The organism is Clostridium sp. AM27-31LB, from assembly GCF_003480745.1.
Lineage (GTDB): Bacteria > Bacillota > Clostridia > Lachnospirales > Lachnospiraceae > Butyribacter > Butyribacter intestini.
Genome location: NZ_QUJS01000008.1, coordinates 1 through 57,671, shown reverse-complemented (window position 1 = coordinate 57,671; position 57,671 = coordinate 1). Strand labels below are relative to the sequence as shown.

At 36.8% G+C, this 57,671-nt stretch carries 54 protein-coding genes and 1 tRNA gene (1 of these 55 running past the window's edge); 4 read left to right on the top strand and 51 right to left on the bottom strand.

Annotation, left to right across the window (positions count from 1 at the left end; genetic code table 11):
- From DW721_RS11900 to DW721_RS11825, 16 genes are all read right to left on the bottom strand, one after another.
- A protein-coding gene (locus DW721_RS11900) for a pyridoxal phosphate-dependent aminotransferase (protein ID WP_118745874.1) crosses the window boundary here: on the bottom strand, nt 1-947 show its 5' portion. The gene continues 253 nt to the left of window position 1, outside the view; the window shows 947 of its 1,200 coding nt (coding positions 1-947); it begins with the start codon at nt 945-947; its stop codon lies beyond the left edge, outside the window.
- 286 nt (nt 948-1,233) lie between these two features.
- Nucleotides 1,234-2,598: a PFL family protein gene (locus DW721_RS11895; RefSeq protein ID WP_055941341.1), complete on the bottom strand. Its 1,365-nt coding sequence runs from the start codon at nt 2,596-2,598 to the stop codon at nt 1,234-1,236.
- Between the two features lie 21 nt (nt 2,599-2,619).
- On the bottom strand, nt 2,620-2,892 hold the full coding sequence (locus DW721_RS11890) for an ACT domain-containing protein (protein ID WP_022015083.1): 273 nt from the start codon (nt 2,890-2,892) through the stop codon (nt 2,620-2,622).
- 141 nt (nt 2,893-3,033) lie between these two features.
- The gene (locus DW721_RS11885; RefSeq protein WP_022015084.1) at nt 3,034-3,828 is read right to left on the bottom strand and encodes an MBL fold metallo-hydrolase; all 795 of its coding nucleotides are present in this window, start codon (nt 3,826-3,828) and stop codon (nt 3,034-3,036) included.
- A gap of 99 nt (nt 3,829-3,927) precedes the next feature.
- Entirely contained in the window at nt 3,928-6,300 is a 2,373-nt protein-coding gene (locus DW721_RS11880) for a cell division FtsA domain-containing protein (RefSeq protein WP_118745873.1), read from the bottom strand.
- A 145-nt stretch (nt 6,301-6,445) separates the two neighbouring features.
- Complete coding sequence (locus DW721_RS11875) at nt 6,446-9,076, bottom strand: CotH kinase family protein (protein WP_118745872.1); 2,631 nt, start codon at nt 9,074-9,076, stop codon at nt 6,446-6,448.
- A 153-nt stretch (nt 9,077-9,229) separates the two neighbouring features.
- Entirely contained in the window at nt 9,230-9,907 is a 678-nt protein-coding gene (locus DW721_RS11870; protein ID WP_118499190.1) for a uracil-DNA glycosylase, read from the bottom strand.
- Between the two features lie 29 nt (nt 9,908-9,936).
- The gene (hisF, locus tag DW721_RS11865) at nt 9,937-10,698 is read right to left on the bottom strand and encodes an imidazole glycerol phosphate synthase subunit HisF (RefSeq protein WP_055941333.1); all 762 of its coding nucleotides are present in this window, start codon (nt 10,696-10,698) and stop codon (nt 9,937-9,939) included.
- 185 nt (nt 10,699-10,883) lie between these two features.
- On the bottom strand, nt 10,884-11,489 hold the full coding sequence (gene hisH, locus DW721_RS11860; RefSeq protein WP_022015089.1) for an imidazole glycerol phosphate synthase subunit HisH: 606 nt from the start codon (nt 11,487-11,489) through the stop codon (nt 10,884-10,886).
- Nucleotides 11,490-11,661: 172 nt separating this feature from the next.
- Nucleotides 11,662-13,470 (bottom strand): hypothetical protein, encoded by a 1,809-nt coding sequence (locus DW721_RS11855; protein WP_118745871.1) that lies wholly within the window; start codon nt 13,468-13,470, stop codon nt 11,662-11,664.
- Nucleotides 13,471-13,505: 35 nt separating this feature from the next.
- Nucleotides 13,506-14,411, bottom strand: coding sequence for a chemotaxis protein (locus DW721_RS11850; protein WP_022015091.1), 906 nt, complete (start codon nt 14,409-14,411; stop codon nt 13,506-13,508).
- A gap of 39 nt (nt 14,412-14,450) precedes the next feature.
- Complete coding sequence (locus DW721_RS11845) at nt 14,451-15,176, bottom strand: DUF4352 domain-containing protein (RefSeq protein ID WP_118745870.1); 726 nt, start codon at nt 15,174-15,176, stop codon at nt 14,451-14,453.
- A 162-nt stretch (nt 15,177-15,338) separates the two neighbouring features.
- A complete protein-coding gene (locus tag DW721_RS11840; RefSeq protein ID WP_022015093.1) occupies nt 15,339-16,922 on the bottom strand; it encodes a HAMP domain-containing sensor histidine kinase in 1,584 nt (527 codons plus the stop codon).
- Nucleotides 16,923-16,959: 37 nt separating this feature from the next.
- Nucleotides 16,960-17,634: a response regulator transcription factor gene (locus tag DW721_RS11835; protein ID WP_118745869.1), complete on the bottom strand. Its 675-nt coding sequence runs from the start codon at nt 17,632-17,634 to the stop codon at nt 16,960-16,962.
- Between the two features lie 49 nt (nt 17,635-17,683).
- Nucleotides 17,684-18,301, bottom strand: a complete 618-nt coding sequence (locus tag DW721_RS11830; RefSeq protein ID WP_022015095.1) for a hypothetical protein — start codon at nt 18,299-18,301, stop codon at nt 17,684-17,686.
- Nucleotides 18,302-18,401: 100 nt separating this feature from the next.
- A complete protein-coding gene (locus DW721_RS11825) occupies nt 18,402-19,055 on the bottom strand; it encodes an HAD-IA family hydrolase (protein ID WP_118745868.1) in 654 nt (217 codons plus the stop codon).
- Between the two features lie 446 nt (nt 19,056-19,501).
- On the opposite strand from DW721_RS11825, the gene gdhA reads away from it, so the two are divergent.
- The gene (gdhA, locus tag DW721_RS11820) at nt 19,502-20,854 is read left to right on the top strand and encodes an NADP-specific glutamate dehydrogenase (protein ID WP_022015097.1); all 1,353 of its coding nucleotides are present in this window, start codon (nt 19,502-19,504) and stop codon (nt 20,852-20,854) included.
- 205 nt (nt 20,855-21,059) lie between these two features.
- Here the strand turns inward: gdhA and DW721_RS11815 are convergent, their stop codons facing one another.
- The 28 genes from DW721_RS11815 to spoIIIAA form a co-directional block, all read right to left on the bottom strand.
- Nucleotides 21,060-21,560, bottom strand: a complete 501-nt coding sequence (locus DW721_RS11815) for a TFIIB-type zinc finger domain-containing protein (protein WP_118745867.1) — start codon at nt 21,558-21,560, stop codon at nt 21,060-21,062.
- A 194-nt stretch (nt 21,561-21,754) separates the two neighbouring features.
- Nucleotides 21,755-22,480, bottom strand: a complete 726-nt coding sequence (locus tag DW721_RS11810; RefSeq protein WP_147355406.1) for a zinc dependent phospholipase C family protein — start codon at nt 22,478-22,480, stop codon at nt 21,755-21,757.
- 165 nt (nt 22,481-22,645) lie between these two features.
- A complete protein-coding gene (locus DW721_RS11805; protein ID WP_118745865.1) occupies nt 22,646-23,230 on the bottom strand; it encodes a SprT family zinc-dependent metalloprotease in 585 nt (194 codons plus the stop codon).
- Between the two features lie 103 nt (nt 23,231-23,333).
- Nucleotides 23,334-23,406 (bottom strand) — tRNA-Thr (locus DW721_RS11800).
- A gap of 69 nt (nt 23,407-23,475) precedes the next feature.
- Complete coding sequence (locus tag DW721_RS11795; RefSeq protein WP_022015101.1) at nt 23,476-24,195, bottom strand: pseudouridine synthase; 720 nt, start codon at nt 24,193-24,195, stop codon at nt 23,476-23,478.
- A gap of 127 nt (nt 24,196-24,322) precedes the next feature.
- Complete coding sequence (gene glgA, locus DW721_RS11790) at nt 24,323-25,759, bottom strand: glycogen synthase GlgA (protein WP_022015102.1); 1,437 nt, start codon at nt 25,757-25,759, stop codon at nt 24,323-24,325.
- 74 nt (nt 25,760-25,833) lie between these two features.
- Entirely contained in the window at nt 25,834-26,646 is an 813-nt protein-coding gene (gene spo0A / locus DW721_RS11785) for a sporulation transcription factor Spo0A (protein ID WP_022015103.1), read from the bottom strand.
- A 188-nt stretch (nt 26,647-26,834) separates the two neighbouring features.
- Nucleotides 26,835-28,085 carry a SpoIVB peptidase gene (spoIVB, locus tag DW721_RS11780; protein ID WP_118745864.1) on the bottom strand — a complete coding sequence of 417 codons (1,251 nt, stop codon included), beginning with the start codon at nt 28,083-28,085 and terminating at the stop codon, nt 26,835-26,837.
- A gap of 193 nt (nt 28,086-28,278) precedes the next feature.
- Complete coding sequence (gene recN, locus DW721_RS11775) at nt 28,279-29,991, bottom strand: DNA repair protein RecN (protein ID WP_118745863.1); 1,713 nt, start codon at nt 29,989-29,991, stop codon at nt 28,279-28,281.
- 292 nt (nt 29,992-30,283) lie between these two features.
- Nucleotides 30,284-34,945 carry an Ig-like domain-containing protein gene (locus DW721_RS11770; protein WP_118745862.1) on the bottom strand — a complete coding sequence of 1,554 codons (4,662 nt, stop codon included), beginning with the start codon at nt 34,943-34,945 and terminating at the stop codon, nt 30,284-30,286.
- 112 nt (nt 34,946-35,057) lie between these two features.
- Nucleotides 35,058-35,801 (bottom strand): YebC/PmpR family DNA-binding transcriptional regulator, encoded by a 744-nt coding sequence (locus DW721_RS11765; protein ID WP_022015107.1) that lies wholly within the window; start codon nt 35,799-35,801, stop codon nt 35,058-35,060.
- A 94-nt stretch (nt 35,802-35,895) separates the two neighbouring features.
- Nucleotides 35,896-36,354 (bottom strand): arginine repressor, encoded by a 459-nt coding sequence (gene argR / locus DW721_RS11760; RefSeq protein WP_022015108.1) that lies wholly within the window; start codon nt 36,352-36,354, stop codon nt 35,896-35,898.
- A gap of 55 nt (nt 36,355-36,409) precedes the next feature.
- Entirely contained in the window at nt 36,410-37,291 is an 882-nt protein-coding gene (locus DW721_RS11755; protein ID WP_055941159.1) for an NAD(+)/NADH kinase, read from the bottom strand.
- Nucleotides 37,292-37,330: 39 nt separating this feature from the next.
- Complete coding sequence (locus DW721_RS11750; protein ID WP_118745861.1) at nt 37,331-38,206, bottom strand: TlyA family RNA methyltransferase; 876 nt, start codon at nt 38,204-38,206, stop codon at nt 37,331-37,333.
- A gap of 56 nt (nt 38,207-38,262) precedes the next feature.
- A complete protein-coding gene (gene dxs / locus DW721_RS11745) occupies nt 38,263-40,152 on the bottom strand; it encodes a 1-deoxy-D-xylulose-5-phosphate synthase (protein WP_118745860.1) in 1,890 nt (629 codons plus the stop codon).
- Between the two features lie 30 nt (nt 40,153-40,182).
- Nucleotides 40,183-41,082 (bottom strand): polyprenyl synthetase family protein, encoded by a 900-nt coding sequence (locus tag DW721_RS11740; RefSeq protein WP_118745936.1) that lies wholly within the window; start codon nt 41,080-41,082, stop codon nt 40,183-40,185.
- A 21-nt stretch (nt 41,083-41,103) separates the two neighbouring features.
- Nucleotides 41,104-41,301 (bottom strand): exodeoxyribonuclease VII small subunit, encoded by a 198-nt coding sequence (gene xseB / locus DW721_RS11735; RefSeq protein WP_022015113.1) that lies wholly within the window; start codon nt 41,299-41,301, stop codon nt 41,104-41,106.
- A 16-nt stretch (nt 41,302-41,317) separates the two neighbouring features.
- A complete protein-coding gene (gene xseA, locus DW721_RS11730; protein ID WP_118745859.1) occupies nt 41,318-42,517 on the bottom strand; it encodes an exodeoxyribonuclease VII large subunit in 1,200 nt (399 codons plus the stop codon).
- A 66-nt stretch (nt 42,518-42,583) separates the two neighbouring features.
- Entirely contained in the window at nt 42,584-42,994 is a 411-nt protein-coding gene (gene nusB / locus DW721_RS11725) for a transcription antitermination factor NusB (protein WP_022015115.1), read from the bottom strand.
- Nucleotides 42,995-43,010: 16 nt separating this feature from the next.
- A complete protein-coding gene (locus DW721_RS11720) occupies nt 43,011-43,367 on the bottom strand; it encodes an Asp23/Gls24 family envelope stress response protein (protein ID WP_022015116.1) in 357 nt (118 codons plus the stop codon).
- Between the two features lie 115 nt (nt 43,368-43,482).
- Entirely contained in the window at nt 43,483-44,169 is a 687-nt protein-coding gene (locus DW721_RS11715; RefSeq protein WP_022015117.1) for a SpoIIIAH-like family protein, read from the bottom strand.
- A 105-nt stretch (nt 44,170-44,274) separates the two neighbouring features.
- Nucleotides 44,275-44,874: a stage III sporulation protein AG gene (locus DW721_RS11710; protein WP_022015118.1), complete on the bottom strand. Its 600-nt coding sequence runs from the start codon at nt 44,872-44,874 to the stop codon at nt 44,275-44,277.
- Nucleotides 44,865-45,401 (bottom strand): stage III sporulation protein AF, encoded by a 537-nt coding sequence (locus tag DW721_RS11705; RefSeq protein ID WP_182436307.1) that lies wholly within the window; start codon nt 45,399-45,401, stop codon nt 44,865-44,867. The genes DW721_RS11710 and DW721_RS11705 overlap by 10 nt, the downstream gene beginning before the upstream one ends.
- A gap of 97 nt (nt 45,402-45,498) precedes the next feature.
- Nucleotides 45,499-46,608, bottom strand: a complete 1,110-nt coding sequence (locus DW721_RS11700) for a stage III sporulation protein AE (RefSeq protein WP_022015120.1) — start codon at nt 46,606-46,608, stop codon at nt 45,499-45,501.
- 49 nt (nt 46,609-46,657) lie between these two features.
- Entirely contained in the window at nt 46,658-47,041 is a 384-nt protein-coding gene (gene spoIIIAD / locus DW721_RS11695) for a stage III sporulation protein AD (RefSeq protein ID WP_022015121.1), read from the bottom strand.
- Nucleotides 47,042-47,144: 103 nt separating this feature from the next.
- The gene (gene spoIIIAC / locus DW721_RS11690; protein WP_022015122.1) at nt 47,145-47,342 is read right to left on the bottom strand and encodes a stage III sporulation protein AC; all 198 of its coding nucleotides are present in this window, start codon (nt 47,340-47,342) and stop codon (nt 47,145-47,147) included.
- 12 nt (nt 47,343-47,354) lie between these two features.
- Nucleotides 47,355-47,861, bottom strand: coding sequence for a stage III sporulation protein AB (locus tag DW721_RS11685; protein ID WP_270467372.1), 507 nt, complete (start codon nt 47,859-47,861; stop codon nt 47,355-47,357).
- Between the two features lie 8 nt (nt 47,862-47,869).
- The gene (gene spoIIIAA, locus DW721_RS11680) at nt 47,870-48,814 is read right to left on the bottom strand and encodes a stage III sporulation protein AA (protein WP_118745857.1); all 945 of its coding nucleotides are present in this window, start codon (nt 48,812-48,814) and stop codon (nt 47,870-47,872) included.
- Nucleotides 48,815-49,240: 426 nt separating this feature from the next.
- On the opposite strand from spoIIIAA, the gene DW721_RS11675 reads away from it, so the two are divergent.
- A complete protein-coding gene (locus DW721_RS11675; RefSeq protein ID WP_022015125.1) occupies nt 49,241-50,020 on the top strand; it encodes a shikimate dehydrogenase in 780 nt (259 codons plus the stop codon).
- Nucleotides 50,021-50,124: 104 nt separating this feature from the next.
- Here DW721_RS11675 and galE read toward each other — a convergent pair whose 3' ends face one another.
- The 4 genes from galE to efp all read right to left on the bottom strand — a co-directional run bounded on the left by galE (nt 50,125) and on the right by efp (nt 53,800).
- Nucleotides 50,125-51,114, bottom strand: coding sequence for a UDP-glucose 4-epimerase GalE (gene galE / locus DW721_RS11670; protein ID WP_022015126.1), 990 nt, complete (start codon nt 51,112-51,114; stop codon nt 50,125-50,127).
- A gap of 206 nt (nt 51,115-51,320) precedes the next feature.
- Complete coding sequence (locus DW721_RS11665) at nt 51,321-51,920, bottom strand: HAD family phosphatase (protein ID WP_243036006.1); 600 nt, start codon at nt 51,918-51,920, stop codon at nt 51,321-51,323.
- A gap of 164 nt (nt 51,921-52,084) precedes the next feature.
- Nucleotides 52,085-53,050, bottom strand: a complete 966-nt coding sequence (locus tag DW721_RS11660) for a DUF3878 family protein (protein WP_118745855.1) — start codon at nt 53,048-53,050, stop codon at nt 52,085-52,087.
- Nucleotides 53,051-53,245: 195 nt separating this feature from the next.
- Nucleotides 53,246-53,800, bottom strand: a complete 555-nt coding sequence (efp, locus tag DW721_RS11655) for an elongation factor P (RefSeq protein WP_022015129.1) — start codon at nt 53,798-53,800, stop codon at nt 53,246-53,248.
- Between the two features lie 317 nt (nt 53,801-54,117).
- Here efp and DW721_RS11650 point away from each other — a divergent pair, with 317 nt between their 5' ends.
- Nucleotides 54,118-55,008 (top strand): S8 family peptidase, encoded by an 891-nt coding sequence (locus tag DW721_RS11650; protein WP_022015130.1) that lies wholly within the window; start codon nt 54,118-54,120, stop codon nt 55,006-55,008.
- 143 nt (nt 55,009-55,151) lie between these two features.
- On the opposite strand, the gene DW721_RS11645 is transcribed toward DW721_RS11650, so the two are convergent.
- Together DW721_RS11645 and DW721_RS11640 are read right to left on the bottom strand one after the other, a co-directional pair.
- Nucleotides 55,152-56,081 (bottom strand): chemotaxis protein, encoded by a 930-nt coding sequence (locus tag DW721_RS11645; protein ID WP_022015131.1) that lies wholly within the window; start codon nt 56,079-56,081, stop codon nt 55,152-55,154.
- Nucleotides 56,082-56,240: 159 nt separating this feature from the next.
- Nucleotides 56,241-56,435 carry a hypothetical protein gene (locus DW721_RS11640; protein ID WP_118745854.1) on the bottom strand — a complete coding sequence of 65 codons (195 nt, stop codon included), beginning with the start codon at nt 56,433-56,435 and terminating at the stop codon, nt 56,241-56,243.
- A gap of 165 nt (nt 56,436-56,600) precedes the next feature.
- Between DW721_RS11640 and DW721_RS11635 the strand changes: the two genes are divergently transcribed.
- The gene (locus tag DW721_RS11635) at nt 56,601-57,116 is read left to right on the top strand and encodes a shikimate kinase (RefSeq protein ID WP_118745853.1); all 516 of its coding nucleotides are present in this window, start codon (nt 56,601-56,603) and stop codon (nt 57,114-57,116) included.
- 282 nt (nt 57,117-57,398) lie between these two features.
- Here the strand turns inward: DW721_RS11635 and DW721_RS16625 are convergent, their stop codons facing one another.
- On the bottom strand, nt 57,399-57,524 hold the full coding sequence (locus DW721_RS16625; protein WP_279221178.1) for a hypothetical protein: 126 nt from the start codon (nt 57,522-57,524) through the stop codon (nt 57,399-57,401).
- Nucleotides 57,525-57,671: the final 147 nt, after the last annotated feature.

Below are 57,671 nucleotides of genomic sequence, written 5' to 3'. Positions count from 1 at the left end.
TCGAGTAAATCCATATCGCAGATTCTCTTATACATATATTTACGGCGTTTATCAAATTCAGCATGCATTTTCTCTACTGAATCCTGTGGTCCCGTAAGAGCCTCTACTGCCGCTTTCTGTGCTATAGAGTTTGGATTTGATGTCTGGTGACTCTGCACGCTTCCCATCATCTTTGCAATCTCTTTTGATGAACCTGTATAGCCTATTCTCCAGCCTGTCATCGCATAGCTCTTTGCAAGTCCGCTGCAAGTTATAGTCCTGTCATATATATCTTTTCCAAGTGATGCAATGCTTATATGTTTCTGCTCTCCGTAAACAAGCATTTCATACATTTCGTCTGCTACCACATAGAAGTCTTTTTCTACCGCAACTTTTGCTATTGCACGAAGTTCTTCTTCCGTGTAAAGCATTCCTGTAGGGTTATTTGGTGTGTTTAATACAAGTGCTTTTGTCTTGTCTGTTACTGCTGCCGCAAGATCCTCTGCCGTAAGCTTGAAGTTCTGCTCTTTTGTTGTCGTAACGATAACCGGAACTCCACCCGCAAGTTTTACTATCTCAGGATAGCTGAGCCAGAATGGTGCAGGGATGATAACCTCATCGCCTGGATTTATGAGTGCTGTAAATATATTTGTAAGTGAATGTTTTCCACCATTGCTTATAACTATCTGGTCCGTATCATAATCAAGTCCGTTAAATTCCTTGAACTTTTTAGATATAGCTGCTTTTAATTCATTTGTTCCTGAAGCAGGTGTGTACTTTGTAAATCCATCTTTAATCGCTTTGATAGCTGCCTCACAGATATTTTCAGGTGTGTTGAAATCAGGTTCGCCAGCTCCAAATCCAACTACATCTTTTCCCTGTGCCTTAAGTTCTTTTGCCTTTGCCGTGATTGCAAGAGTTGACGAAGGTTTAACTGCTGCTGCTTTCTTTGATAATTCTAATGACATATTTCTAACCTCATTCCTGCGACTTTATCGCATAAGTAATTTAATATTTTTACGCCTGTATCAGAACCAGACTGCCGTTCATACCACATATGACTGACAATAAGAATATATCTCTTAATGAACCTTATTCATGATACGGTTTTAATTATCTCACATTACATATACCTGCGTCAATATATATGTTTACGATTATATCAAAAAAATATACCTTAAAATTGTAAAAATTACCAAAAACTCAACAATTTCAAGGTATATTAATGTGTTTTAATATTTTTTCTTAATTTTCTTAATTCTTAAAGCTGTGGATAGGTGCCGGTATTCTTCCGCCCCTGTTTACAAACTCGCTGCAGTCAAACTGATTTACAGGCATTACAGGTGCATATCCTAACAATCCTCCAAACTCTACCATCTCTCCGACTTTCTTTCCCGGAACAGGTATAAGTCTTGCCGCTGTCGTTTTCTGGTTTATCATTCCGATAGCCATCTCATCTGCGATTATCCCCGCAATCGTCTCAGGCTTTGTATCTCCCGGTATTGCTACCATATCAAGTCCTACCGAACATACACAGGTCATGGCTTCAAGCTTTTCAAGAGTGAGTGCTCCATCCTGAACTGCATTTATCATTCCCTGATCCTCACTTACCGGAATAAATGCACCGCTAAGACCACCTACATACGAAGATGCCATTACACCGCCTTTTTTAACCTGGTCATTAAGCATTGCAAGTGCCGCCGTTGTTCCCGGTGCTCCTGCTCTCTCAAGTCCCATCTCCTCAAAAATATCTGCTATACTGTCACCGATTGCCGGTGTAGGTGCAAGTGAGAGGTCTATTATTCCAAACGGTATATTAAGTCTTTTTGATGCCTCAAGTGCAACAAGCTGACCTACTCTCGTAATCTTGAATGCCGTCTTTTTAATCTTTTCACAGAGTGCACCAAAGTCAAGCCCATGTGCCGACTCAAGTGCTTTTCTCATAACACCCGGTCCACTTACTCCGACATTTATTATCTCGTCTGCTTCGGTAACACCATGGAATGCTCCTGCCATAAACGGATTGTCATCAGGTGCATTACAGAATACAACAAGTTTTGCACAGCCGTTACATTCACAGTCAACTGTTATATCAGCAGTCTCACGGACAATATCACCCATAAGTCTTACCGCATCCATGTTTAATCCTGTCTTTGTCGAACCGACATTTACTGAACTGCACACGAAATCCGTAGCCTTAAGTGCCTCGGGTATTGAGCGGATAAGAAGCTCGTCACTCTTTGTCATCCCCTTTGAGACAAGTGCAGAATATCCACCGATAAAGTTTACTCCAACTTCCTTTGCAGCTTTATCAAGCGTCTTTGCTATCGTTACATAATCCTCAGGCTTCTTACAGGCAGAGCCGCCGATAAGAGCTATAGGTGTAACTGATATTCTCTTGTTTACGATAGGAATACCATATTCAAGTTCAATAGCTTTTCCTGTAGGAACAAGATCTTTTGCAACAGTTGTTATACGGTTATATATTTTTTCATTTAATCTGTCAAGATCATCATCTATACAATTTAAAAGGCTTATACCAAGCGTAATCGTTCTTACATCAAGGTTTTCCTTCTCGATCATATCATTGGTTTCTTTAACTTCTGCTATATTTATCATACTGGCTGCCCCTCCAAATTATTAAATTCTGTGCATCTTGTCAAAAATATCCTCACGCTGAGCCTTTATAGTACAGCCCATATCCTCACCTATCTTTTCAAGGGCATTGTTAAATCCTGCAAAGTCTGTTTTACATTCTGCCACATCAACAATCATCATCATGTTAAAAAATCCACCTACGATAGTCTGTGAAATATCAAGAATATTTACATTGTTTTCTGCAAGATATGTGCATACCTTTGCGATAATACCAACACTATCCTTGCCTACTACTGTTATAACTGTTTTTTTCATTTTATCTATCCCTCGTTTCTGCACACATTTTTTGCATAGTGTGTAATATAATATTTCACATATAAAATCTGTGTCCAGTGTGCACAGACACAAATCCCGTATGTGAAAATTTTTCACACTTTTTTCTTATCTTAAATTATCTTAAAGCACAACCATCTTAGACGGCTCGTCTCTCTTTGCTACCGACAGGTCAAAATCAAGGTCTTTTAATCCCATCTCCTCCCACAACTGACATTTTACTGCTTCAAATGCAAGCTGCGGATAGTTGTTTTCTTTTGACAGATGTGCAAGAAATGCATATTTTAAATTTTTATTTATCACCTTGCACAGCAAACTTCCTGAATCTTCATTTGATAAATGACCGTATTCACTCAATATCCTACGCTTAAGCTTATACGGATATTTTCCGGCTTCAAGCATACTTATATCATGGTTTGCCTCAATAAACAAAACATCTGTATCTTTTAAATGGTCTATCGTATAATCATCATACTTTCCCAGATCAGTAGCTATGCTCGTCTTATGTCCCTCCGCCGTAAGCGTATATCCTACCGGGTCTGCGGCATCATGCGATGTTGAAAATGGCATTACTGTTATCGCTCCCATAGATACCGGCTCATCAGCGTGTACCTCAAAAAGATGATTCATTGAAATAATGCCTTTTTTATCCTTAAGCCTTATTGCATCGAGCGTTCCACCTGTTGCATAGACAGGTGTATCAAACATCTTGACCATCATATTTATACCCTGAATATGATCACTATGTTCATGTGTTACAAATATTCCGTCTAGCTGTTCAGGAGCAACACTAATCTTTTTAAGTCCTTCGACTATCCTTTTACGGCTCACTCCCGCATCTATCAGAATATTTGTGTCACCACTGCCAACATATGTACAGTTTCCACTGCTGCCGCTGGCAATACTGCATACTCTCATTTCTACCTCATTTCTATGCTATATCCCATCTTTTATTCTTCGTTCTCACGCATAGCAAGTCTGTGCAAAGCACAAATCTTGAGTGTGAAAATTTTAATTTCATACTACCCACTGAATTACAACAGCATCACCATCATTTACCGGTGTCATAAAATCTCCATGAACACCATTTACCATTGTTTCAAGGTGGTCACCATGAGCTACTGATGTATCTACAGGATAAAAATCGAGTACATCTACAAGAATATATCTTTCTTTTCCCTTCATGATAACAGTGTCACCATTTACGGTAATCGTAATATCATCTACCCCTGCCCGTCCGTTCCTGGCAGTCGATACAGCATTTTCTTTTTCTGCCGGCTGTCCGTTTTCTAAAACCGATACGGAAGCTGCTTCTTCCTCAGGCTGTACTGTCACTTTCTCATCAGCTATTTCTTTTTTTATATTTTCCATGAAGCTTTTCTGTTCCCCGGCTGTCTCCCCTCCGGTACTGTGAGTCTCGATTTCATTAGCATCCACTCTGCCTATTTCATCTGTCTTATGTATGTTTTCTTTCAATGTGCTATCATACTTATCATTAACAGTATTATTATCTGATGCTATTTCATTTATTGAGTACACAACATCTGTTGGGAACTCAGGTTCACCGTATTTTGCATATAATTCATTATAATTAGGTTCTTCTTTTTTTATCTCGCAGAGAATAGAAAAATTGTCATAAACCTTTGTGTTCATATCAGCAGGAACATTGTTTACATACACCTTTCCGCTATAGATAATGTCCATAAATTCAAATACCTGTTTCAATGTATAATAATCAAGGAACCATATGTCATCACCATCTTTTATATCATAAAATCCTGAAACAAGTTCACCATTTACCGCAACATATCTTGGGCAGACAACTTCCTTATTATTGAATGTAAATTTAATAGTCGATTTATACTCTGGAATATCCTCTATCTCCAAAACAGCATCTTCTCCAACCGTTGACGGCTTTATATCGATTTTTGCATTTTGAATAACCGGTGTATTTATCCCTGCTTCGGCACCGTTCATCTTTATCACGCAGGCTTCTCCATGCTTTCCACGAGCCATACGCTTCTCACCGTTCACATTGTAAATAATGCTTTTTCCCCGTTTAGGGAAAAGATCCTCGTTTGGAAATCCGATGCTCATAGCAGCATCTATAATTGCCAGCTTACCATTATCATACAACTTGACTCTCTCATCATTTATATTCACAAATATAAAGTTATTTCGCTGTTCATAATAATTAAGACAGATTCCGACCGGAGTCACAAGAAGTGAATCAACCTTTATATCGTCCTGCATGAATTTAATATTTCCCATAACTTCTGAACCCCTGAGTGCAACTCTTTCTTTCGGAAGTTCAAGAAACTCAGCAAGGCTTTCCACAAAGCCTCTGATTTTTCCACCGCCACCTACTACAAAGACCGCACTGACTGACTTTCCACCGTTAAGTTCAATAATCTTACCAGCAATGCTCTTTGTAATTGACTGCACAGCATCTTTCACCACATCCGCTATCTCATCAGATGAAATCTTATATGGCAGTCCCATTATATCGTTAAATTCAACTTCTTCCTGCTCGGTACTCTTGCATTTAAGGGCATCTGCCTCATTAAAATCCGTCAGATAATGTTTTGCAAGGCACTCCGTTATCTCATCGCCGGCACTTGGAATCATGCCATATGCAATAATGCTTCCATCCTTTGTAATGGAAATATCGGATGTTCCTGCTCCTACATCGACAAGTGCGATATTTAATAATCGAAACCTCTCGGGTATTGCAACATTTATAGCTGCTATTGGCTCCAATGTAAGATTTGCAACATATAATCCGGCTCTCTCAACAGCAGTATAAAGTCCGTCAACTACTTCATCAGGAAGGAATGTTGCAATAATCTCACAAGAAATCTTATTACATTTATGTCCCTCAAGATTTGTTATTGCATATCCGTTCTGATAATAATGTTTTACTGAGTAACCAACACAATAAAATTTTATATCATCACTATTTTGTTCTTCCCTAAGCTTTTCATAAGCATTTTCTACACCGAGCATATCAAGTGTATATATTTTCTCAGTCGTGACAACCGTTTCTGAATTAAAATCTATCTCTGCCTCTGCCTCAACAGTCTTGAGCACTCGACCGGCGGCTGCTATACACACATCTTTGTATGTACGCCCGGTCATATACTCAAGTCTATCACGGATTTCACTGATAGTAGATGCAACCATATTTATATCATGTATCTGTCCATCAATCATGGCTCTTGTTTCATGTTCTTTTGATGTCTGTGCAACTACGGTAAATCCCTTTGTATCTCTGTAACCTATCGTTCCAACAATACTTCTCGTTCCTATATCAAGACCAAAAACGAGCTGCTCCGGGACACCTTCCATATTTACCTTTTTTACCTCGACATTTTCTGTCTCATCTATCACTATGGAACCCCCTTAATTATCACAATTATCAATATTTTACCAAATAAACAGACATAATACAAGTCTTAAACTCATCCCTTTGCCACACAAAAAGTAACAGTTCATCCTTTTATTATCCACACTATAAATGTGTATGATTACCTTTTTATTTAACCTTTACCGTAACTAATTCTGCTTTTTCAAGTGATGCACAATATACGACTATCGTAACTTTTCCTTTCTTTTTAGCGTGTATCATACCTGTTTCGTCAACCTGCACAACTTTCTTATTTGAAGATGCATAAGTTATATTAGGATTGTAGGCATTCTTAGGTAATAATGATACTTTGATTCTTGCATATTTTCCTTTTTTCAATGTAATTTTATTTTTAGCCACATTAAAATCGTTAAGTCCTGTAATTTTATCCCATGATACGATATGAATCTTACAACGCACTGCTTTTAAACCTTTTACCTTGGCTGTCACCGTGCAGACTCCCGGTTTTTCTGTGACAACATGAATCGTACCACTTTCATCTACCGTAACAATTTTCTTATCTGACGATTTCCATTTGATGCCCGATATGACAGCTCCAAATGGCTGAATTCCATATTTCATACTATAATCATCATATGGTGAAAGATATATATCATTGTATTGGAATATAAACTTTTTGACAGTATTTGCCTTAGTTTTCTTTTTCCACTTTGCATATAATGTCACTTTCTTATCTGTCAATGTTGTTAAATCATTCTTATCAAACTTAATCTCATATGTTTTTTTGCCCGCTTTTTGTTTATAGTACCATCCACAAAAACTATATCCCTTCTTAGTCGGTTCTTTAGGCAGTTCAACTCCAGTGTCAAATATATAATCTACCGTTGCATATGTTTTTCCATTCACCATAAATACAAACTGTCTGCTTGCACAATAATCATTTATTGAAGAAATATTTTTGTCTATCCAGTCTATTCTCTCACGAATCCACTGTTTTAATCTCTGTTCCTCAGAATCATATGTTATCTTTGCCATATTTTCTGTTGTTTTTCCAATATTCTCATCAATCTTCATGTCATTCACAATATCTTTCAACACATCGTTATATTCCAGTATATCATCCTGTGAATACATTTTGTTGACATAATAATTCGCTTTTTGTGAAGCATATTGTTTTTGCGAATATGTATCTATGATTCCTCCGTCCTTTATTCCCTCCAACAGTTTTTCTTTTATATAAGGCCATCTTGCCACAAATTTTTTTCTAAATTTTTCATTAGCAAACAACTTTGTAAACCATGCATTTCTATCAAGATTTAAACCTTCAACGCTGTTAGATGTATATTCTGTTGCTCCCCATGCAACATAATCAAAATCCCATAATGGTCCCCAGTATAGTTTTCCATCTCTTTTTTTATATAGGTATGTACTTCCTGATATAAACGCATCACCATTTAACGAAAATTCCTGTACCCAGTAATAGTCTATCGCTGAATCAACATCCATGTAATCTTCATAAGAAACTCCCTTACTGTCTTTAAATCCCTTTCCATATATGGCCGCCTCCGTCTGTTTAAGATAATCTGATATATAGTTATACTGTTCAAGATTTGTATAATCTTCAAAATCAGGACTTTCTATTGCAAATGCCATTCCTTTATCCGTTGTTATATTCATCCTATCATCTGCCTTTTCACATGAGAGAAGATAACCGCCTGTTATCGCAGAGCCACTTGTTACAGCCTTTGATTCATCATCAGCAGACAAATCATCAATATTTACCCTGTTTTTTCCGACGCGTACCTGCTCAGACAGATAATAACTACCAAGATATTTTCCGTTCATAACGACATTTACAAACTCACATTTCGGAGTATATTCAAGTCCGAGCACATTCCCAAGCCAATATGTAAATTTGTTTCTGAGCATTGATATGTCATAATAATTTGCGAGAAGTATCCAGTGTTTGTCAGAACCCATTCCTAACAAATCAGCCTTTTTGTCAAGTTTTAATTTGTATGGTTTTTTGTCAGGTCCCCAGGTTGAATTACCTCTGCCCCTTATATAATCAAGCTCATAAGTCTTTGTAGAAAGTTTCTTATCGGTATATTCTGATTTATACCCTTTAGGAATATCAACAGTCATATTTCCATAACACTCTGTCTGGTGATTTGGATCACCGTTCATTGCAGCTATCGGGGTCTTTGATTCATCAATATCAAGATCGACCATCGGAATATCTTCATCCAATACAAATGTATATTTTAATAATATTTTCAGACTCTTGCCTTTATATTCATTTCCATTATTATCCGTAAATTTAAAATATATTTTATGTTTTCCCTTTATCTCATCGGATATTTTTATACATCTATTGTCATCTGTACTCCACGCATTTTTTCTGTTTTGTCTTGTCAGCTTAACTTTTGCAAAACTCTTTGTCGAATCATCTAAATATAAAGAAAGCGTCACATCTCTTTTTCTCTCAGACGTACCTGAAAAAACAAGATATCCGCTTTTATCAGAAAAATCTATCTCTTTTGAAAGCATAAATCTGGCATTTTCAATTTCTTCGGTTTTTCCATCAACAAACAAGCCGTCTGTCTTGTTATCTTTCGACAAAGTCACTTTAGAATTGTCTGTACTAAACTCTTTTGAGTCATAAAGCTCCGTAAAATCAACTTTTTCTCCGGTTTTAATATAATTTTCCCCAGCCTTTGCATAATGTGATACGAAAAATACACTTACAACTGCTAACGCCGTCGCAATCCCTCTTGTTAAAATTTTTCTTTTTTTCATAAAAAAACACTCCTTTCAGATACAGATGCTGATTAGGCGGCTATGAAACATAAACAGCCCCTCGTTAAGGATATGTTAGCATAGACACATTTTTGACACAATATATCTGAAAGAAATGTAATTAATTCTTAAGTATTAACTTCCATAATAGCGTTATATATTTTCTATCTGCCAGTCGATTGGCTCTACTCCGTTTTCTTTAAGAAATTCATTTGTCTGACTGAAATGCCTGCATCCGTAAAATCCTCTGTAAGCTGAAAGCGGACTTGGATGCGGTGCTTTTAATATTAGATGTTTCGGATTTGTAAGCATAGGAATCTTACTCTGTGCAGGTCTGCCCCACAAAAGATATACTATAGGTCTGTCCTGCTCATTTACCGCATTTATGACAGCATCGGTAAAATGTTCCCATCCTTTATTCTGGTGTGAATTTGCCTGGTGAGCCCTTACCGTAAGCACCGTGTTTAACATAAGCACCCCCTGATCCGCCCATTTTTTGAGGTAACCGTTGTTTGGTATATAACAGCCGAGATCGTCATGCAATTCCTTGTATATATTTTGAAGCGACGGCGGTATCTCCTTCTGACTCGGCGGCACTGAAAAGCTAAGTCCGTGTGCCTGATTTACATTGTGATACGGGTCCTGTCCCAAAATCACTACTTTCACTTTTGACAATGGGGTAAAATGAAACGCATTGAATATATCATCTGCCGGTGGATATACAACAACTCTGCTGTACTCAGTCTTAACAAACTCGAACAAATCTTTATAATATGTTTTCGCAAACTCCGGCTTTAAAGCCGGAAGCCAGTCATTATCAATCATTCCCATAACTTTCTTCCTCTTTTCTGTAAATATGTTTAGAGTCTGACACTTATACCCTCTTCTCTAAGATACTTTTTCACCTCATTTATCTCAAGTTCTTTGTAGTGGAAAAGTGATGCTGCAAGCACTGCATCTGCATTTCCCTCTGTAAACGCTTCTTTAAAATGTTCAAGTTTTCCTGCTCCGCCTGATGCGATTACAGGTATATTTACATTGTCAGAAACAGTTCTTGTAAGTTCAATATCATATCCGTCTTTTGTTCCATCACAATCCATACTTGTGAGCAATATCTCACCGGCACCAAGTTCATACGCTTTCATCGCCCACTCAATAGCATCTATCCCCATATCAACACGACCACCGTTCTTAAAGATGTTCCAGCCTTTGCCATCCTCTCTCCTTTTCGCATCAATGGCAACAACAACACACTGGCTTCCAAATTTCATAGCCGCTTCAGATATAAGTTCAGGATTTAATATTGCAGCAGAATTTACGGCAACCTTGTCAGCCCCCTCTCTTAAAACAGCCTTAAAATCATCAACTGTCCTTATACCACCACCGACTGTAAATGGAATAAACACCGTTTCCGCTACTCTCCTTACCATATCTATCTTAGTCGCTCTCGCATCAGAAGATGCCGTTATATCAAGAAATACAAGTTCGTCTGCACCCGCTTTCCCATAAGCAGCACCAACAGTAACCGGGTCACCCGCATCTTTAAGATCAACAAAATTTACACCTTTAACAACTCTGCCGTTATTTACATCCAAACATGGAATTATTCTCTTTGTAAACATATATCTACCAAGCCTTTCCTTTGCTGCCTAATCACACCTGTAGTGCAACAGACCACTTTCTTTTCTGTTTCCAATTTCTGCACGATTTAATTTTTTAAACAACTATTTTTACACAACTAAGTATATAATGCTGCCTTGAATTTTTGCATTTACATTACCGTCTGTTTTAACTATCGCATCACATTTTATAATTCACAAAAATTCTTTAATATCTGCAATCCGACATCACCGCTTTTTTCCGGATGAAACTGGCAGGCAAATATATTGCCATGCTCAACAGATGCATGAATGTGTGTTATGTAATCGGTAGTTGCTGCTACATCGTTTTCATTTTCTGCCTGAAGATAATATGAATGAACAAAGTAAACATATGAATTGTCAGAAACACCTTTGAAAAGTCTGCTCCCATCTTTTATCTTAATTGAATTCCATCCCATGTGAGGAATTTTGTACCCATCTTTTTCTGGAAATTTGACTATCTTTCCCGGAAGAAGTCCAAGACCTTTTACGCCCGGTCCCTCCTCACTGCTCTCAAACATAAGCTGAAGTCCGAGACATATTCCTAAAAACGGTTTATTTTCTTTAACTATCTCATGTATTACCTCAACAAGACCAAATTTATTAAGTTTCTCCATCGCATCACCGAAAGCACCCACTCCCGGCAAGATAACTTTATCCGCTTTAAGAAGTTCATTTCTGTCTCTTGTGACTACACACTCCTCACCGAGATATAACAAAGCTTTCTCAACACTCTTAAGATTTCCTGCATCATAATCAATAATTGCTATCATTCTGTATATCACCTCTGCTGTCATTATTTTGTATGTTAAAAGTGTACCACATACGGGTGGTGTTGTCGATATGATAATTTCTGTACGATAAAGAAATACTTTTGACTATGTTCTCTGCTTTTTCAAACAAAAAAACTCACCGACTTTTTTATACCAGTGAGTTTTTATTTATTTACTTAGCTGCAATAGCATTAACTTTGCTTGTATATTCACTGCTGCCTAAGCTAAGAATATCATATGACTGTGACTTTGACAGACCAAATTCATCTGACAAAATATCAAGTATCTTATCATAAACACTCGCAAGGTCGTTTTCTATCTCAAGGTCATATGCAGTCTTTTTATTTGCATCATATTTCTTAAGTCCCATAAGAAGAGCGTCCAATGCTTCAGGATATTTTTTGACATTTTCATAGTTCTGATAGGAATCAAGAGCATGTTGAACTTTCATAACAGTCACAATCTTTTTATACTGCTCAGGATTTTTTTCCTTCATGTTTGTCCCTACAGCAGATTCATATGCCTGCGAATATCTGTGCATTTCAAAGTAATTTGTAGCTTTCTTCTTATCCAAACCGCTTCCAAAACTGTTTGTACCGATAATTATTCCGGCGAGTATTATAACTCCAAATACAGCTACTATTGAAACTCCAACCTTGTTAAGTTTTCCTACTACTTCATTTGCAGCAGCTTCTCTTTCGGCTTCTTTCTGTGCCTGTTTTTCCGCTTTCTTTGCTGCTTTTTCCTCCGCTTTTTTCGCTTTTGCTGCAGCTTTCGCCTCTGCCTTTTCAGCCTTCAGCTTTTCTTTTTCTTCCTTTTGCTTTGCTTTCTCAGCAGCCTTTTCTTCTTTTACTTTTTCGGCTTCTTCTTTTTTAGCAGCCTCTTCTTCTTCCTGTTTTTTCTCTGCTTCCGCTATCTCATCCGTGACTACATTTCCAAAAACTTTTTTGAAAATGCTCTGTTTTTCACCATCATCTTCCTTTTCTTCATTCTGAGGGAGTATATTGGATATGTCCTCCTCTTCTTGCATAGGTATATCAGGAATCTCTGATATATCAGGAATTTCTTCATTTGAAACGCTGTCAAGGCTTATAACATCATCAGATGTTGAGTCATCACTAAGCATCCCCAACAAATCAGACAGATCATCCGCTTTCTGTCCATCACCTGCATCTGATCCACTATTCTCCTTCGACTGTTCTTCCGACTCATCACCTATAGAACCATTTTTATCAAAATTGTCCAAAAGACCTCCGAGCATATCATCTATAGAACCTGATTCGTCATCAGCTGTTCCATCTTCTGTAAGTGACATTATGTCATTATCAGACTGTTCCTCGTCTGCTCCGTCCTCTGAGAGCGACATTATATCTGCATCTGACTGTTCCTCATCTGCTCCGTCCTCTGAAAGCGACATTATATCTGCATCTGACTGTTCTTCATCTGCCCCATCTTCTGAGAGCGACATTATATCTGCGTCTGACTGTTCTTCATCTGCTCCGTCCTCTGAGAGTGACATTATATCTGCACCCGACTGTTCAGCTTCTGCATCTGATTGAGTTTCTATCTCAGTATCTTTTTCTGCTGCAATATCTTCTGATACCTGCGGTTCTTCGACAGTACTATCATCCGCCGCATTATTATCATCATCTTTTATCTCCGGATATGTAGTTTTTATATCTGACCCGTCAGATAATTCCGATGCTATTCCATCGTCTTCTGAAAAATCTATGTCAGGAAGTGGTATATCAATATCGTCTTCTGACTCATCCTGATGTCCGGACTCATCAAAATCAATAGTTGAAGCTACATCCGAAACTCCTGACAGATCGTCCATATTATCCAACTCATCTATCTGTGGTAATCCCTCAAGTGCTGAAAGATCATCATATTCTGCAAAATCTTCATCTCCTGAATTATCGCCAATATCCGGATTATCTTCCTGTAAACCTTCCTTTTCAATATTATCTTCTTCTCTCAATCCAATTATCTCCTTGCTTGATTTACCTATTTGGCCTATTCATTTCCAACCAATTTGTCAATAGCAGCAACAAGCTGGCCGATTTCCGGTTTGGAAAGCTGTGCATCCGCACCGAGCTGTTCACCTTTTATCTTCATTTCCTGATTTACAAGTGATGAGAATATAACTACAGGTATATGATTCATATCACCATTTTCTTTAACCAGCTTGGTAAGACGATGACCATCCATCTGAGGCATCTCAATATCTGTTATAATACATGCTACTTTTGAATCAAGATCACCACTTGCATTATATTCCTGAAGTTTATCCCAGCACTCCTTACCATTTGCTGTTGTTGTCAGATTTGTATATCCTGCCTGTTCAAGACAGTTCACTATCATCTTGCTAAGTAATTGTGAATCCTCTGCTATAAGTATAGGTGTTTCATTCCTTGTTCTGTGTTGCATTCTCTCAACATCTGACATTCTAAGTCCCGTCTCAGGATTTATATCTGCTACGATTTTTTCAAAATCAAGAATGATTATAAGTTTTCCATCTATTCTGACAATTCCTGTTGCCATGCCCTCTCCGCCTGTATTTACTGTTGAATCCGGCTTAACTATATCTGACCATGACACTCTGTGTATTCCCAAAACACCATTTACATGAAATGCCGTATTTAATTTATTGAAATTTGTAACTATATACATATCTCCTGTCGGTGTTTCAGGCTTTGGCAGATGAAGACACTCTGCAAGATCTATAATTGAGATAATCTCATCTCTCGGCATAAATATACCTTCTATGCGTGGATCAGCATTCGGTACAGGTGTAGGTGTCTGAAAAGAAATAATCTCCCTTATTTTTGCGACATTTATTCCATAGTAATTGTTTGCAACACGAAACTCTAATATTTCCAGTTCATTTGTTCCACTCTCTAATAAGATTCCTGTTTCCATATCCTTACCTCCAATATCTTTTCACATTTGTAAGTTTATTTATTTAATATTTACCTGTGCCATCATATCTTTGTTGGTTACTTCCAAAAGAACATTTTTCAACTTTGTACCCGAAGGAATTTCAAATACAAGTATCGAATTTACACTTTTTCCTCCAGCTACAGTTTTCTTTATAAAATGAATGTCCTCGTTTGCAATAGTTAAAAGCGGAGTGCCCATATCTTTACCATCAACATTCAAAACATATGAACTCTTATTTTTTGTCATATCAATCTTTTTGTTTTGTCCGGAAGTATTTTTAAATTTTATATTGACAACAAACAGCTTTTTACCCTTGTGTGCTGATATATCTGATACCCCCGTGCTGATAGCACTGTCATACTTATAACCGGTTACTTTTGCTTTAAATCCGGATAAATTCATGGCATCACTAAGTGATACCGACTTTTGCTGCGGCTCTGATGACTCCGTTGGATTATCTGAATTTAAAGGTGTGACCGGCTGCATGGTACTACCTATCTCCGGCGAAGCTGTCGGTTTCGGAACTGCTGTCGGCTGTATCTGAGGAGTTGCCGTCGGTTCTTCCTGATAATTATCATTGTCTAACTTCATATTATATGTATAATTTTTATCACTCTTTAACAGACTATCTGCCATATACTCTGCTATCGCATTATTCTGATCTTCTGTCAATGTCTGAACACTCGCACATCCTGTCAGACAAACTGCCGTGGCTGCTGCCACAATGAACATCCCTTTTCTCATATTGTCCCTCCGTGCTTTATACACATTGCAAATGAGTATTCTTACTTACTGTCCACATTTTGCTGTGAACTGTAATGATTTTCCATCATTACCACCCATTTTTCATCTTTTTATATAATACCACATTTGTGACATTATCGTCAACGAATATGTGCTCCCTTATTAATTTTCTATATCAAGCTCAAACCAGAACTCTACTCCATCCTCATGATTGAGGACACCGCACTTTTGATTCATTGATTCCATTATTGCCTTTACGATTGACAAACCTATACCGCTTCCACCGTACTCTCTTGTTCTCGCTTTATCTACTTTATAAAACTTTATCCATATTTTGTCGAGTTCCTCCTCCGGAATACATTTTCCGGTGTTAAAGACGCTGACTCTCACAACTTTATCCGTTTTTTTCAGGCTTACTTTTATTTTTTTCTCGCCATCAACATGATTTATCGCATTGCTGACATAATTCGTAACTACTTCTTCTATCATATATTCATCAGCCCAAACATAAATCTGCGGATAATCATCTATCTCTATCTGTGCCTCTTTTTGTTTTGCAAGAAGAGTTGCTGAATTTATTACCGTCCTTACAACCTGAACAATATCAAAATGTTCAAAATTCACCTGGTTATTTCCAAACTCTATCTGATTTAATGTGAGAAGCTTCTTTACCATCTTATTCATTTTATCAGCCTCGTCCATTATAACTTCGCAATAAAATTTCCTGCTCTCACTGTCATCATTTATATTATCATAAAGACCTTCCGCATATCCCTGTATAAGTGCAATAGGTGTTTTAAGTTCATGTGATACATTTGATAGGAACTCTTTACGCATTTCGTCTATCTGTATCTTCTTTTCAATATCCTTTTGCAATTCATTGTTTGCTGTCTTTAATTCTGAAATCTTTTCTTCCAGGTTTTCCGACAATGTATTTATGCTGCTGCCCAGTACACCTATCTCATCATGTTCTTTAACCGGATATCTTACTTCAAAATTAAAATCTGCCATCTTCTGTGCTATCTCTGTCAGTTTTCTGATTGGCTTCGTAAAATTATTTCCTATAAATACCATCAGAATCACACCGGATATTATAACACCCACACCGACATAAAGAAGAAATGAATTAAATATACCTATATTTTCTGCCATGCTCTGATAGTTCGTACTTACATATACAAAGGCTCCCGAATCAAGCTTGCCAAAAAGTTCAATATAATATGAACCTATCCTCTCATCAAGCACCTTATATACACAATATTCATTTTTCATATCAATAAGATTACGCTTTTTATCCCTGACATAATAACTTTGTGAATCCTCAATACCAACAACATAATCTTTAGTTTTGTCTATAATGTTCTGCCTTTGAAATTCAGTAATAACTTTTTCACTTGGATAATCATATTGATAATATACTTTTCCAAAAAAATTGTTCAGTCTGAATATATACACACTGGATGTGTTATTCGCAGACATTATTTCAAGATTAAGCGTCGAATCGTCCGATAATCCTGTCGACTCTCCACTACTGTAATCCTTATCTTTATTTACTATTGAATTTGCTTCCTCATAACATTCTTCAAGCATTGATACTTTGCTGTGCTGATAATAAGAGGGCAGAAAAACCCTGTTCATAAACCATATTGCCGCCAATGTAAATCCCAACATTCCTATCATTATCAATATAAGCTTAGTACGTATGGATTTAATCCCATAAAATCTTTTTTGTCTTTTCAGCTCCATACATGCCACCTCCATTAAAAGCTATATTGCAAATTTCCTAAGACACTTCAAATTTGTATCCCATTCCCCAGATTGTCTTTATGTATTCCCCTTTTTTGCCAAGCTTACTACGCAATTTTTTTACATGGGTATCTATTGTCCTTGCATCTCCGAAATAATCATAATTCCAGACATTATTTAAAATGCGTTCTCTTGACAGTGCAACGCCTTGGTTTGTCACAAAATATGTAAGCAGTTCAAACTCTTTAAAGCTTAATTCAATTTGCTTTCCATCAATCTTAACCTCATGTGCAGACTGATTTATACAAATACCACCTACCTCTATATCTCCATCATCAAGAGCATTTGTTCTTCTTAGTATTGCCTCAACCCTTGCAACAAGAATCTTAGGACTAAATGGTTTTGAAATATATTCGTCTACGCCAAGTTCAAATCCAAGAAGTTCATCTTTTTCGTCACTTTTTGCCGTAAGCATTATTATAGGTACCTGAGAATATTTCCTTATTTCTCTTACAACCTCCCAGCCATCCATTTTAGGCATCATAACATCGAGCAGTATAAGTGCTATATCTTTATTTTCATAAAACTTATCTACAGCCTCTTCTCCGTCACCTGCTTCTAAAACATCGAAATTACTTTTAACTAAGAAGTCCTTGACAAGCTTTCTCATTCTCGCTTCATCATCAACAACCATAATTTTCAATTTTTCCATAATAACCCTCTTTTCTGCATATGTTTTTGATACCGGTAAAATTTTACCCTTACTTATTTTTCAATCTTTCTTCTTTTTCCTGTATCTCTTTTTCTCTCTTATCTAGTGCTTTTTCTTTATCACTTAAATCCTGCTCCCATTTTTCATACTTGTCGATTAATTCATTTTCCATATTTGATTTATAATCAGTGAAATACGTAAATACAGAATACTTTGACTTCACTGTTATGAATATGACTGCTATAAGCAATATGCATAAAAAAACAATAGCCATATTTTTTATTTTTTTTCCTGCTTTTTCCGCTTCATAAGCATTTTTATATTTCTCCACATTTTTTTCCAGCACATCTTTGTCCGTAATACTTTTCCCTGACATTTTTTCTTTAACTCTCGGCACAACCGGTACATATGCCAGTTGGTTTTCTTTAACTATTCCTGAAGAAAGAAGTCTTTTTCGCATATTTTCTATAAATTCAAGTCCAATAACCGTCTGAAACGACTTTTTTTCCACAGCCTTATTATATATTTTTAAGACTGCTTTCATATCAGACATATTTGAATTTGCGACAAGATATTCTATAGTTTCTTTTTCCTTGCATGCTCTTTCATAGTCTTTTCTTGTTGAAAACACAAATCCGTCAAGTATAAATCTTTTATCATCTCTCATACTTTATCCCCCATGTCTGCACACTATGCTTTTAAACTGTCAAACTTATCATTGTAAACAGTTTTAATTTTTTCCATATAATTATATCATAAATTTGTGTTTATCCGGTGATTATTTTGACAATTTCCTCAACTTTTGAAACAATATAATCGGCACCCGCATCTTCTAACTCACCTGATTTTGCAAAGCCATAATAAACACCAAGAACATCTATTCCACAATTATGTGCTCCTACTACATCATGTTTTCGGTCACCTACCATAAGCACTGATTCCTTTTCAGCATCCGTTATCCCAAGTCTTTTTAAAGTTTCCTCTATAACACTCTGTTTTGTATTTCTGACCGCATCAAATGTGCTTCCTGTTATTTCTTTAAAATATTTCTTCAGCCCGAAATGTTCAATAATCCTTTTTGCTGTCTCCTCTGGCTTAGATGTTGCTACTGCCAGTATATACCCGTTTTCTTTTAATGTCTTTAACATTTTTTCGATTCCATCATACGGCTCATTTTCAAAAAGTCCGGTAACATTATATCTCTCCCTGAACTTTGTCGTTGCCGCTTCTGCTTCTTTTTCTGACATTTTGCTTATTGTCATAAATCCTTCCGTAAGCGGCGGACCTATAAATTCAAGCAGTCTGTCAGTTTCAGGAATTTCCCATTTGGCTGCTTCTAATGCATATTTAACACAATTTGTTATTCCCTTACTTGAATCAGTAATTGTACCGTCAAGGTCGAATAAAATATATTTATACATAAATTTATACCTCATTTTGTTTTTTTCAATACTTCATATAAAATAAAAAGAGCCCGGGAAGGCTCTTTTTATCGGATAACTCGTGTTATCCAGCGTATAATAGGGTGGGAGTAGAAAGTTTTCACTTTCTGAAACAAAATTATAATCATTAAATATGTCCAAATTATGTCCAAATTGTTAATATGTCGTTCATATTTTAGTTTTTATTAAATTATTTTTATATTTGTTGTTAAATTGTATAAAATCAACCAAAAATATGTAATACTCAACATTTTTTGATTGATTTTTGTTAAAAATTGTGCAATACTGTTTTAGGAATGTTTTACAATTTTTGTGTATCTTTAATATATATTTTGGGATATTTACATAGATATACATTATATTTAATCTTTTACCGGATACAAACATTCAAAATATTATATATTTATTCAGGAGGTTTTTTTACAATGGCGTTAAAAAATCAGTATCTTATTGACTTACTTGAAACAGTAAAAAAGAGAAATGCAGGCGAGCCTGAATTTATCCAGGCAGTTATGGAAGTATTTACTTCACTTGAGCCTGTTGTTGAAAAAAGACCTGACTTAGTAGAAGCAGGCGTATTTGAAAGAATCGTTGAGCCTGAAAGACAGATCATTTTCCGTGTACCTTGGGTAGATGATAATGGTAAAGTACAGGTAAACAGAGGTTTCCGTATCCAGTTCAACTCTGCTATCGGACCATACAAGGGAGGTCTTAGACTTCATCCTTCAGTTTACAGTGGTATCATTAAATTCTTAGGTTTTGAGCAGATCTTCAAAAACTCACTTACAACACTCCCTATGGGTGGTGGTAAAGGTGGTTCCGACTTCAATCCTAAGGGTAAGAGCGATGGAGAAGTTATGCGTTTCTGCCAGAGCTTCATGACAGAACTTTGCAAACATATCGGTCCTGACTGTGATGTTCCTGCCGGTGATATTGGAACAGGTGCAAGGGAAATCGGTTATATGTTCGGACAGTACAAGAGACTCCGCAATGAGTGGTCTGGTGTTCTTACTGGAAAAGGACTTACATACGGTGGTTCTTTAGCACGTACAGAAGCAACAGGATTTGGTCTTTGCTATTTCACAAATGAAATGCTCAAGGCTAATGGTAAGAGTTTCAAGGATCAGACAGTTGTTATCTCAGGTTCAGGTAATGTAGCTATCTATGCTACAAAGAAAGCTACAGAATTTGGTGCAAAAGTTGTTGCTTTATCTGATTCAAACGGATATGTTTATGATCCTGATGGAATCGAGCTTGAAATAGTTCAGCAGATTAAAGAAGTTGAAAGAGGACGTATCAAAGAGTATGTTGACAGAACATCCCACAAGAATGCTACATATACAGAAGGATGCAAGGGTATCTGGAGCATTAAGTGTGATATCGCACTTCCATGTGCTACTCAGAATGAGATTGATGGCGAAAGTGCTAAACTCTTAGCTGAAAACGGATGCTTCGCAGTATCTGAGGGTGCTAATATGCCTTCTACTCCTGAAGCTATTGATGTTTATTTTGCAAACAATATGCTTTATGGACCAGCTAAAGCCGCAAATGCAGGTGGTGTTGCAACATCAGGTCTTGAGATGAGCCAGAACTCTGAGAGACTTTCATGGACATTTGAAGAAGTTGACAGCAAACTTCACAACATCATGAAAGAAATCTTCAAGTCTTGTGACGAAGCTGCTAAAGAATTTGGTATGCCTGGTAACTACATGGCAGGTGCTAATATTGCCGGATTCCTTAAAGTCGCTGAAGCAATGAAGGCTCAGGGATGCTGCTAATTATTTAGCTTTTCTCATATTAATATAAATAAACAAGCCCCTCATTATAAATATTGAGGGGCTTGTTTTTGTATTACATGAGTAATTTGCCTATTTATATTTATTTTTTCTTCTCTTTACATTTCATTCTATACTCTTTTCTCTATTTATTTTTTACTTACATTTTGTTCTATTTTTATTTTTACTTGTTATTTTATTTTTTAACTTACCACTGATCTTTGATGTGATTAAGATAGTGCATCCTGTCTTTTTCATACTTATCTTTTGTTTCCTTATCTCTTGCCTGCTTTGATATGGCAAATTTTCTCCGCTGTGCTTCTTCATTTTTAAAAATATTCATAATCCCTTTACTGGTATCTTCGATACATTCTTTGCAATATCTCCCTATCGGAAAAAGTGCACCGCACCTCTCGCATCTTTCCGCCTCTTTTAATTCCCCAGGCATTTCAAGTCTGCCTTTCTCAAGAAGCATATCTATTACTTCAAGTTTTACCCCAGTCTTCACCGAAATCTCAACTGCTGGTGCCGGTCCATTTTCATCAATATATTTTTTTATCAATCCAAAATCATCATAATAATCTATGTGACATCTTTGACATACATATCTTCCACTTCCTTTAAAATACAATCTTGCTCCACATCTTTCACATTTTGTCGGAATATTCTTTTCTATTTGTTCCAATATATCGTCTCTGTCGTATCCCATTTTTTGCGCTCCCTTGTAAACTTTAATCGTCAAACGGATTCGTAGCATCTACACCGACTGCTCTTATAGCACAGTCAGATACACTTGTAAATTTTAATTGTCTAACGGATTCGTGGCATCTACACTGACTACTCTTATAGCACAGTCAGATACACTTATAAACTTTAATTATCTAATGGATATTTATTGTACGCTTACACATCTAAATAGCTCTCATTTTTAAGCCTGTCTAGTATATAATTGACCGTATCCCCGCAGAATTTAAGTATGCTGTTATAATCAAGGAATCTACTATTTTCTTCAATATGTTTTTCTTCAAAAAAATACTTTATTATCCATCTGCGGCTCTTGTCAAGCTCCTCTTTTGTTATCATATTTTTTATATAATAATCTCTAGTTTCTCTCAATATCTTTTCTGCCTCTGAAAGCTCCGGCATCTCTTTAACAAGTTTAAAATCAACAAGATCCGTATCCTTGTTAAAATACACAAAAGTTTCTCTATCACGCTCTGTCAGACCTATTTTACTTATATTTTGAAAATATTTTGGTCTTTCGTATAAAATAAACCTTTTATCTGTCATCATGTGAGTTATATAACCAAGATAGAGTCCTGATGCCACTCTTTCATCCTCGCAATGCTCTCTCCAAAAGTCAGCCATTCTTTTTTCAAACAACTTTATTGTTCCGTTTTTCCCAAAATCACCATCGGGTATTCCATCCCTAAAATGTGTATGAAGCTTCATGTTCCTCTCATAATTTTTTCTTTCCATTATCCCATCAGGACATATGTTACCCGCAATAAACATATTTTTATCAAAATGAATATTGCTGCCGTCTGCCAATCTTATCTTATAACCATTTTTTTTGATATTTTCAGCAATCCTGACTGCGATAACAAGATGAATCATCGTTCCTGCCATTGTCATTCATCCTTCCTTCTTATTAATTCTATTGATTTCCATTTATTAACACATAGTCATGTGGACATTCGCACTCCACTATTCTACTTGCTCATAACACTATTTGGTTATTTACTTAGCATCACTTATGTTATTATCTATCCTCCTAAACACCGTGTCAATATTTTATCTTCTCAACATACGCTCTATCAATGCTCCTCCATTCTCATTAAGCCACTTTTTATAATTTGGGTAATCAGGCATATACCTTTCAACTTCCTTCCAAAATTTTTTGGAATGGTTCATCTGCCTTAAATGACAAAGCTCATGCACGACTACATAATCCAGCACCTTGTCAGGCATGAGCATTAAAAGACAATTAAAATTCAAATTTCCTTTACTGCTGCAGCTTCCCCATCTTGTTTTTTGGTTTCTTATCGTAATCCTGCCATAAATTACTCCCATTATCTCTGCATAATATTTTACTTTATCTGGAATTACTGACAATGCTTTTTGACATAATTTCTCTATATCTGCATTCGTAAGTGCCGGTTCTTTTTTCTGCTTTTTATTTTCTTCTGCCTTAAAATACATCTGTACAAGGTGCTTCTTTATCCAATTCTGTTTCTCCTCAACAAATTTTATGATTTCATTTTGAGGTATTTTCTCAGGGGCTCTCACAACAACTCTCATATCCGGTCTTATTTCTATTGCAAGCGTTTTTCTTTTACTTCTTATTACTTCTATATGTGTTTTATCATCTAAATCCATTTTTTATATTTGCTCTCCATCTCCAGCATATGCATATTATTGATAGTTTTTTTGTAACAAAAAAAGCCCTGATAATATCAATATTTTCAAGACTTTCCATTTAAGCTGAAAATGGGACTCGAACCCACGACCCCTTCATTACGAGTGAAGTGCTCTACCAACTGAGCTATTTCAGCACTGCCTTAATAGTTTACCTTATTTTTCTGTTTAGGTCAAGTATCTTTTAAATATTTTATAACATATTTTTAATTATTTTTCAATTCTATGATTTCCTGCTCGGTAAGTTTCCGGTAATTGCCCTTTTTAAGTTTGCTGTCAAGAATAAGACTTCCCATGCTCACCCTTTTCAGATATGTAACTGTCTTGCCGAGTTTTTTCATCATTCTCTTAACCTGGTGAAATTTTCCTTCATGTATTGTCAGATAACATGATGATATATTATTCTGAATATCTGTTTTTAATATTTCCATTTTTGCAGGAATTGTATTTTTCTCTTCACCTATATCAAGACCTTTTTCCACTGCATCCACATCAACATCATCAAGTATTCCTGAAACTTCAACATAGTATGTTTTTTCCACATGATTTTTGGGAGCTAATAATCTGTGAGCCAGCTCTCCGTCATTTGTTATAAGTAAAAGTCCCTCTGTATCTATGTCTAATCTCCCTACAGGAAACAGGTCCTTTTTTTCCGATGAACTTATTATATCCACAACTGTCTTATGCTCCCTATCTGTTGTTGCCGATACAAATCCTTTGGGCTTATTCAACATATAATATTCATACTTATTATATTTAATCTGCCTGCCATCTACACTGACTATTGATAATTTCTCATCAATTTTAGTTTCAGGCTTTTTTACCTCATTTCCATCTACAGTTACACTTCCTGTTCTCACTATCTTTTTTACTTCACTTCTTGTCCAGCCGGACATTTCAGAAAGGAACTTGTCTAATCTTATCATATCAGTCTCCTAAATCGGGCTGAACACTCATGTCCAGCCCGGTTCACTTCAAATTCACTCATTGCCGCATAGTTTTGACTACCGAAGTCAAGCTTGCAATAAATAACCAATCAATGATATGCCATTTTTATAGTCTGTCATAAAGTTCGGCATACTTCTGTGCTGACTGTCCCCATGAAAAGTCTTTAGCCATTCCTCTGTCAATAATCTTATTCCACTCGCGTTTACGGTTAAAATATACATCCTTGGCATAACGGATAGTATTTAACATCTCATGAGCATTATAATTGCAGAATGAAAAACCTGTTCCAGTTCCCTCATATTCATTGTAAGGTTCTACAGTGTCTTTAAGACCACCAGTCTCACGCACGATAGGAACTGTTCCATATCTAAGACTCATCAACTGACTAAGTCCACATGGTTCAAAAAGTGACGGCATCAGAAACGCATCACAAGCCGCATATATCTTATGTGAACGCTCATTTGAATAATAAATATTCGCTGACACTCTGTCATGATACTTCCACTCAAAATGACGGAATAAATGCTCATATTTTTCTTCACCTGTTCCAAGCACGACAAGCTGTGTATCCTCCGCACAGATTTCTTCTATGACATAATCTACAAGATCAAGACCTTTCTGGTCTGTAAGTCTTGAAACTATTCCTATCATAAACTTCTTATCATTTTCCTCAAGTCCAAGCTCTCTCTGTAAAGCCCTCTTATTCTTTATCTTTTCGCGTCTAAATGTTTTTACAGAATAATTTTTGTAAATCAAAGGATCTGTTTCCGGATTATACTCATCATAATCAAGACCATTTACAATACCTACAAGCGAATTTTCTCTCGCACGCATAAGTCCGTCAAGTTTTTCACCGTAAAACGGCATCTTTATCTCCTCTGCATATGAATCACTGACTGTTGTTACCAGATCAGCATAAACAATTCCACCTTTAAGATAATTTGCATCACCATATGCTTCAAGTTTGTCCGATGTAAAAAACGAAGGTTTTATCCCTGTTATATCCTTAACCTTTTGCAAATCCCATACACCCTGAAATTTAAGATTATGTATAGTCATTATTGTCTTAATATTCGTATAGAACGGATTTTCCTGAAACATATCATGAAGATATACAGGAATGAGTCCTGTCTGCCAGTCATGACAATGAATAACATCCGGATGAAAATCAAGACTTGGAAGTGATGACAATGCAGCCTTGCAAAAAAATGCAAACTTCTCAATATCTTCGTGTATATAACCGTATGGTTTTGGTCCTGCAAAATAAAATTCATTATCTATAAAATAAAATGTAATGCCATTATACTGCAGTTCCATGATTCCAACATACTGTTTACGCCATGCCAAGTCTATGTAAAAATGTGTTTTGTAAACCATCTTGTTTTTCCACTCATCCGGAATACATGCATATTTGGGAATCATAACCCTTACATCATACTTTTTCTTATCAAAACATTTAGGCAGTGAACCGACTACATCTGCCAATCCTCCCGTCTTGATAAACGGAGTACTCTCCGATGCTACAAATAAAATATTCTTCAATACAACCAACCTCCTTTGCCAATGTTTATATATATTATAAACCAAATCAGCGGCTCTGAAAAGTATTTTATCTGTTAAACTATCATTTTCCTGTTCATTTTATATTCAAGGCGTATTTTATCAGAAATCAATGCGACAAACTCTGAGTTGGTAGGTTTACCTTTGCCCGAACTTACTGTGTATCCAAATAATTCTTCGATTGTATCAACTTTTCCCCTGCTCCATGCCACCTCTATAGCATGTCTTATCGCTCTCTCTACACGGCTTGATGTAGTCTTATGATTTTTTGCTATCGTTGGATATAATCTCTTAGTAATCGCACCAAGCATCTCATCATCATTAACTGACATTATTATTGCATCTCTTAGATACTGATACCCCTTTATATGTGCCGGTACTCCTATCTCATGGATTATATCTGTTACATCTGCTTCAAGATTATATGATTTCTTTAACATATTTTTTCCATTTTCATATACTGTATTTATCACATGATTTTGTGCACTCTCCTCGTTTACTGCCGTTCTAATTCTCGAAAGTACCATCTGAGTATCAAACGGCTTTAAAATATAATATGCTGCACCAAGTGCAAACGCATTTTCCGTTACGCTTTCCTGGCTGACAGCCGAAATAACAATTATCTTTGGAACCGAAGTTATTTTTTTCTTCTCTTTAAGTCTCTCCATAACACCGAGTCCGTCAAGTCTTGGCATTATAAGATCAAGTAAGACGACATCCGGATTATGGATTTCGATTTTTTTAAGTGCCTCCTCACCATCTGCTGCTGTCGCAATCACATCCATATCTGTTTCTTTTGTAATAGCATCCTTAAGTAAATTTACAATTCTACTGTTATCGTCAACTACTAATACTTTGATGTTGTCCATATTTACCTCCAAATTCGACTTTTTGTTTTTCTTCTTCTAGATATTATGCCCTATCACATCATAATTCAACGATAAACACGCTCTACATTTCGACCTTTAAATGCTGTTTTTCTTACACTTTACTATATATCTTCATGTTATTACATAATCTGACAACACCATTCTACTATTTACATCAAATCAATATTTCACGAAAGCATCCTTTCAATGAAAATCCCATATCCCTTTACCGGGTCATTTACAAAAACATGAGTAACAGCACCTATAATCTTTCCATTCTGTATGATTGGTGAACCACTCATCCCCTGCACGATACCGCCCGTTTTATTTAAAAGTCTCTCATCAGTAACTTTTATTACCATATCCTTATTTTCTTTTGAATTTTGATATACACTACACACCTCGACTTCATATTTATCTGTTACTTTGTCTAACTGACATAATATATATGCCTTTCCTTTTTTTATCTCCTGCTTTAATGCAATGGGAAGTGCAGTTTTTTTCTGATATATATAAGCTGTCTCACCGACTGTTATTTTTCCCTTTATACCTGAATTTGTATTGCTTATGATGCTTCCCAGACGGCATCTGTCAGACAATTCCACGCTTCCTGATATTTGTCCGGGACTTCCTTTTTTGCTCGGTATAACCGTGCTTACATCTGCCTTATATAACCCTCCTGCCGATATATCTACTAAAAGTCCCGTATCTGCATCTGCTATGCCATGACCTAAAGCGGCATACATATTATCCTTAGTAACATATGTTATCGTTCCTATACCCTCTGTATCTTCTCTAAGCCATGTCCCTATCTTAAATTTTCCGTCATCCGCTTCAATACACTTCATCTTTACGAATATATTTTCATTTCCTCTGCGGATTTTCATCCGTATTGAAGCTTTATCTTTGTTTTGCAATATACTTTCTATGTCATCTATTGATGAAACTTTCTTTCCATCGACCTGGTATATATAATCACCCGTCTGAAGTATATTTTTTGCCGGACTGTACTCAACACCATCCTTTCCACGCACATTTGCCGTCCCAAGAACCATTACTCCCCTCGCATTTACATAAATGCCTACCGCCCGTCCCGACGGCATTAGTTTTTGTTCTTTGACGACATTAAACTTAATATTCTTATAATGTATAATGCCAAACAGCTTAAGTTCTGCTTTGCAGCTTCCATAACTTTTTCCCGCTGTCACTCTCATCATACCATCCGTTCCCGGATTGCTCATAACTTTTATGCAGGTATTTGAAGTATTTTCACATTTAACCGGAAGATTAAAATCAAATGATTGCTCAGAATTTGCAACTATGTTTATATCTGTAGGTATTTTACGGTCAAGATACCAAATATAGTATAATACCGATACAACTATATCCAATACCAGTGCCCCGATAAGAAACAACTGATAATACTTCTTTTTCTGCATCTTTATATCCTCCAACAAAAAGTATATTTCCAATTTTTGTTTTTGAAAATATACAATATTTATATTTGATATAGTCCGCAAAATACAAAAAAGTATTCAAAAATATTAAAACTGTTCATTAACATAAAATTGTCAAAAATATTTTCTCGTCTTAAAATGCTGTTATTAAAATATATTTTCTTTCTAAAACTCTTTATGCCGGGCGACTTACTTTTTTATAATTTATTTTTTCAATATCTGCAAGCTGTTTCATCTCTCTTGCACTCTCAAGTACGGCATCGGTAATCTTTGCTCCTCCGAGTATTCTTGCTATCTCCTCTACTATCTCATCACCCTCTAACTGCCTTATGACTGTACTCGTCTTATTTAATGAATTATTTTTTTCAATAAGATAGTTATGATCTGCCATTGCAGCTATCTGTGCAAGGTGTGATATACATATAACCTGATGTGAATGACCTATAAATGCCATCTTTTCAGCTACTTTCTGTGCTGTGCGTCCACTGATACCAACATCTATCTCATCAAATATTAATGTACCTATCGAATCATGTTCGGCTAGAACGGCTTTTATTGCAAGCATGATTCTTGAAAGTTCGCCACCTGATGCAGCCTGACCGATTGGTTTTAAATCTTCACCGGGATTTGTGGAAATCATAAATTCAACTTCATCTTTTCCTTTTAAATTAAACTCATCAAGTTCCCTGACTGCTATTTCAAATTTTACCTGCAGGAAATTTAAGTCTATAAGTGCGTCGGTTATCCTCTTTTCAAGTTCGGCAGAACACTTTTTTCTAATTTTTGAAATACTCTCTCCGAGTTTCTCCAGCTTAATTTTATATATCTCTATCTTCTTTTCGAGATTTGCCCTATATTCTTCGTATGCTTCATATTTTTCAAGTTTATTTTCAAGGTCTTTTGCATAATTTTCAACCAGTTCAGTTGTCGCACCATATTTTGATTTAATTGTCCTGACAAGATCAAGCCTCGTTTCAACTTCTGCAAACTCCTCACCATTTTCATCCATATCAGACGCATATTCCTGCAAATCCCTGTTAAAATCCATGATAAGCTCATCAATATCTGCTATCTGTCTCGCCAGCTCCTTAAGCCTTTCATCATAACCACTTATCTTTGCTAATATATGGGAACTTCTTCCAAGCATCTGTGACACGCTCTGACTGTCACCGTAAGAATCTTCTACAAGTGAATACACCTCATTTATACCACTCTTTATCTCATTTGCATTTGAAAGATAACGGTATCTCTCCTGAAGCTTTTCCTCTTCACCCTTTACTAAATGTGCATGTTCTATCTGCTCCAGCTCATACCGTATAAATGATACTTCTCTAAGTCTTTCTTCCTCTGACATTTCTTTTTCTGAATACTTGACAAGCATATCCTTATACTGTCTATACATTTCTGAAAACTCCATGTCTCTCCCACACATTTTTTCTGCCGCATATCTGTCAACAATCTCCATATGTTTATTCTTATACAGTAATGACTGCTGCTCATTCTGGCCATGAATATCTATAAGTATATCGGCAATACTTTTAAGCATAGAAACACTTACCGTCTCACCATTGACCCTGTTTATAGTGCGGCACTTAGTTATCTTTCTAGATATTACTACGACATCCTCCTCTAATGTAATCCCCAGCTTTTCAAGACTATTTATCTGTTCACTGTCCTCAGCTAAAAATGTAAGTTCCACGAGTGCAAACTCCGTACCTGTCCTGATAATATCCTTTGAAACTTTTCCACCAAGTGCAATATTTATAGAACCGATAATGATGGACTTACCGGCACCGGTCTCTCCTGTAAGAACATTAAGTCCCTCGGAAAATTCAACTTCGATCTCATCAATAATCGCAAGATTTTTCACATGAAGATTAAGTAACATGGATACTCCCCCTTTATATTGTACTGAACATATTTTCGCTCTTGTTATATGGATAATATCACACTGAACACCCGTTTGTCAAGAACATATTTTCGTTTTAATTCATAACAATTCACCCCCCCAAAAAAAATTGACAATACAGTGAATAAACTCAACTATTGTCAATTTTTTTCCGCTGAACTGTTGCACACAAAAAGAAAAGTACCACACAAAACTTTAAGTTTTATATGATACTTTTCCATAAATCATATATTAGATATTAATACGTAATACTTTATTTTTACATCATATCTTATCGTTTATTGTTGTTTACTGAAGAAACATTTATCTGGCATCCTACCTTGCATCCGTTTACATATGCATATATATATGCCGTTCCCGTTCCTTTCGCAACAACCTTACCATTTGTTACTACCGCAACTCGTGTATTTGATGAATACCATGTAACTGTATCTGATGTACCATGAACTATCAATGTCTCTGTATCATACTGTCTGAGATTGAGAACTGACTTGTTCATCGCAACTACATTTACATTTACCGTAGATGTTACACCACTTGTCGCAAGTATTGTGATAGTCGCATTACCTGTTCCTACCGCTGTTATATTACCCTTTCTGTCCACTGTTGCAACTCTCTTATTATCACTTGAGAACTTAATACTATCTGAAGTATCAGATGGAAGCACTGAGTATGACAGCTTCATCTTATCTCCACGCTTCATCGTTACATCCTGCTGTGCAATAACAATACTTGTAACCGGTACAGGCTCAACTACCTTAACAAAACATCTTGCTTTCTTATTGCTTCCATCCGTAGTAGTTGCAGTTATGTATGCATCTCCCTCTGCAATACCCCAGATTTTTCCTGAACTGTTTACCTGAACAATCTTGTTATCTGAACTTGTCCACTTAACACCCTTAACAGATGCAGATGCAGGTTTCAATATAGCATGGAGCTTTTTGCTTCTTCCCACATAACATACTGTATAATTTGTATTAAGTCGGATACTTGATACACGCCTTATTACTCTTACTTTACAAGAAGCTTTTGCATGAATTGCATCTTTAGTCATTACGGTCACTCTTGCAACTCCGACACGCTTTGCTGTTATCTTACCGCTGCTTGATACTTTTAATACACGCGAATTTGAACTTTTCCATGTTACGCCCGGAAGCTTGCCCGCATTAGATTTAACAGTAGCTTTAAGTTTGTATGACTGTTTCAATCCTATACGGATATTACTCTTGTTGAGTTTTACCGTTGTATGAAGTTTTCTTACCTTAACCTTACATTTTGCTGACTGTTTATATTTTGTAAGTGTGCATGTAATAGTACATGTTCCTATCTTTTTAGCCTTAACCTTTCCAGAAGAACTTACTGTCGCAATACTTGTATTTGATGATTTCCATGTTGCAGTTTTATTTGCTGATGTTGGTTTTATAACCTTTTTTGGAGTAAAACTGTGCCCCAATGCAAGCTCTCTTGTAGAAGGTGACAATTTAAAATCAACTGCCTTTTCTACATGAACTGCTACAGTAGCATTAAAACCTCCATCTTCTGCAGTACACTGAACAATGGCATCTCCCGGTCCGACACCTGTTACAACTCCCTTTGAATCAACAGTAACAACCGTCTCATCAAGAGACTGGTAAATTACATTCTGGTTTGTTGTATCTTCCGGAGTAAACTGAGGTTTTATCGTAAACTTCTTTCCACATACGATATTTTGTGTAACCGGTGTAACTTCAAATCCCGTTGCTGAAACAGGTGCTTTCTCAACCGTTACGATACAGGTTCCCGTCCATACACGGTTATCATTTGTCGTATCTTTATATGTAGCAGTTATTACGGCTGTTCCTTCCTCGACACCAGTCACGACACCATTGGCATCTACTGTTGCTTTTGTCTCATCTGAAGTTGTCCATGTAACATCTCTGTCTGTAACATTTTCAGGTGTAAACACAGGTGTAAGCTGTAATGTCTTTCCAATATAAACAGTATCCTCATTTGGCACTATCGCAAAATCCGTTGCCGATACCTGCGAAGAAGTTACATAGACCATACAGGTTATGGCACCCTCCTGACCTAAATCCTCGGCAACACAGCTAAGCATTGCAACACCTTCTTTGACACCTGTTATAACACCTTCTTTTGACACGGTAAATATTGTCGTGTCTGATGATGAAAATGTAACATTACTGTTTATATTCTCACTTGGCGTAAACTGAACATCTACAGTTTTCGACGATCCAACTGAAATATACTCAGCCTTTGATCCAAACGCAATAGAAGTAAGCCTGTTTCTTACATTTACTACTATCGTTGCCGATGCTGTCGTGTGATTGTCATCTGACTGTGGGAGAACTGCTGTTGCTTTAATCGAAGTAGTTCCCGGACCTACTGCCGTAATCACTCCTTTATCATTCACTGTAGCTACTTTAGTGTCATCTGAGGTCCATGTCATTCTTGTATCAGATGCGTCTTCAGGTTGATATGATGCAGTTACCGCATATGTATCACCTTTTATCATATTAAGACTTGATACATCGGTCGTTATCTCTGTCATTGGTCGTGACTGGATGATAAGATGACAGGTTGCATACATATTAGCACTCTGCACCCTGATATACACATCCCCTTCTCGTTTCATAGAAACCTTTCCCGATGAATCTATCTCAGCAATATCTGTAGGATTCACATCTGAAAGTGATGTTCCCTCTACACTCCACTTAAAGTCTGTCTCTTTCTCTGTTGTGTCTGATGGGCCAAAAATAGCTTTCATAAATACATATTTTTCTGCAAGTGTAGTCGTATATGTGTCATACTGGACAACTTCTTTTGTTTCCTGATCGACAACACCTATCGCGAGCTCCGTAACAGGCTGCGTTACGGTTATCTCACAAGTCGCATAAACATTATTGTCAGGATTAAGTGCTGTAATCACTGTTTTTCCCGCTTTAAGTGCAGTAAACATTGCTGATGGATTAGTCGTACCTGATATCTGTTCAATAGTACCTACTGACGGATCAGAAGAAAGCCATATAAGATTTCTTTTCTCTGTCAAATCTGTTGCTATAATGCTCTGCTGTCCCTGCTCTATAGTCAGAGTGTCAGGAACCATATGGAATTCTTCAACACTCTTTCTTACTGTTACATTACACTTTGTGGTAAGCGTAACACCGTCAGGACTCGTCCACGAAAGCGTTACCAGCACCGGTGTATTTGCCGGAGTTTCTTTTTTGGCTACTATCGTTGCATACTGCCCGTTAGGTTTAACCGTGATATATTCATTTGAATCATCCGAAGGTTCCCATTTAAACTGACTTGTTTCTGTTGTGACATCTTCGCCAAAAGTACCATATAACTGCTCACTTGCACCTATCGCCATATCAATGCTTGATACATTCATTGAAAATGTCTGCATTACAGTTATATTTACTTTTACCGTTTGTAATGTATCATATTCCGGAATATTTGTATTTGCTGACTGCTGTGGATATTTTGTCACTGTCAATGTTGCTTTTCCTGTCGACTTTGTCGTAATATTCCACGATGCATTATCAAAGTCAATTATCTTACTGCCATCTATTCCTGCTGAAACATCTGTATATATTTCACCTTTAAAGTTTTCCGTCAATCCTTTTAATGAAATATTAAATGCATCTGTCAAGTCATAATGACCACCAATATTTATGGTTACATTTTTTTCTTCATAATTTGTCTTGACCTGTACTCCACCTGCTATATTTACAGGATCACAGTGATATTTTTTTCCTGTTGAAACTTCAAGGTTTTCAAATCCCGGATAAGTATCAGCTACAAAGAACTGTACGACATATGTTTCTGCCTTTGCCTTGAGCTGATATTTTTTAAGTGCAGGATACCATACAAGCTCAGCATCATCCTTATCCTCTGAACCAGTATTTCCTAAAGAATCCTTTATTAAAACTTTTTTACCTGTATTGCCACCTACTTCCTTTGAAATAACCCAGATAAGTTTCTGGCTTATAGATTCATTCGGATTACTGTCAAACTTTGCCTGACAGTCAAGGTAATCGCCTGTTTTTACAACAAGTGACTGCGTATAAACATCTGAGTTTACTATCTTTCCGTTTCCGGTACCTGTACCATCCCCTGATTGATATATGACCTCAGGTCTTACATATACCCATATCTCATCTGTATCAGACTTAGTCATATCAGTATCCTGATATGTGACCGTCAGCTTTGCTTTACCCGGACCTGTTGCCACTATACCATTACTATCAATCTTAACAACATCCTTATTACTGGTATTCCAGCTTCCTTTTGTAGCATCACCGAACATAAGATTAAGTTTCTGACTCTGCGAACTATCGGTAGCATCCGTACCAAATTCAAGCTTTGTTTCCGTATCTCTGTGATAATCCATGATGATTGCTTTACGCTCATCGGTATCAAAGATCTTGTTCATCTCTACACCGGTAGATTTTACGAGATACTCGTTCACGGAGAACATTATGTTTATTGTAAATGTAAATGTTTTTGAAACATTTGTTCCATTTATATTCTCAGTAATGGTAAGCGTCAGACCGACCGTACCATATTGAACTGCCTGAGTGTAAAGTGTACTGTTGATTCCGGTAGTCGTCACTTCAGCACCATAATTTCCCGGAGTAGCACTAATCTTTAATTTGGTTGCATCCAAACTCTGCCATGTGTATTTCGTATTGCTATCCTGTGCTCCCGATGCACTTAACTGATCCTGTTTTCTACGCATGGTGTATTCCTGACCTGATGTCATCTGTCTGCCGGTACTGTCAAGAACAACATAATCACGGTCGTCATCTGCCGCCCTTGATGTAAAATGTGCTTTTGCCGCAAAGCCAACCACAAAAACGAACATAAGCATAACTGTCATTCCCGCCATGGTCTTCCATTTTTTCTTAATCTTATCCTTTAATCGATTCATAGTTCCTCCCCTGACTCAATCCGTCTTTTTATTTCTATCGGCATAAAAAGCACAAATTATTACATTCGGAAAGTGAAACATCCTGCATAAACTTTATGATTATGCACTATGTTTACTCATCCCAGTTATGAAAAACATCCTGTACATCGTCGTCTTCATCAAGAAGATCAAGTGTACGATTAAGCTGTCTTATATCATTTTCATCCGTCAATGTGACATAATTTTGTGGAATCATCGTAACTTCAGCACTTGCCATAGGATAATTTTCTTTTTCAAGGACCTCTCTTACTGCTGAAAAATCCTCTGGTGCCGTGATTATCTCATATGCTTCTTCCTCGTCTGAGAAGTCCTCAGCACCCGCATCAAGTGCAAGCATCATAAGCTCATCTGCATCAACTTCTATATCATTGTCCTCAAGTTCCTCTTTAGAAATGATTATCTGTCCCTTCTCATCAAACATATACGATACACACCCCTGCGTTCCTACACTTCCGCTTCCCTTTGTAAAAGCATTACGAACATTACTTGCAGTTCTGTTCTTATTGTCTGTAAGAGCCTTAACTATGATAGCGATACCACTCGGACCATATCCTTCATATGTAACTTCCTCGTAATTTACTCCGTCACCGTCACCTGCTGCCTTTTTGATACCTCTGTCAATAGTATCATTTGGCATATTGTTTGCTTTAGCTTTTGCAATAACATCACGAAGCTTGCTGTTATTTTCAGGATCCGGACCGCCATCTTTAACTGCTACTGCAATCTCTCGACCGATAATAGTAAATATCTTACCTTTTTTAGCGTCGTTTTTCTCCTTTTTATGTTTAATGTTTGCAAATTTTGAATGTCCTGACATTTCTCTATTTTCCTTTCTTTAATAACATAATATGATAATTTTCCACCATAACTAATTTATTTTAGCATTTTTCCTGCACTCTTGCAACCTTTGGCTACTTTTCTTCTTTTAAAAGCCTGTCTATCTTTGTCATGACTACAGGCACTTCACCCACGGAATGAACGGCACACATGACCGTATCGTCTCCTGCTATTGTTCCAACAACACCGGGCACTTCCAAATTGTCTATTGCCGCCGCTATCGCCATTGCCATGCCTGAAATTGTTTTTATGACAAGTATGTTTTCAGCCTGATCCATCCACAAAAAACCGTCCTGCAATACCCTTACATACTTATTGTAAAGATTTGTCTCCTTCTCCTGGAGAAGTGTGTATTTCTGATGAACACCGTCAACAGACACCTTTGTAAGTTTTAACTCCCTTATGTCTCTTGAAATCGTCGCCTGCGTCACTGTAAAGCCCTCCTGTTCAAGCCTTTCTCCCAGTTCCTCCTGCGTTTCTATCTGATATTTGCCTATCAATTCTATTATCTTTGATCTTCTTTCAAGCTTCATATTCTCCCCCCTGATATTTTTTAGGATTAACCCTGTAAAAAAAATAAACTGATTATTACAATTCACCGTTTAACTTTTCTCTCATCCTCTCGTAGAAGCCTATATCTGATAATTTTATCAGCTTCGTTGTCGCATGAGGAACTTCGAGTACAAGCCTGTCACCTGTTGAAAGTTCTCCTATCGTTCTCCCGTCAGCAGTTACCATTGCAAGGTCAACACCTACATCCTTTGTCTGACCTATCTCTAATGTTATATTTTCCGCAGCATCGACAACAAGACTTCTTTTATTTAGGGAATGTGCACATATCGGAGTTACGACCATCGCCTTTAAATTCGGTACCATAACAGGTCCTCCTGCCGAAAGATTGTAACCTGTCGAACCTGTCGGTGTCGATATTATAAGACCATCTGCACGGTACACATCTGCAAGCTCATTTTCAAGATAAACTTTTACCGTTATAAGCCTGCCGCTGCCCCTTTTGCTTACCACTATATCATTTAACGCATAACATGACGAACGGCTGTCCGGCTGTTTAAAGTATGATATTTCCTTTAGCATCATCCGTGACTCTATCGTATAATCACCCTCAATAAGCTTGTCAAGTGCATCAAATACATCTTTATACTCAACCTCTGTGAGGAAACCAAGATTTCCGGTGTTTACTCCTATTATAGGAAGCTCCGTGTGCACAAGGTCTATCGCCGCCTGTATCATCGTTCCGTCACCGCCGAGTACAATAGCACATTCCGTCTTGTCGTCTATATGTCTTATATCAGTAAAATGTCTTATTCCTGCCGACTGTGTCAGCTTGTTTTCAAGTATCGTGCATACGCAGGCTTTATTTTCAAGATATTTTTTTATCTCAGATGCCTTCTCATAATTATCCTTTTTATCACTGTTAGTTATAATACAAAAAAATGTCATTTTTTTGCTCATTAGAGACTCTCCTTTGCAGTCGTCATACTTTTTATAAATTTATATATCTAATTTCAGATGTGCCTGCTCTACCGTTTCATGTGCAAGCTTCTCATATTTTTCACTAAATATTTCCTCTGCCTTGCTTTTTTCTTCCTCGGTAATATCACATACAGTGTCAGTTCTGTTCGTATCCTTTTCTATGTAGAGAAGATATTCTATATTTCCCTCAGGTCCTTTTATAGGTGAAAAGTTAAGTTCAAGTACCTTAAAGCCTATTGCCATAGCGTATATCATGACATTTTGTACTACTTCAAGATGTACTTTTTTATCTCTCACCACACCTTTTTTTCCAACCTTATCCTTTCCGGCTTCAAACTGAGGTTTGATAAGACATACTACTCTGCCGTTATCCGCCAACAGATTTCTCACCGGAACAAGAACTTTTGTCAGCGAGATAAAAGCTACATCTATTGAAGAAAATCCTATATTATCAGGCACATCCTCATGTGTTACATATCTGATGTTAGTCTTTTCCATTGACACTACTCTCTCGTCCTGCCTCAATTTCCACGCAAGCTGGTTTGTTCCAACATCTATCGCATACACTTTTGCGGCTCCGTTCTGAAGCATACAGTCTGTAAAACCGCCTGTCGATGAACCTACATCCATGCATACCCTGTCTGCAAGCGGCACCTGCCAAAGTTCCATTGCTTTTTCCAATTTGTAACCGCCCCTGCTGACATATTTCATCGGAGTTCCTTTTACTTCAATCTCCACATTCTCATCAAATGTACTTCCTGCCTTATCTTCCCTCTGTTCTTTTACAAACACATTTCCTGTCATTATTATCGCTTTCGCCTTTTCTCTCGATTCCGCAAAACCTCTCTTTACGAGAAGTACATCAAGTCTTTCTTTTTTCTTATGCTCTTTCATGCTGCCTCCAATTAATCATTTACCATTCAAACCTGCTGTATAAATAGTGTGTTGCATCATTGATACAATACACCTGTAAAATCCATTATTTTTTCTGCTATGCCCTCTGCATCTATCTTATATTTCTTCTTTAACATTTCAACACTTCCGTGCTCGATAAATTTATCCGGCAGTGCTATGTTTCTTATAAATGGCATCTGCGGTGCATTTTCCTGATACCAATGAGAAACACTCTCTCCAAAGCCGCCTGTGAGAATTCCCTCCTCCATCGTTATTATATAGCGGTGGTTTCTGCCTATATCAGAAAGCATTTCTTCATCAAGTGGTTTTACAAATCTTGCATTTACTATAGTCACATCAATGCCATGCTGCAAAAGTATTTTTCTAACTTTTACAGCAGTTTCTACCATACTTCCAACAGCAAGCAGTGCAATATCAGCACCGCCAGTTATTTTTTCACTCTTTCCGTACTCTATTTTTGTGTCATATTCCTTAAGTCCCGTATATGCCTTCCCTCTTGGATACCTTATTGCTATCGGTCCGTCAAACCCTGCCGCAAATTCAAGCATTTTTTCTAATTCCAAAACATTTTTAGGTGCCATAACCGTCATATTGGGCATACTGTTAAAATATGATATGTCAAACATTCCCTGATGTGTCTCGCCGTCACTTCCGACAAGCCCTGCCCTGTCAACTGCAAATATTACCGGAAGTCTGCCAATACAGACATCATGGAGAATCTGGTCATATGCCCTCTGGAAAAATGTCGAATATATTGCGACAACCGGTTTCATGCCTTTTGAAGCCATGCCTGCCGCAAAAGTAACAGCGTGCTCCTCCGCTATTCCGACATCAAAAAATCTGTCGGGAAATCTTTCTGCCATACGGTTTAGTCCTGTTCCTGACGGCATTGCCGCAGATATTGCAACTATTTTTTCATCTTTATCAGCAAGTTCAACCAGCTTTCTGCTGAACACATAAGTATATGTCAAATATTTTTCCTTATTTTTGAGTGTTCCGTCACTCGGCTTAAAAGGTGCAATTCCATGAAAGGCTGACGGATCTTCCTCAGCCGGAAGATACCCCTTTCCCTTTTTGGTACAGACATGAACTATCACGGCTTTTTGCATTTTTGAAGCACTTTCAAATGCACTTACCATCTGTTTTACATCATGTCCGTCTATAGGTCCGATATATGTTATCCCCATATCTTCAAACAGCATACCCGGAACAAAAAGTCTTTTGACTGCATCCTTTGCACCCTTGATACTGTCAGCAAGTGCATTTCCTATATGTGATTTTCTCAACTTTGTCTCAACATCCTCTTTAAGCTCCGTATAATTGGTGCTTGTCCTGATATTTCCCAGATATTTTGACATTCCACCTACATTTTTAGATATAGACATCTGATTGTCATTGAGAACGATAACCAGATTGGATTTCAATCTCGCCGCATTGTTGAGTGCCTCAAATGCCATTCCTCCCGACAATGCTCCGTCACCTATAACAGCAAATACATTATTTTTTTCTTTTTTAAGTTCCCTTGCTTTTGCCATTCCTATTGCAAGACTTATAGATGTTGAACTGTGTCCCGTATCAAATGCGTCACAATTACTTTCACTTCTCTTTGGAAATCCACTCATTCCTCCAAACTGTCTGAGTGTGTCAAACCCCTCTTTTCTGCCTGTAAGAAGTTTGTGCGTATAACTCTGATGTCCTACATCCCACACCAGACTATCATTTGGAAAATCAAGACATAAGTGAAGTGCCATTGTAAGCTCGACTGCACCGAGATTTGACGCAAGATGACCGCCTGTCATGCTTATCTTGTGAACTAAAAACTGCCTTATCTCTTTTGCGAGCAGCCTGTACTCTCTAGGGTCAATCTTTTTTATATCATTCGGCTCGTTTATCTGATTTAATAATCGTCCCACTTTACTCTCCATTCTACTGCTTCTCTTTTTATAAACAGTAATCTATTTTCTTCTGTTTATCAGCTTTTCTGTCAAAGTATATAAAAACTCATTTTTTACTTCTAATGTATCAAATATCGAAAGTGCCTTTTCAGAATATTGTTTTACATCACTGTGAGCCTTTTCGATACCATAAAGCGATACATATGTAATCTTGTCATTTTTTTCGTCACTGTGCACCGGCTTTCCAAGCTCTGAGGTTGTGCTTGTAACATCGAGTATATCATCCTGTATCTGAAATGCCATTCCTATGTTTAGTCCGGCTTTTTCCATAAGCTCTATGTCTTTGTCATCTGCTCCGGCAAGTGCCGCACCAACCATAAGTGATGCTTCTAAAAGTGCACCCGTTTTTAATCTGAAAATAAAATCAAGCTGATCTTTATCAGGCTTTTTCCCCGTCAGTTCAACATCGACAACCTGTCCTCCGACCATTCCCGTTATTCCAGCCTTTTTTGCCAGTATCTCCAAAGCCTTGACGGCACTGACCTTATCCCTGGCAGCCATAACACCTTTAACAGCCGTTTCATAAGCATAATTTAACAAAGCATCACCGGCAAGTATCCCCATATCCTCACCGAACACTACATGAGTTGTCTTTCTTCCTCTCCTGTACTCGTCATTGTCCATAGCCGGCAGGTCATCATGCACCAGCGAATATGTATGAATCATCTCTATCGCAGCCATAAACGGTTCAATAACTTTTTCGTCCTTACCGCCAAACATTATATATGACTGGTGCATCATCATCGGACGAAGTCTCTTTCCCCCCGCCATAACACTGTACTCCATTGCATCATATATAGTTTTCTGATATGACGGTGTTTTAGGAAGATAATTTTTTAAAACCTCTTCTATATATGAAATAATTTTTTCCTGCTCTTTCTTAAAACTATCCTGTTCCATTAACTCCATCTTCTAGTCCCCCTATTCATCATCAGTTTCAACAACCGTCAGTTTCTTTTCAACTTTATCTATCGTCTCATTACATTTTTTAATGAGTTTCATTCCATCTTCATATTTTTTAAATGAATCCTCAAGCGAAAGTTCTCCACTCTGTAATTCAAGTATAATATCATCCAGACTTTCAAAACATTCCTCTAATGACATTTTCTTTGCCGCCATATCTGACCTCCAAATCTCACGCTTTTTCTTTCGACGAGATAACAGCCTTTGCATATCCGTCTTTAAATGCAAGGTTTATCTGTTCGCCCTTATCTATATCATCTACTGAATTTATATTTTTTCCGTTTTCATCCGACACATACGCATAACCGCCCTGCAGCTTATAAAGAGGTGAAAGACCTTTCATTTCCTGTACATACAGTTCTAACTGGTGTCTTGACGATATAAGTTTCTGCTTCATAAGCCCCTCTATTTTTTCCTGCATATCAGTAAGATACATCCTGCGCTCATTTATAAGATTTTGCGGACTTTCATGTGAAAGCATCGTCATATACCGGGCAAGTTTTAATTTTTTTATCTTTAATAAATTTGTCATCTGCCAGTTCAAAGAATATTCTGCTTCTCTTAAGGCAATGACCGTCTCACGGTACGAATACACTGCAAGTTCTGCTGCCGCAGACGGTGTCGGTGCACGAAGATCCGCCGCATAATCAGCTATTGTCGTGTCTGTCTCATGCCCTACCGCACTTATCACCGGCTTTTTGCAAGCCGCTATAACTCTTGCAAGCTGCTCATCATTAAATGCCTGTAGATCCTCTATTGAACCGCCGCCTCGTCCTATTATTATCGTATCAACATCCGTTTTTTCAAAATATCTTATCCCTTTTATAATAGTATCTGCTGCCCCTGTTCCCTGAACTTTGGCGGGATATAAGATTATCTGCACATACGGATTTCTCCTCTTTGAGACATTGCATATATCCTGTATGACTGCCCCTGTTCCCGCAGTGACAACACCAATCTTTTTTGCATAAGACGGTATCTTTCGTTTTCTTGTATCATCAAAAAGCCCCTCCGCTAAGAGACGCTTTTTCAACTTCTCATATTCTTCATACAGCTTTCCTGCCCCCTCTTTTGTTATGCTCCTTGCATAGAGCTGGTATTTTCCGTCTCTCTCGTAAACACCGATATTGCCATCCACAACAATACTCTGCCCTTCCTCAAGGGTAAACAAAAGATTTTTCCTCATGGATGCAAACATTACGCATGAAAGCTGCGATGCCCTGTCCTTTATAGTAAAATAAATATGTCCCGATGAATGATATTTACAATTTGACACTTCGCCTTTCACTGAAATATTATTTAACATATAATCTCTTATAAACATATTTTTTATATACATATTTACCTGAGATACCGAACTTACCTGTCCCATCTTAAAACCTTTCTTATTCTACAAAAAGGGCAACATCAGTATGCTGCCCTTATAAAGAAATTTAAGCTACTCTGACACTTCTTTTACAACAGATGCAAGTATTCCGTTGATAAAACCAGATGCCTTGTCTGCTCCATATGCTTTTGCAAGCTCTACCGCCTCGTTGATCGCAACCTTGTTTGGAACATCCTCAACATAAAGCAGTTCATAAACTCCGAGTCTGAGTATCGTAAGCTCAGATTTTGCAATCCTGTTTATCGTCCATCCGTTTGCTTTTTCCTCTATCTTTGCGTCAATATCCTCTAAATTTTCAACAAGTTCATTGAATTTATCCCTGAGTTCTCTTTTATCTTTTTCATCTGCCATTTCTAAATCTTCAAGATAAATCTCAATCTGCGTCCTAAGTGACTCCTTATCATGAAATTCAACCTGAAAAAGCATCTTATACAAATTTTCTCTTATCTGTCTTCTAGTCATATATAACTCCTTAATTTTATGCGTCAAGATTTACGCCGGCTACTCTGACATTTACGCCTGACACTTTAAGTCCGGTCATAGTCTCTATCTGCTGGCTTACTCTGCTCTGTACCTGTTTTGAAATTTTTGGAATACTATAACCGTATTTTACGATTATCATCATATCTACATGAACACGACCCTCATTCATGAGCACACGAACACCTTTTGTATTTTTAACGCCAAATTTATTCATACCCGCCATAGAATTTACACCCTCGACCTCGGTAGCCGCAAGTGCTGCTATAACAGACACAACATCAGAAGCAATCTTTACTTCACCTATATCTTTTTTTTCCATAATGATGTCTTCTGTCATCTGTTCTTTTGCCATAATGTTTACCTCCTTCACTATACAAAACAGTGCATTATAAATTGCTGCTCACGATTTTCCCGCAAACAGCAACCGTTATGGTACTATTATAGCAAAATCACAGACTTTTGCAATATCATTTGACATTTACAGGTGTAATTACTATTTTATCAGCCGTAATGCCTGTTTTTCTTTTAACTATATCCTCTATCTGGGCTATCTGTTTATTTGTAAGCCCCTCTGAACTAACAATAACATCTGCATTTCCACTGCTTATGCTTACCATTGCATTTTCAAATCCTTTAGCCTGCAGCATAAGCTCTGCGGCATTTTCTTTTTCTGAAATCTTAGTCATGGCTGCCACCTGTTTAATTGCACTCTTTTTGTCAGCAGATGCAATCTTATCATCATTTATTATGTTCATAAGTGTCTCTTTATTTTTGGCTCTGCTCTGCTCCCTGTTAAGCTTTGACGATGCAAAATAATCAGAACCTATGTTATTTGAAACCATAACGGCCTCCCCCGGATTTTCCTCAGATGCCTGAACCTCGCCGCTGTCTGCCAATTCATAACCATCCTCTGAAGAAGCATCATCCTTTGACGATGCACTTTTCTCTTCCTTTGCATCAGAATCCGATGCCTGTTCATCCTCCGCCGAAATATCAACTGTCGTATCCTTAACCGTCTCCGGAACCACAGTTGTCTTAGCCGAAATACCATTCGTTGTAATCTTCTGCCCCGTAAAATTCAAATAACCTGCTGCAATTATCATCAAAGCCAGTGCCGTGATGACTATTCCGTTTTTACGACTTGATTTACTCATAATATAATCCCCATTTCTGCACACATATATAATATATATCAAGTTTGTGTCAAGTGTGCACAGACACAAATCTTGCGTGTGAAAAATCTTGCATATATGGATTTTTCACGCTGTCATTCTTGTTATTTTGATTTTATGTGACTCAATGTCAAATAATGCCCCTATCATCTCAATTATCTCACTGTCTTTTTTCCCGCCGTCCGCACCCTCGCACACGACAGCAACTCCTGCTATCTTAGGTGCGGTGACACTGACAACATATGGGTTTTCATCACCATTATTTTTTATTAGCACGCTCTCACTTTTTTTGCTGACCGAGTCTGTGTCTTTTCCCTTGTTTTCTCCTGTCTCCGTATCTTTAAGTGCAACCTTTTCCTCAGATGAAGCAAGCGTTACCATCACTTTCACCTCTCCCACCCCGTCCATACTCTCAAGCATCGTCTTTAACTTAATTTCCTGTTGTTTTGCATATTTGTTCATAATATCAAGTGCGTCATCTTCACTAAGTATATTTTCATTTTCCGTATTTTTTCCACTGTCACTCTCCTTTACCACACTGCCGCCGTCAAACAGACTCCCGGCAAGTATCACAACACCACATATTATGATAATAACTATTCTGCCTATGCCAAAATCATGCATAAGACTTCCTTTTATTTTTTCTCCTGATAAATTTTTAAGCTTATCCTTTATATTTATTTCCAAATCTTCACCTTCCCCCCGTCAAGCATGTAGCTGTCACATATATCATTTTTTAGCCTTTTCTCGTTCTTATCAAGTTTATCCCTGCTCCCTGATATATCTGAATATGCTGCCACTGCACCATCTTTCATGCTGACATTTACCATGACTATTTCAAGCTCCTCGTCAGACATTTTTGTCTCAACATCAACGCTATTGCAGTCAACGCCGTCTTTTTGTGCCATCTTTTTTATCTGCCCCTCAATCTTTGACTCACACTGTCTTACAAGCACATCCCTCATCTTTCCGTCGGCTGTTTTTATACTGCCTATCGAATCCTTTATTTCTAAGCTATATATATTTTTTTGCAATATATCGTAATAATCATTATCGCTGCTCAAAAAATCTATAAAAGGCGTTATTACTATCAATATCATTATGAGTCCACAGAAAAATTGAAAATACTGTTTATATTCATCCTTGATAATAAGTCCTTTTAAGACAGAAGTTATGATAGTAAAAACCAAAACATTACAAATAATTTTTTCCATATTCATTTGGCATCCCCATTTCATACTAATTCACATTCCTAACACACTTTTTTCATATTAACTTTGTGTCAATATGTACAGACATAAATCTTGTTTATTAATTTGTCATTGTACTTATGACTGCTATTGATATTGCAAAAAACATCGCCGCAAGTCCCACGGCATATGCCAGAAGTTTTATTGCATCAGAGGTCATCGAAAGACATTTGATTATCCGCTTGTCTGACACAGGCTGCAACACAGCCGAAAGCCCCTTATATGCAAACTCCGATACCCACAGCCTGATTAGCGGCATTGCACATATGATAATAAGCACAACTATCCCAGCCACACCGACTGCATTTTTTACAAGACTTCCTGCCAGAAGCACCGAACTCGCCGCACTGCTTATCGTATTGCCTATTCCCGGCACCATGCTGCCAACCTTTACCAGTGCGGAATTTTTTGCCTCTGCTGCCAGCGGTGCAATCATTCCCTGCACGACATTTACCCCCATTAACACGACTGACATCGTTTTCATAGAAAAACTCAATATATCTTTTACAAACTCTGCCATCTTTGAAAACATTTCCTCCTCTGACAACTGGTCTGCTATCCGAAGCCAGAAATATATCTTTACACCCGGCAGCACAAACTTCAACAATATAAAATCAGCAACCGTCAGCATAAGAAGTGTTATCTGGTAATAACCGGTCCCAAGTCCCGCCCCTTTTGTAAATGACAGACAGGTAAAATATGTAGGGGCAAGAACTTTCATAAAATCAAATATCTTTGTAAGCGTCTCCTCGGCTATTGTACTTGTCCGCATAAAAGAAACCGAAAGTACAGAAAAAAACAAAACATATATTGTATAAAATCCCATCTGTGCCACTCGCTTTCCCTGAAGCAGCTTTGAAAAGTTTGTTATCACGGCCCCCGACAAAGCTATGAGTATTATATTTGTGTATAAACTCTTTTCATCATTAAGATTTGATACTATACCATCTGCTATCTGTTTTAATATGTTATTGAAATCTATGCCCTTTCCCGAATTTATTGTCTTTCCGACAAAATCCCCAAAGTCAAAGGACTGATTTTCAAGCAGCTTATCCATCGTACTCTGTATATCCCCTGACGATATTTCGTCCATAATGCCATTATATAATTCTTCATCATCGACGCTCTCCACACCTTTTCCTCCTTTAGACCGTTTATTTAACACTACCATAGAAGTTCCCCACTTCTATTGCGTAGAGTAATACATAGATACAGAATCTTTATTTTCCCATAATACTGCTTATCGTCTCAAACAATGTTGTGATTATCGGCATACTAACTGCAAGTATCATTATCTTTCCGAAAAATTCAACCTGATTTCCTATCGCACTGTACCCTGAATCACGGCAGAGTGATGCTCCAAACTCTGCAATATATGTAATCGAGATAATCTTAAATAATATACCGAGATATACTGACTGTTCTCCCATATATTTATTTATCTTTGTTATCACCCTGATTATCTCAGCAATCTTCGATACCGCACAGCCGAGTATAAGCATACACCCGCTTATAATTATCAATGTTGAAAACTCAGGTTTACTTTCTTTTAAAGGCAGTGCGAGAAAAACCGCCATCACACCTATTATCGCTATTTTAAGCATATTTTCTCATCTTCCCTATCTTATTTTGTCAATTTTTTGATGCACTTTCTTTTTTTATTTTGACTGCTTTTTGATACATTTAATATTTTCCAAGTCAGCCATCTTACCCTATTGAAAACAATTTTTCCACTGTCTCAAACAACTGCTCTATATACGGAACTATCCATAAAAATACAAGTATAAGTCCTGCAAGACTCACCAAAAAAGCCTGTTCATCCCTGCCCGAATGTTTTAGAACGGTTCCAAGCACCGATACAAGTATTCCGACCGCTGCAATTCTAAAAATTAAATTTATAGTCATTTATCTCCCCTTTTAAAAAAGACATATTCCCGCCATCAGGCCTGATATAAGTCCCATAAAAATACATACTTTTTTCTGCTCTCTCATTTTTTGTCTTGCATCTGAAATATTGCCCTCTATTCTTTTTTCGTACATCTTTATCTCATTTATCTGTGAGTATATGTCAAGTGTTCCAAAACTCTCCCCAAAACGATATATTATATTTTTATCCTCAGCACTCAAAAGTTCCCAGTATTTGTACCCATCAAGATACTCTTTCCAAAATGTCCCTATAAGCCCCTCATTCTTATATTTAGTCTGCTTTGACATCTCACCCCAGAATTTTTTTCCATATACACTCATATTTTCAATGCGGCTGCATATCTGCGACATACTTTCCGCTGAATAATTTATCTCCCCGGCTATCTCAATAAATATGGTCTGCCACTCCTCCAAAACCCTGACACGCAGCATATACCTCTCCCATGCATAAATGCCTGCCATAACACCTCCTGCTGCCAGCATTAGAAATCCTGCCAGTTTTACCGTTAATATATGACATTCCCCCTGTCATCAAATATTGCAGCTATCTGTCCCATCTTTCCTCTTTTCAGGACAATATAACGCTTAAATCTCCGTTTTCTCACAAGTTCACCTATCACCGGCTTGTTTATCACCTCATCCATATCAAGACCATGAACGGTCGCTATAACATTTATCCCACAGTTCATCACATACTCTATCGCCGCCGCATCATCCTTTGAGCCAATCTCATCGACCGCCACTATCTCTGGTGCCATAGAGCGTACCATCATCATCATGCCCTGCGATTTTGGGCAGCCATCGAGCACATCCGTACGGCAGCCTATGTTATTTTGCGGACATCCTAAATGACAGGCACCTATTTCTGAACGCTCATCCACTATTCCTACCGTCATACCCCTGTCAATATCACTTCCATCAGCCGCTATACGCACAATGTCTCTCAAAAGAGTCGTCTTTCCGCATCTTGGCGGTGAGATTATAAGCGTGTTAAAAAATTCACTCTCATCCCTAAGATACCTCATCACACCTCTTGCACAGCCTATTACTTCATGGGACACTCTTATATTTATAAAAGAAATATAGCTTATATTTCTTATCTTTCCGCTGTCCCATATAATCTTGCCTGCTACTCCTACCCTGTGACCGCCCTCAACAGTGATAAAACCCTGTCGTATCTCCTCCTCAAAAGCATATCTTGAATAATTGCTTATATAGACCATTGCTTCTTTTATCTGTGCACAACTCACCCTGTAGCCGTTTTTTCTCTCTTTTGTCATCTCACCTCTGCACGAAATAAAATATTCCATGGAGTCGTACAATATCATAATTGGCATATTCACACGCAGCCTTATCTCCTGCAATTTTGAAAACTCAATATCACAAAACTTAAAAAGTTTTCTTATGTCAAGCGGCAGAAGTTTTATTATCTCATCTTTCTTTTTGTCCACCGTATCACCTCCATATCTGACATAAAATAAAAATACATCCCCCTAGTGTACCAAAAACTACTGCCAGTCATATTGCGTTTGTATGAACAATAACCGGCAACTCATCTACATCTTGTCTGTATAGTTACATTTATATGTCCGTCCCTCTTAAATATGTTATTCACTCTCAATTATGTTAAATTTAATATTGCCATTCACACTTAAATGTCTAAATTTTCCAATATTTAATCACCTGATTGCTAAACATCAACAAGTTTATTGCTTATATTTATTAAATGCTGTATTATAATAATGCTGAAGTTTTTTACGCCCTTCTCTTTAGTGCCAGATATATAAACTGCCGCCATATATTTACAGATGTAAAAAACTAAATTTGATTTACAGCAAAAATATTATCATCCAAAGACTTGAAAGTGAGGTTACAAAATGGAATACGGATTAATTGGAGAAAAACTCGGACACAGCTATTCAAAAGAAATTCATGAAAGTCTCGCTGACTATACATATGAAATACATCCGGTCAGCAAAGAAGATTTTAATGATTTTATGAGTAAGCATGAATTTAAGTCGATAAATGTCACTATCCCTTACAAAAAGGATGTAATTCCTTATCTTGATGAACTTGATGAAAATGCGAAAGCAATCGGAGCAGTAAATACTATAGTAAATAAAAACGGAAAACTTTACGGACACAATACTGATTTCTCAGGGTTTATGTATATGCTCAAAAAGCATAATATCAAGATAGAAGGTAAAAAATGTGTCGTACTCGGTGACGGCGGTGCATCAAAGGCTGTTGTAGCAGTCCTAAAAAAAATGGGAGCAAAAGAGGTTATCATCGTCGATATTATAAAGACAGATTCAGCAATTACTTACGATGAATGTTTTGCAAAACACACAGATGCAGAATTTATAGCAAATACAAGCCCTGTAGGTATGTTCCCTAAATGTGACGCTTCACCTGTTGACCTTACAAAATTCCCTAAATGCGAAGCAGTTGCAGATGTTATCTACAATCCGCTTGAAACCAAACTTGTTGCACAGGCAAAAGAACTCGGAATGACAGGTGTAAACGGTCTTGAAATGCTCGTCGCACAGGCACTTTACGCCGTAGAATTTTTCCTTGAGAAAAAACTTGATGAGGCTGAGATAGATAAGGTTTACAAAAAAATATATACAGATAAACTTGCAGAACAGGAAAAATAATTTCTGCTTTTATATCGACATAACAAAACCCGACAGCAATGCCTTTTAACATTACTGTCGGGTTTTCTATATTTTATCAACATATGCTATAGATTATATTTATCTTATTTTGCATATCCATTCGGATGATTTTTATGCCACTTCCATGCTGTTGCAATTATCTCTTCTAGGTCTGCGTGTTCAGGTTTCCAACCAAGTATGCTCTTTGCTTTTTCGCTCGATGCGATAAGTTTTGCCGGATCTCCTCCACGGCGTGGTGAAATAACTGCCGGAATAGGATGTCCCGTCACTTTTCTTGCTGTCTCTATTACTTCTTTTACAGTAAATCCTACACCGTTACCGAGGTTAAAAACATCACTCTTTCCTCCGTCCATAAGATATTTAACAGCAAGTATATGTGCCTGTGCAAGATCTGTTACATGAATATAATCTCTCACGCATGTACCGTCTTTTGTATCATAATCATCACCGAAAATGCTTATTGATTCTCTCTGTCCGTTAGGTACCTGAAGAATAAGCGGAATAAGATGTGTCTCAGGATTATGAGCTTCTCCTATTTCGCCGCTGACATGAGCTCCGCAGGCATTAAAATATCTGAGTGCAACATAATGAACACCATGTGCAACATCTGTCCACTTCATCATTTTTTCCATAGAAAGTTTTGTCTCTCCATATGGATTTGTAGGCTCTGTCTTGTCCGACTCAAGAATAGGAATACTCTCAGGCTCTCCATAAGTTGCTGCCGTTGAAGAAAATACGATTTTCTTAACATCATGTTCTACCATACTCTGAAGAAGCACCTTTGTACCATAAAGGTTATTGTCATAATACTTCAACGGATTTGTCATACTCTCACCTACAAGTGAGTTTGCGGCAAAATGAATGACTGCATCTATTTTTTCATTATCAAAAACACTGTCAATAAACTTCTTATCTCTTATGTCTCCCTGATAAAACTTTGCTTTCGGATTTACAGCCTCAATATGTCCTGTCTCCAAGCTGTCAGCTATAACTACTTCTTCCCCTGCATCCACAAGCTCGCTGACTGTATGTGAACCGATATATCCAGCTCCGCCTAATACTAATATTTTCATGAAAACCTCCCTTTCTGCGATATAAACCGCTATGCAACATTTTATAATTCCCTGAGTAATAATTATATTCCAACCGTTTTACTATGTAAAGTTGAAATTCCTCAGAATTTTCTTACTGTAACAGTTCAGCTATAAAAAATAATTAACAGTACCGAACTTATTTATGGAATTATGAATATAATAAATTAAAGCCTAATCTGTTACTTTTAAAATCTGTCAAGCTCATCCAATAAAACCTGCTCAGATAAAATTTTTACTGACTTCATTCCAAATTTAATGGCACCCTCAACATTTTCTGACCTGTCATCAAAGAAAATGCTCTCGCTCCTGTCAAGCCCGTATTTATCACATAATGCCTTATAAATATCCTCTGCCGGCTTTGCTTTATGTATCATATAAGAGACCATAAGTCCGTCAATATCATCCATAAAATCAGCATATTCCGTGTGCTTCTTAAACAGTGATTCAGGATAATTCGACAAAATATAGATTTTATATCCTTTTTGTTTTAATTCATGAACCTTTTTCCACACTTTCGGTCTTGGCACCTGCATATATTCACCATGTCTTATAAACCATCTGATAACATCCTCATCACCAGGATATTTTTTGCAGAATATATCAGTAATCTCCTCATCAGACTTTATACCAAGGTCAAAAATATCCCATGTCCTGTCAGGATCATTAAACATCTGAGTTCCGACTCTTATGGCATTGTCCTCGTCAAGACCATAATCCATAAACATCTCTTTCCATCTGTAATCAAAAAGCACTCCTCCTACATCAAAAATAAGATTTTTAATCATATCCTTATAACCCTTTCTAATATACATCCATTTATTTAATTGCAAAACTACTTATCTAATTTCCGATTTTAAAACTACATATCTATACATTTTTTAATCATTTTCTTCTTTATTTATACATTGTCATTTAAAAAAATTATTTAATGCTTCAAACATAACAATCTTTATTCTATTTTCTCAATCCTTACACTGCTGTTTACAAGACCATCTTTCCATAACATAACATAAACATTAAATTCCACACTGTCACAGTCATAGACAAACTGTTCTTCTTTATATACAACAGCTTCCATACCGGCTTTTTCCAACTCATTTTTTCTCTTAACAGCCTTATCCAGCAATTTTTTATTTCTTTCATCAAAGCTTTTTCCAAAACTTCTGTCTGGATAAACTGCTGCCGCTTCTTCTATGTATTTCATAAGTAGTTGTATTACCTTTTTATGCTCTTTTCGCCTAAAAAGTTTAGCCATTTTTTTTGCATTTTTTATAGTCGGATTTTCTCCATATTGCAAAAGTTTTTCTTCTAATTCAGTGTCCCCTGCTTTTTTAGCAATTTCCATCATAAAATTATTAGCATCTTTAGATAGATGCCATTTATCCTCAAGCGGCACCTGATAGATATCAGGAACACAAGGATAATTGCAATAATTCAGCGGTGGAAACTGCTTTAAAGATGCGATCTTTAATTCATTGTCAGTGCAGGATTCTTTTCCTATATAGCACATCTTATCCCAGACAATAGCCACCTGATACTCAAGCACACGCAGATGTTCATAACCCTTTATCCAAAAATGTCCTATTTTCCCATAATTATAATAATAATTTTCAAGTTCCACATCATCAAAAAAGATTAAAAAATATGACTGTTCCTGCTTAATTATAAGTACATAACCCTCTTCTCTCTTTTCAAGTTCAATATCCGTAAACCCCTCAAATTTATCATTGTATTCACCGGTGTATTTTGCATTTTTAAATACCAAAAAACTTTCAACCGTATCATTCATAAGATAAATAATACGGAAATCTCCCCTGCCATTTTCATCAATAATATTTTTCTCATCAAGCACAACAGGCTCAAACATTCCCTGCTCAATGAGCATATTTAATTTATCTATATTGGTCAGATTCACCTTATCTTTGCTCCCTCTTTACTTTTTATATAAGTTTTACGCATAAATCTTTTTGCGTATTTGTTACCTACGCGTTACTTATGTGTTACCTTTAGACCCTTTTTAGCACACCTTTACATCAACTTGCACAAAGGGCGCAATCCTTGAAAACACGGGGTTTCCATAGAATTACGCCCTTTTAAGAAATAAATTGAATTAAACTCTCTTAAGATATTCTCCTGTACGTGTATCGATACTGATACGGTCTCCTGTCTCTACAAAGAGAGGTACACTTACCTGTGCTCCTGTCTCTACTATAGCAGGCTTAGAGGCACCCTGTGCAGTATCGCCCTTAAATCCAGGCTCTGTCTCTGTAATCTCTAACTCTACAAAAAGAGGCGGCTCAATAGCAAATACCTCACCATTGTGCGAAAGCATCTTAACCATCTCATTCTCTTTAACAAATTTAAGAGAATCACCAACCTGATCTGCTGTCATATCAATCTGGTCATATGTTTCTGTATTCATGAAATGATACATATCGTCTGCATATAAATACTGCATTTCCTGACGCTCAATGTGAGCCTGAGGACATTTCTCAGTTGGACGGAAAGTTTTCTCAACAACACCACCATTTTTGATGTTCTTAAGCTTTGTTCTTACGAATGCAGCACCCTTACCAGGTTTTACATGCTGAAACTCGATTACCTGATATACATTGCCTTCAAACTCAATAGTTAAACCATTTCTAAAATCTCCTGCTGATACCATTATCAAAATCCTCCTTAATGTGTGACTTCTGCGTCCCATTGTCTGCATCATAAAATGCGACAAAACTCTTTTACTATTTTATCCTATTTTTCAACTTATTTCAAGTATTTATTTTTCAGAAAATATAACATCTATGCCAATAGCATCGTTTCAAGCCTATTGCCTTAGCAAAACTAATATATAATACAATAACAATTAACTATTCCATTTTGGACATCGAATTCTCTTTTACTCTGGCAAAACTATTATATTAAGTAACAAAGAAAACACATTATGCATATTGATATTATAACCAGTTAGATTGCGAGTATTACCTGATGAACCGCGTTGCTTCTGTTATAAAACTCGATTATGCAAGAAAACAAGGACTTACGGGCAAAAATGTAGGTATTGCAGTTATGGATACCGGTATCAGCCCTCACCCTGATATAGTATATAATGATGGTCCTTTTGTTTCATTTTTTGATACCATAAATCACCAAAACAGACTTTATGACGATAATGGACACGGCACCCATGTCGCAGGCATAATAGCAGGAAATGGCATGATGTCTAATAAATTATATGAAGGCATTGCACCAGACTGTAAACTTCACATAATAAAAATACTTGACAAAAATGGTGAGGGAAACATTAAAAATGTGATGTCAGGAATCAACTGGCTATTAAAGAACAAAGACAAATACAATATACGGATTGTAAATATTTCCGTTGGAAGCGTATCCATAAAGAAATTTGATGAAAATTCTCCTCTTGTAAGGTCGATAAATACACTTTGGGAAGCTGGATTAATTGTCGTAACGGCTGCTGGAAACAATGGTCCGGCTGATTATACCATAGGTGCTCCCGGAAACAGCAGAAAAATAATCACCGTAGGGACATCTGACACTGTTTTTGGTAGATTTTCGCATGATTTTTCAGGTCGTGGTCCGACATCAAATTGTATAAAAAAGCCTGATATAGTAGCCCCGGGACTTAATATCATAAGTTGTAATAACAAAACAACCCCTGCCCTATACATCCCCAGAAGCGGAACTTCAATGTCAACCCCTATAGTAAGTGGATGTATTGCACTTCTATTAGAAAAATTTCCTTATATGACTAACAAGGATGTAAAACTCCATCTGAAACGAAATGGTATTAATCTCAAACTTCCACACACTAAACAAGGATGGGGCCTAATACGCTGTGATACGCTGTTAAGGTAAAAAGGGCAAAACCAGCGTTTTGCCCTCCAAGAATTGCTTTGCAATTCTCATTGGTGTCACGCTACTTTACGAGCTTTTTACTACTATATTTAAAAAAGACTATTGCAAATCGTAAAATCTAATATGCAACAGTCTTTTTACTTTTATTTGTTTTCGTTTTCTTCTTCTGCTTTTTTCGCTAAAATCTCATCAAGTTTCTTAATAAATTCACCTATATCATTCTTAGATAACTGTGCATCTGCTCCAAGCGACTCGCCTTTTTTCCTCATTTCTTCATTTATTAACGATGAGAAGATTATAACAGGAATATCCTTTAAATCAGGATCATTCTTGATAAGTTTAAGCAATCTGTGTCCATCCATCTGAGGCATCTCAATGTCAGTTACAACACATGCAACATTTTCCTTAACGGTTCCTTCTTCTTTATATTTCTGAAGAATATTCCAAAGCTCCAAACCATTATTTGTAGGAAGAATACGTGTATAACCGGCTTTTGACAGACCATCATAGATAAGTGTACTGAGAAGCTGTGAATCCTCTGCATATATAATAGGCTGATTGTTTTTTCTTCTATCTCCAAGTCCATCAATATCTTTAAGGTTGATACCCACATCTGGTGTGATGTCAGCAACGATTTTCTCAAAGTCAATTAAAATTACAAGTTTATCATCAATATTTATAATACCTGTAGTCACTCCCGTCTTTGCATTATTTATCATGCTGTCAGGCTTTATAATCTGTGACCAGTTTACTCTATGTATTCCGACAACTCCATTTACATGAAATCCTGATAACAGACCATTAAAATTTGTAACAAGAAACATATCCTTTGATGTATCAGTCTCTTCTTTCATACCAAGACATCTCGCCAGATTAATGATTGATATTGTTTCTCCTCTGGTACTAAATGCCCCCTCTACATTTGGATGTGCCTTAGGTACCGGAGTAAGTGGCTGGTATGTCATAATCTCCTTTACTTTAGCAACATTTATACCATAATAATTGCCACCGACCGTAAATTCAAGTATCTCAAGTTCGTTAGTACCGCTTTCTAATAATATATTTGTATCCATTATTGCCGACCTCCTCAGCTTTTCTTCTTATTATTGCAAAATGTCTGTATATACAAATATGCAAACTTTAATAATCATATATATTATATATTACATTATTAGCACATATTTGTAAACCGTCACAATCGACATAATAACGGTTAATAATGGATATTAAAATCAAAATGCTTCTATATCATATCCACCCTTAAATGTTTTTCCAGCTTCAAACCTATTACCCCATTTCCGTTTTTTCCATTCACCTTTGTAGTTTATACTATCACATCTTCCATACCACGATTCTATACATACAAAAGGTGCATTTTTCTTTGGTGGTGACCATAAAACAGATATCGGAGCTGTTCTTACCCTCAAACTTTTGAATCAGCCTCCCATAAAAATTGCTGCTATCATTTTTTCTTATCAAGGACTTATCTTTTTGACATATCCTGTCTTTCGTATTAAAATATTATACATTATACAGTCACTAACATGCATAACTCATGTATGATGATCATCAATAAGGGGGAACTAATATTAATGACTACCAAACCATATAATAAAGATAATCTTATCCTAATAGGTATGCCGGGTGCCGGAAAAAGTACAATAGGCATTGTTCTTGCAAAAGTTATTGGATATACTTTTATAGACTCGGACATCATTATTCAAAATGAAAAAAATATGCTTTTACACGAACTTATTGACAAATATGGTCTGGATGGTTTCAACTCAATAGAAAATGAAATCAACTCTAAAATAAATGCCCACAAAAGCATTATTGCAACAGGTGGAAGTGCTGTTTACGGTAAAGATGCCATGACACATTTAAGCTCAATCGGTACCGTTATTTATCTTAAACTTCCCTACGAGGAAATCGAAGAACGTTTAGGAGATTTGACCAAACGCGGTGTCTCAATAAAAAAAGGACAAACTTTAAAATCATTGTACAATGAACGCATAGTACTATATGAAAAGTATGCTGATATTACTATTGAGTGTTCTAACAAAAAAATTGGACGAATAGCCGAAGAAATAAAGACACTTTTATTTTAGATAGCATAACCAGTCTAGTTAATATAATTATTAAAAAAGTATTCTACATAATAAAAAATCTCTGCGATAAATCCTCTACTGAAATTTTATATGGATTTATCATAGAGTTTTTTTATCATATATGACTTATTAAATAATATCGAGCAATATTTACATTATATAATGTTCAAAAGCAGACAACAATATATATAAACATACAACAACTATATCTACATTCATGTATATAGAACTTATATTGCTTATTCATTAAATAAAAATAAAAAAAAAGAAGCCTTACGGCTTCTAAATTACTGATACATTCAAAACTGTATATTGAATATTTATGACTTCCTTTTTATTGCAAGAAGAATCTTCGTTCTGTTCAGGTGCTCTAAGCTTCATGTCATTCATATGCTTCGCATATTTCATGTCATTCCACTCAAATACCGGTCTGACTACAAGTCAAATCTGAAAACAAGTTTTCACTTTGCCTTGTCTGTCATCCCTGCACCTTCACTCCTTTGGTCAAGCCCTCGACCTATTAGTGACAGTCAGCTACATGTGTTACCACACTTC

Coding starts and splice junctions, on each gene's coding strand:
- DW721_RS11895 (WP_055941341.1), bottom strand. CDS start 2,598: ATGATAAATATAGCAGAAGTTAAAGAAACCAATGATATGATCGAGAAG.
- DW721_RS11890 (WP_022015083.1), bottom strand. CDS start 2,892: ATGAAAAAAACAGTTATAACAGTAGTAGGCAAGGATAGTGTTGGTATT.
- DW721_RS11885 (WP_022015084.1), bottom strand. CDS start 3,828: ATGAGAGTATGCAGTATTGCCAGCGGCAGCAGTGGAAACTGTACATAT.
- DW721_RS11875 (WP_118745872.1), bottom strand. CDS start 9,076: ATGAAAAAAAGAAAAATTTTAACAAGAGGGATTGCGACGGCGTTAGCA.
- DW721_RS11870 (WP_118499190.1), bottom strand. CDS start 9,907: ATGGGAATGATTGATAATGACTGGCTTCCGGCTTTAAAGCCGGAGTTT.
- hisF (WP_055941333.1), bottom strand. CDS start 10,698: ATGTTTACAAAGAGAATAATTCCATGTTTGGATGTAAATAACGGCAGA.
- hisH (WP_022015089.1), bottom strand. CDS start 11,489: ATGATAGCAATTATTGATTATGATGCAGGAAATCTTAAGAGTGTTGAG.
- DW721_RS11850 (WP_022015091.1), bottom strand. CDS start 14,411: ATGGAAACAGGAATCTTATTAGAGAGTGGAACAAATGAACTGGAAATA.
- DW721_RS11845 (WP_118745870.1), bottom strand. CDS start 15,176: ATGAGAAAAGGGATGTTCATTGTGGCAGCAGCCACGGCAGTTTGTCTG.
- DW721_RS11840 (WP_022015093.1), bottom strand. CDS start 16,922: ATGGAGCTGAAAAGACAAAAAAGATTTTATGGGATTAAATCCATACGT.
- DW721_RS11835 (WP_118745869.1), bottom strand. CDS start 17,634: ATGGAAAAATTGAAAATTATGGTTGTTGATGATGAAGCGAGAATGAGA.
- DW721_RS11830 (WP_022015095.1), bottom strand. CDS start 18,301: ATGAGAGATGATAAAAGATTTATACTTGACGGATTTGTGTTTTCAACA.
- DW721_RS11825 (WP_118745868.1), bottom strand. CDS start 19,055: ATGTATAAATATATTTTATTCGACCTTGACGGTACAATTACTGATTCA.
- gdhA (WP_022015097.1), top strand. CDS start 19,502: ATGGCGTTAAAAAATCAGTATCTTATTGACTTACTTGAAACAGTAAAA.
- DW721_RS11815 (WP_118745867.1), bottom strand. CDS start 21,560: ATGGGATACGACAGAGACGATATATTGGAACAAATAGAAAAGAATATT.
- DW721_RS11810 (WP_147355406.1), bottom strand. CDS start 22,480: ATGGCAGGAACGATGATTCATCTTGTTATCGCAGTCAGGATTGCTGAA.
- DW721_RS11805 (WP_118745865.1), bottom strand. CDS start 23,230: ATGGATTTAGATGATAAAACACATATAGAAGTAATAAGAAGTAAAAGA.
- DW721_RS11795 (WP_022015101.1), bottom strand. CDS start 24,195: ATGATAAGATTAGACAAGTTCCTTTCTGAAATGTCCGGCTGGACAAGA.
- spo0A (WP_022015103.1), bottom strand. CDS start 26,646: ATGGACAACATCAAAGTATTAGTAGTTGACGATAACAGTAGAATTGTA.
- spoIVB (WP_118745864.1), bottom strand. CDS start 28,085: ATGCAGAAAAAGAAGTATTATCAGTTGTTTCTTATCGGGGCACTGGTA.
- recN (WP_118745863.1), bottom strand. CDS start 29,991: ATGTTACTTAATCTTCATGTGAAAAATCTTGCGATTATTGATGAGATC.
- DW721_RS11770 (WP_118745862.1), bottom strand. CDS start 34,945: ATGAATCGATTAAAGGATAAGATTAAGAAAAAATGGAAGACCATGGCG.
- DW721_RS11765 (WP_022015107.1), bottom strand. CDS start 35,801: ATGTCAGGACATTCAAAATTTGCAAACATTAAACATAAAAAGGAGAAA.
- argR (WP_022015108.1), bottom strand. CDS start 36,354: ATGAAGCTTGAAAGAAGATCAAAGATAATAGAATTGATAGGCAAATAT.
- DW721_RS11755 (WP_055941159.1), bottom strand. CDS start 37,291: ATGAGCAAAAAAATGACATTTTTTTGTATTATAACTAACAGTGATAAA.
- DW721_RS11750 (WP_118745861.1), bottom strand. CDS start 38,206: ATGAAAGAGCATAAGAAAAAAGAAAGACTTGATGTACTTCTCGTAAAG.
- dxs (WP_118745860.1), bottom strand. CDS start 40,152: ATGGAGAGTAAAGTGGGACGATTATTAAATCAGATAAACGAGCCGAAT.
- DW721_RS11740 (WP_118745936.1), bottom strand. CDS start 41,082: ATGGAACAGGATAGTTTTAAGAAAGAGCAGGAAAAAATTATTTCATAT.
- xseB (WP_022015113.1), bottom strand. CDS start 41,301: ATGGCGGCAAAGAAAATGTCATTAGAGGAATGTTTTGAAAGTCTGGAT.
- xseA (WP_118745859.1), bottom strand. CDS start 42,517: ATGGGACAGGTAAGTTCGGTATCTCAGGTAAATATGTATATAAAAAAT.
- nusB (WP_022015115.1), bottom strand. CDS start 42,994: ATGACTAGAAGACAGATAAGAGAAAATTTGTATAAGATGCTTTTTCAG.
- DW721_RS11720 (WP_022015116.1), bottom strand. CDS start 43,367: ATGGCAAAAGAACAGATGACAGAAGACATCATTATGGAAAAAAAAGAT.
- DW721_RS11715 (WP_022015117.1), bottom strand. CDS start 44,169: ATGAGTAAATCAAGTCGTAAAAACGGAATAGTCATCACGGCACTGGCT.
- DW721_RS11705 (WP_182436307.1), bottom strand. CDS start 45,401: ATGGAAAAAATTATTTGTAATGTTTTGGTTTTTACTATCATAACTTCT.
- DW721_RS11700 (WP_022015120.1), bottom strand. CDS start 46,608: ATGGTAGTGTTAAATAAACGGTCTAAAGGAGGAAAAGGTGTGGAGAGC.
- spoIIIAD (WP_022015121.1), bottom strand. CDS start 47,041: ATGCTTAAAATAGCGATAATAGGTGTGATGGCGGTTTTTCTCGCACTG.
- spoIIIAC (WP_022015122.1), bottom strand. CDS start 47,342: ATGACTATAAATTTAATTTTTAGAATTGCAGCGGTCGGAATACTTGTA.
- DW721_RS11675 (WP_022015125.1), top strand. CDS start 49,241: ATGGAATACGGATTAATTGGAGAAAAACTCGGACACAGCTATTCAAAA.
- galE (WP_022015126.1), bottom strand. CDS start 51,114: ATGAAAATATTAGTATTAGGCGGAGCTGGATATATCGGTTCACATACA.
- DW721_RS11665 (WP_243036006.1), bottom strand. CDS start 51,920: ATGATTAAAAATCTTATTTTTGATGTAGGAGGAGTGCTTTTTGATTAC.
- efp (WP_022015129.1), bottom strand. CDS start 53,800: ATGGTATCAGCAGGAGATTTTAGAAATGGTTTAACTATTGAGTTTGAA.
- DW721_RS11650 (WP_022015130.1), top strand. CDS start 54,118: ATGAACCGCGTTGCTTCTGTTATAAAACTCGATTATGCAAGAAAACAA.
- DW721_RS11645 (WP_022015131.1), bottom strand. CDS start 56,081: ATGGATACAAATATATTATTAGAAAGCGGTACTAACGAACTTGAGATA.
- DW721_RS11635 (WP_118745853.1), top strand. CDS start 56,601: ATGACTACCAAACCATATAATAAAGATAATCTTATCCTAATAGGTATG.
- DW721_RS16625 (WP_279221178.1), bottom strand. CDS start 57,524: ATGAAATATGCGAAGCATATGAATGACATGAAGCTTAGAGCACCTGAA.